The following is a 56,679-nucleotide window of genomic DNA, read 5'->3' as shown; positions in this document are numbered from 1 at the left end:
CAGAATTTGGGGCCGCACATGCTGCAGAAATGCGCCGACTTGGCGCCTTCGGCCGGGAGCGTCTGGTCGTGGTATTGCTCGGCGGTGTCGGGGTCGAGCGACAGGTTGAACTGGTCGCGCCAGCGGAATTCGAAGCGGGCTTTCGATAGCGCGTCGTCGCGGACTTTCGCCGCGGGGTGGCCTTTGGCGAGGTCGGCGGCGTGGGCGGCGAGCTTGTAGGTGACGACGCCGACCTTCACATCGTCGCGGTCGGGGAGGCCGAGATGCTCCTTGGGCGTGACGTAGCAGAGCATCGCGGTGCCGTACCAGCCGATCATCGCGGCGCCGATGCCGCTGGTGATATGGTCGTAACCCGGCGCGATGTCGGTCGTGAGCGGCCCCAAGGTGTAGAAGGGCGCCTCGCCACAGGCTTCGAGCTGCTTGTCCATATTCTCCTTGATCTTGTGCATCGGGACGTGGCCCGGGCCCTCGATCATCACCTGCACATCCTGGTCCCACGCGCGCTTGGTGAGCTCGCCGAGCGTGTAGAGCTCGGCGAACTGGGCCTCGTCGTTCGCGTCGGCGATGCTGCCGGGGCGGAGGCCGTCGCCGAGGCTGTAGGCGATGTCATAGGCCTTCATGATCTCGGTGATCTCGTCGAAGCGCTCGTAGAGGAAGCTTTCCTTGTGATGCGCGAGGCACCATTTCGCCATGATGCTGCCGCCGCGGCTGACGATGCCGGTGACGCGCTTCGCGGCGAGCGGGACGTAGGGCAGGCGGACGCCCGCGTGGATGGTGAAATAGTCGACGCCTTGCTCGGCCTGCTCGATCAGCGTGTCGCGGAAGATCTCCCACGAGAGCTCCTCGGCGATGCCGCCGACTTTTTCGAGCGCCTGATAGATGGGGACGGTGCCGATCGGCACGGGGCTGTTGCGGATGATCCATTCGCGCGTGTCGTGGATGTTGCGGCCGGTCGACAGGTCCATGACGGTGTCGGCGCCCCAGCGGATCGACCAGACCATCTTGTCGACCTCGCTCGCCACGTCGGACGCGACCGCGCTGTTGCCGATATTGGCGTTGATCTTGACGAGGAAATTGCGGCCGATCGCCATCGGCTCGCTTTCGGGGTGGTTGATGTTGTTCGGAATGATCGCGCGGCCGCGCGCGACCTCTTCGCGGACAAACTCAGGAGTGACGTAGTCGGGGATGCTCGCGCCCCAGTCCTGCCCGTCGCGGACATATTCGGCGAGGCGTTCGCGGCCGAGATTTTCGCGGGTCGCGACATATTCCATCTCGGGGGTGATGATGCCGCGGCGGGCGTAGTGCATCTGGCTGACGTTGGCGCCGGGCTTGGCGCGCAGCACCGTCTTGCGGACGTTGGGGAAGGCGGGGACGCCGCCCGAGCGGTCGGGGCCGAGCTGGCCGTTATCCTCGGGGCGGACCTCGCGCTGGGTGACCTCCTCGACGTCGCCGCGGGCGCGGATCCATGCGGCGCGGAGTTCGGGGAGGCCCTCGGCGATGTCGATGCTGGCATTGGGGTCGGTGTAGGGGCCGCTGGTGTCGTAGACGCGGACGCTGGGCTCGCCCGAGTGCGGGTCGAGGTCGATCTCGCGCATCGCGACGCGAATGCCGCTGCCGGTGGGGCTCGCGACATGGACCTTGCGGCTGCCGCGAATCGGCCCGGTGGTGACGCCGATCGCGCCGAGTTTCGCTTCAATGCGGGAATCGATGTCGGCCATGTGCAGTCGCTCCAGTTATCGGAGCGAAGATGGGGATTCCGGCCCTTTGAAACGTGGCGTGGAACACCGACCCTCCCTCCGCCGGTATTACCCGGATCAGGTTCAACGGGTCGCGGGCTGTTCCGCTCTCAACCTGTTTCTGCACACAGGCTCCCCGGGGATGGGCGGGTTATAGGCGGCGGCGCGCACGCTGTCCATGCGCCGCTTGTGACCGCGAACACTTTCGCTAAGGGAGAATGCGATTAGGACCGTCTTATCAACTGGATAAAAGGGTCGGGATATGACGGGATTCGATATGCGGCGTGTGATGCAGATGCTGGCGGTGCTGCTGGCGTGGACCTTGTGGCCGGCCGCGGCGCACGCGCAATATCCGTGCAACGGCCCCGGCCCCGGCGAGCGGATGGTCGGAATGACGCAGGGCGGCAACGGCGTCGCGTCGATCCCGCTGTGCGTGCGCGACGATTCGGCCGCGGCGCCCGCCCCCGCGCCGGCGCCGAGCAACAGCTATGCCGCGATGGCCTGGCACCCCGACGCCGCCGACGTGTGGGTCGACGGCAATTACGTCGGATCGAATAATGTCGGCGAGAGCGAGGTGCTGGCGGCGTGCAACGCGGTGATGGGCGGCGGCTGCACCGCGGCGGGAACGTGGTGGAATTCGTCGATGACGGTGATTCGCGACAGGCAGGGCTATTTCTACAAGGGCTGGGCCGGCGAGGGCGGGGCCGAGCGCAAGCAGGTGCTCGCCGAATGCTCGGCCAAGCAATTGCTGCCGTGCGAGGTTTTCGCGACGATCCGGTCGAGCACCAACCACCGCTTTCCCGGCGCCGGGGTCCGCAAATTTTTCGCGGCGTCGGCGTGGGTCGTCGGTAACGCGGCCGACGGTTATGACGGCAAGCTCTATGTCGCGAGCGGCTACCGCAATGCCGACGAGGCGATCGCGGCGGCGATCAAGGCGTGCGCCGACGCGACGAAGCACAAATGCGATTCGAATGCGCTGACCGGCAACGGCTTCATCCAAGCCTATCGCATGAACGGCGGCGACGACAGCGCGACGGTCGAAACCTCGGCCAAGCGCGCGAAGGCGGCGGCGGAAGCGAACTGCAAGAAGCAGAAGAGCAAGGGCTGCGAATTGCAGGCGCTGTTCGACAGCCGCACGCCGGGGCTGTTCGTGCATGATTTCAATGCCGCCGGCGGGGGCTGACCTCGCGCGCATGGCAGGCCCGCATTGCAGGATTGTAATGTGGCGGACGCGCTGCCGCCATGCGGGGCGTGCGATCTTCTTCATCCTCTCCATGGGATGAAAGGAAATCTGTCATGCAGAAGATCACCCTAGCCGCGTTCGGCGCCGTCGCGCTGTTCGCACTGTCGGGAAGCGCTGCGAGCGCGCAGGATGCGACGCCCTATTGCTCGAAGACGGTGACCGACAATTGTATGCAGCGCGAAGGCCACGCCGTCGCGGCGAAGCATCACGCGGCGCCGAAGCATCATGCCACCGCGAAGCACCACGCCGCGAAACACCGCCTGGCGAAGCATCGCGTCGCGGCGAAGCATCGTCCGGCGCCGCATCACAAGATGGCGGCAAAGGCTGCGCCGGCGCCCGCGCGCAAGATGTGACGACCGTCCGCGCGTCCCCGCCGACGCGGGGCGTGCGGGCTTTGCACTCCGCTTTTCCGCACGCGCCGCCTTGCGGTGCGACCCTGTGCGGCTACACTCCCGCAAAACGAGGCGGTAGCGGGAGAGCGATATGGCGTCGGTGGTGGACGAAGCGCGAGCGGTGAGCCCGGTCGATGTCAGCGACATCGCGCTCTATGTTGAGGACCGGTGGCGCGAGCCGTTCGCGCGGCTGCGCGCCGAAATGCCGGTGAGCTGGTGCGCCGACAGCCCTTATGGCGGCTATTGGTCGGTGGCGACGCACGCGCTGGTGCAGGCGGTCGAGCTCGACCCCGCGACCTTCTCCTCTTCGTGGGAGAATGGCAATATCGTCATCGCCGATCCGCCGCCGCAGTCGAACCTGCCCAATTTCATCGCCGCCGACCCGCCGGTCCACACCGCGCAGCGCCGGGTGATTTCCCCCGCCTTCAACCCGAGCCAGATGAGCGAGCGCGAAAAGACGGTGAAGCAGCGGACGCGCGAGTTGTTCGACGCGCTGCCGGTCGGCGAGACGTTCGACTGGGTCGAGAGCGTGTCGGTGCCGCTGACGATCGGGATGCTGTGCATCCTGTTCGATTTTCCGTGGGAGGAGCGTCACGACCTCAAGCGTTGGTCGGATTATGGCGGCAATGTCTCGCCCGAGACCGCGACCGAGGAATATCGCGCCGAATGGATGGCGCAGATGCAGGCGATGCTCGCGCGCTTCGACGCCGAATTCGCCGCGCGAAAGGCGCTGCCGCCGAGTGACGACCTGCTGTCGCGGATGGTGCATAGCGAGGCGATGGGGAACCTCAATCCGATGGAGCGGCTCGCGAACATCGCGCTGCTGATCGTCGGCGGCAACGACACGACGCGCAATTCGATGAGCGGGCTGGTCGAGGCGCTGCACCGATTTCCGGGCGAGCTCGACCGGCTGCGCGCCGATGCGTCGCTGATCCCCAACGCGGCGCAGGAGATCATCCGCTGGCAGTCGCCGGTCATCCATATGCGGCGCACCTGCACGCGCGACGTCGAGCTGGGCGGGCAGCAGCTCCGCAAGGGCGAGAAGGTGATCCTCTGGTATATTTCGGCGAACCGCGACGAGAGCGTGTTCGCCGACGCCGATGCCTTCGATGTCGGGCGCGAGAATGCGCGGCGGCACGTCGCCTTCGGGCACGGTATCCACCGCTGCGTCGGGGCGCGGCTGGCCGAGATCCAGCTCTGTACGCTGATCGAGGAAATCGTCGCGCGCGGCATCCGCATCGCGCCGCAGGGGCCGGCCGAGCGGCTGGCCAGCCCGTTCCTGCATGGCTTTACGCATATGCCGGTGCGGATCGCGGGGTAGGGTCGCGCCCAATGAGCCCCTCTTCAGGGGAGGGGTGGTTCCTTCAACGGTCCGGAAACTGCGCTTCGGCGCTCAGGCGCCGGGGATCGAGGCGCTGGCGTCGCGGCCGTCGCCTTCGGGGGCGAAGACGATGTCGCGGGTGACGAGGCCCTTGTCGACGACCTGGGTGTCGGGGCTGCCGACGCTGCTGCGGATGCCGGGGTCGGCGCGATCGCCGTCGGCCTTGCCGATGACCTGCGTTTCGGCCGCGCTGCGCGGCGCGTCGCCGCCGAAGAGCGCCTTCAGCGTCTGTTCGGCGGTGGTCTCGTTGCCCGGGCGCGCGGCGCCGGGGGCGGGCGGGGTCAGCGCGAAATCGGGCGGCACGACGAGCGGCGCCTGACGCGAAACCGCCATTTCGTCGGGGCGGTCGCGGCTGAACAGGCTGTTCGACCCGCAGGCCGACAGCGTCGTCGCGAGAATCGAGGCGGCGAGAATGGCGGTGGTCCGGTTCACTTGACTAAATACTCCCAATTCGCCCCGTTCATTCAGCGGACGGCGTGGCGCCCGCGGCTGGGGCCTTTTCGCCCAAGAGCAGCGCGCGCGCAACCAGCAAAACGACGCCGATCGTGATGCAGGCATCGGCGACGTTGAAGATCATGAAGGGGCGGAAGTCGCCGATGTGGAGGTCGGCATAGTCAACGACATAGCCAAGCCGCACGCGGTCGACGATATTGCCGAGCGCGCCGCCGAGGATCAGCGCGAGCGCGATCACGTCGCCCTTCGCTTTCTCGCGCGTCATCCAGAAAGCGACGCCGAGCGCGACCGCCGCGGTCACCGCGACGAGAATCCAGCGCGTCGTCGGCGACTGGTCGGAGAACATCGACAGCGAAATGCCGTAATTCTGCGCCCAGGTGAGGTTGAAGAAGGAAGTGAACTCGATCGACCGGCCGGGCTGGGTTTCCAGCGACAGCGGCACGGTGACGACCCACTTCGCGAGCTGATCGAGGATGAAGGCGACCGCCGCGACGAGCAGGCCGAAGCCGAGATGGGGGGAGCGCTGGCTCATCCTTCGCCCAATACCGTTTCGCAGCGATTGCACAAGGCGCCGTCGTCGGCGACCTCGGGCAGGTGACGCCAGCAGCGGCCGCATTTGTGGTTTTCGGTGCGCTTCACGTCCCAGTCGCCTTGATGAACGGTCGAGGTGATGAAGATTTCCTCATAATCGACGTCGCCCGCTTCGTGGGGGAACCAGACCTCGGCTTCGAGGCTGGAGCGGATGATCTTTTCGCGGCGCAGCGGCTCGATACGTTCGGTGACGAGCGCGCGGGTTTCGCGGATTTGCGCCCACTTCTCCATCAGTTGCGTGTTCCCGCGAAGGCGGGAACCCAGTGCGGAGTCAGCCGATGCCAGCTCTGGGTCCCCGCCTTCGCGGGGACACACGAGTTGATCGAAGTGGGGCCATTCGAGCAGATGCACGCTGCCTGCGTCGGGATAGCGCGTGCCCCACACCTCTTCGCTCGTGAACACCAGCACCGGCGCGGCATAGCGCACCAGCGCATGGAACAGCACGTCGAGCACGCTGCGGTACGCGCGGCGGGTGTCGGTGCCGAGCGGGGCGGCGGGGCCGAGGTCGCAGTAGAGGACGTCCTTGCGGATGTCGAAATAGAAGGCCGACAGATCCTCGTTGCAGAAATCGGCGAGCAGGCGGGTGTATGTGTTGTAGTCGAAGTCATCGACCGCCTGCGCCATCTTCGCGTCGAGGTCGGCGAGCAGCGAGAGCATATAGCGCTCAAGTTCGGGCATCGCCGAAACGTCGGTGATGCGTTCTTCCTCGGTGAAGCCCTCCAAAGCGCCGAGCAGATAGCGGAAGCTGTTGCGCAGCTTGCGATACTGGTCGGCGACGCCGGTCAGGATTTCCTTGCCGATGCGGTGATCCTCGGTGAAGTCCACGCTCAGCGCCCACAGGCGGAGGATGTCGGCGCCATAGTCGCGCATCAGGTCGATCGGGCTGATCGTGTTGCCGAGCGACTTCGACATTTTGAAGCCCTTGGCGTCCATCGTGAAGCCGTGGGTCAGCACCGCCTTGTAGGGCGCCTGTCCGCGGGTGCCGCAGCTTTCGAGCAGCGACGACTGGAACCAGCCGCGATGCTGGTCGCTGCCTTCGAGATAGAGGTCGGCGCTGTGGGTCGAACCGTCGTGACGGACGAGCGCGGGCCAGCGGCCGCTTTCGAGGACGAAGGCGTGGGTGCAGCCCGAATCGAACCAGACGTCGAGGATGTCGGTGATGCGTTCGTAATCGGCGGCGTCATAGGCGTCGCCGAGATAGTCCTGTGCGCGTTCGTCGCTCCACGCATCGACGCCCGATTCGCGGATTGCCGCGACGATGCGGTCGTTGACGAGTGGATCGTTGAGATACTGCCCGGTCTTGCGATCGACGAATAGCGTGATCGGCACGCCCCATGCGCGCTGGCGGCTGAGCACCCAGTCGGGGCGGCCCTCGACCATGTTGCCGATGCGGTTGCGGCCCTTGGCGGGGACGAAGCGCGTGTCGGCGATCGCCTGCATCGCCGCCTGCCGCAGCGTTGGGGCGGCGCAAAGGCTCTCCTCGGCGGGGTTGATCGCGCCGCCTTCGCTTTCCCAGCGCTTTTCGCCGCGCGTCTTGGGCTCGATATGCGTCATCACCTTGTCCATCGGCACGAACCATTGCGGCGTGCAGCGGAAGATGACCTTGGCTTTCGAACGCCAGCTGTGCGGGTAGCTGTGCTTGTAATCGGCGCTCGCCGCGAGCAGCGCGCCCGCATCGCGAAGGTCGGTGCAGATCGGGCCGTCGGGGGCGTTGAACTTGGGGTTGATCACGCTGCCCTGACCGCCGAGCCACGCCCAGTCGGCGCGATACTTGCCGTCGCCCTCGACCGCGAACACGGGATCGAGGCCGTGCGCCTTGCAGAGATCGAAATCATCCTCGCCATGGTCGGGCGCCATATGGACGAGCCCGGTGCCGCTGTCGGTGGTGACGAAATCGCCCGCAAGGAAGTGGCGCGGGCGGGCATAGAATTCCAGCGCGCGCTCCCAATCCTTGTCATTCCCGCGAAAGCGGGAACCCAGGGTGGGGTCAGCCGATGCACGCTCTGGGTCCCCGCTTTCGCGGGGATGACGAAGATAGTTGTAGATCGGGTGGCGGGCGATGGTTCCGGCGAGGTCGGAGCCCTTGCCCTTCCAGTCGTCGAGATCAACCAAGCCAGCGCCGGGCCAATACTGGCGAAGACGCGCATTGAACTCGGCGAACAATACGTCGTTGTCCGCGATCAGAACCTTCTTTCCATCGATGGCATCGAAGGTCGGGCGCTCTGCTGCGTTCACCGTGTCAAAGCCGGTGAGCGTCACAGCGATGGTATAGAGTTTGTACTCAACCTCCGGCCCATAAGCCAAAGCCTGATTGACCGGGATCGTCCACGGCGTCGTCGTCCAGATCACCGCATGCGCGCCGACCAGTTCCGCAATCGGGCTCTCGACGATCTCGAACGCCACGTCGATCTGGGTCGAGACGATATCCTCATATTCGACCTCGGCTTCGGCGAGCGCGGTCTTTTCGACCGGCGACCACATCACCGGCTTGGCGCCGCGATAGAGCATGTCGTTCGCGGCGAATTTGAGCAGTTCGCGCACGATGGTGGCTTCGGCCTCATAATCCATCGTGAGGTACGGATGGTCCCAGTCGCCGCCGATGCCGAGGCGCTTCAGCTGCTCGCGCTGGGTATCGACCCAATGCTGCGCATAGGCGCGGCATTCGGCGCGGAATTCCTCGACCGGAACCTCGTCCTTGTTGAGCTTTTTCTTGCGATATTGCTCCTCGACCTTCCATTCGATGGGGAGGCCGTGGCAGTCCCAGCCGGGAACATAAGGCGCGTCGCGGCCCTTCAGCGTCTGGGTGCGGACGACCATGTCCTTGAGGATATGGTTGAGCGCGTGGCCGATGTGCATGTCGCCATTGGCGTAGGGCGGGCCGTCGTGGAGGATGAACTGGTCGCGGCCCTTGCGGGCTTCGCGAATCTGCCCCTCGAGATTGCCCTCGAGCCATTTGGCGAGAATCAGCGGCTCCTTCTGCGGCAGGCCGGCCTTCATCGGGAAGTCGGTCTTGGGCAGGAAGACGGTGTCGCGATAATCGCGCGCTTCTGGACTGGATGCAGTGTCGCTCATGGTCGCGGCGCTTAGCGCAGATTCGCGTGCGCGCAAACCTTCGGCTGGCGCTATTTCTGCCGCGGCCTGAGCGCCGGGCCGAGGTTGTAGATATCGTCGATCCACACATAGCCGGTGAAGCTCGCCGGGATGCGGGTCAGTTGCTGGACCTCGGTCAGCCCCATGCCGTCCGTGTCGCTGCCGCGCGGGCCCACGAACAGCACGCGCGTGCCGTGCTTCGCGGCGCGATCCTGCAGGCGGTCGGGCCAGCCCCAATAGGCCCATTGATAGTCGAGCGGGACGATGATCGTGCCGCCGACGCAGCTCGGCGGATACCAGCCCGACCAGCCGAACTTGATATAATCCTTCGTGCAGCGCTTGGCGCTTTCGGGGTCCATCGTCCACGCCTTGGGCGCCCTGGCGCGGATGACCTGCATCAGCCGCGCCTTGCCGAAAAAGCCGAAACGCGGCTGGTTCGGATCAATCCCGGCGCGCGCGAAGCTGGCGAGGACGAGCTCGGCCTCGCTGGGATTGCGCGACTTGAAATTGATGAGCAGCGAGGCGTGGCCGAGGTCGTGCAGCACCTCGTCGAGGCTGGGCATCAGGCCGACGCCCTTGCCGCGTAAGGGGAAGGTCTTGCCGCCGTCGGCGGTGTAGCCATAGCCGACATCGAGCGCCTTCAGCTCGGCCATGGTACGGTCGCGGATCGGGCCCTTGCCGTCGGTGCGGCAATCGAGCGTCCAGTCGTGGAAGACCGCGACCTGCCCGTCCTTCGTCGCCGCGACGTCGAATTTCACCATGCCCGCGTCGCGACCGATCGCCGCTTTCATCGAGGGCAGGGTGTTTTCGATATAATTATGTTCGGGCGTGAAGATGCGCGTCGCGGTGCAGGTCTCGTCGGTGACCCCGCTATGATCGAAAAGCTGCGCCACGCCGCGATGGGCGATGAGGACGCGCTTGCCGGCCGGATCGGGAGCGAGCCAGCTGGCGTTCGACAGGGTGAGCCAGGCGACGAGCGCGGCGAAGGCCCAAAGGAAGATTTTGGTGCCGCGCTTCATCGGCTTCCTGGTCGGGCCTTCGAGTGCCGCGGCCCAGTCGTCGTTGTCGGTCATGCCATCCCCCCCGGATGATGGTTACAGCTCGGCGAGCAGGGTTTTTGCCGCGTCGCAATCGGCCGCGATCTGCGCCATCAATGCGTCCATGCTGTCGAACTTCGCCTCGGGCCGGATGAAGGCGTGGAAAGCGACGTCGATTTCCTGGCCGTAGAGGTCTTCGGCGAAGTCGAAGAAATGCGGTTCGAGCAATTCTTTCGGCGGGTCGAAGCTGGGGCGGATGCCGAGATTCGCCGCGCCCTTGAGCATGCGGCCATCGGGAAGGCGGCCGGTGACCGCATAGATGCCGTAGCGCGGGCGCAGATATTGACCCATGTCGAGGTTCGCGGTCGGGAAGCCGAGCAGGCGGCCGTTCTTGTCGCCGTGCTGGACGATATTGCGCACCGTGAAGGGGCGGGTGAGGAGGCGCGTCGCGGTCGCGCAATCGCCCGCGCGCAGCGCGTCGCGAATGCGGCTCGACGAAACGACTTCCTGCGCGTCGTCGACCGGCGCGACCATTTCGGTGAAGAAGCCGAGGCGGCGGGCGTGGTCGGCGAGAGTGACGACATTGCCGCCGCGCCCCTTGCCGAACACGAAATCGGCGCCGGTGACGACCCCCGCGGCGCCGTAGCGACCCAGCAGCAGTTCGGTGATGAAATCCTCGGCGGTGGTCGCGGCGAGCGTCGCGTCGAAGGGCAGGACGAGCATCGCGTCGGCGCCCGCGGCGGCGAACAATTCCTGTCGCTGGGCGAGCGTCGTCAGGCGGAAGGGTGGGACGTCGGGCTTGAAGAAGCGCACCGGATGCGGGTCGAAGGTCGCGACGATGCACGGCCGCGCATCGTCGGTCGCATGATGGACGGCGCGCCCGACGACCGCCTGATGGCCGAGGTGAAAGCCGTCGAAATTGCCGAGCGCGATCACGCCGTCGCGCAGGGTTTCGGGGATGCGGTCGTGGCCGTCGAGGCGGATCATGGCGCTGGCGACCCTGCAAACTCCGATTCCCCGAGCGAAGCCGAGGGGCTCCTTCGAGCGAAGCGAAAAACTGCACGGTCGCTGCCTCGACTGCGCTCGGCATGGCCCCTCGGCTTCGCTCGGGGAATCGGGACGATAGCAGGGGTCACTCGGCGGCGTTCCGGTCGAGCGGCGGCGTTAGCGGGACCAGCCCTGCGCGCAGCACGCGGATCGCGTTGCCGCCCATCGCGGCGCGAATTTCGTCGTCGGTGAAGCCCGCCTCGATCAGCGCTTCGGTGACCTGCACGATCTGCGAGGTGTCGAAGCGGACGGTGGTGGCGCCGTCATAGTCGCTGCCGAGCGCGACATGCTCGATGCCGACGAGGTCGCGGACATGCTTCATCGCCTTGGCGACGCTGGCGGGCGAGGTGTCGCAGACCGCGGCGTCCCAATAGCCGATGCCGACCACCCCGCCGGTCGCGGCGACCCCGCGGATTTCGTCGTCGGTGAGGTTGCGGTTGACCTTGCACGTCGCCTGCACCCCGCCGTGGCTCGATACGACCGGGCGGCGCGCGACCTTGAGGATGTCGGCGACGCAGGCGTGGCTGCAATGGGCGACATCGACGATCATCCCCATCGCCTCCATCCGCCGCACGACCTCGCGGCCGAGCGGAGTGAGACCGCCCTTTTTCAGCCCGTGCATCGATCCGGCGAACTCATTGTCGAAGAAATGGGTGATCCCCGCCATGCGGACGCCCGCGGCGTAGAGCTTGTCCAGATTGTCGATATGGCCTTCGAGATTGTGCAATCCCTCGACGCTCATCATCGCGCCGACCGGCGGCGGCACTTTCGTTCGCCGCGCAGCGAGCAGCGCGTCGAGCTGGTCCTGCGTCGCGACCGCGACGAGCCTGCCCGCCGAGGCGGCGGCGGCGCGGTGGAGCTTCTCGGCGTGCCAGAGCGAGCGTTCGAGCAGCGAGTTCCACGTCCGCACCGGCTGGAGTTGGGCGATCGCGAGCGCGGTGACGATGTCGGTGTCGCCGCTGTTCGCGTCGTAATTCTGGCCCTTGGGCGCCTTGGTCGTGCTCGACAATATCTGCAGCGCGACATTGCCCTCTTCGAGGCGCGGCAGGTCCATATGGCCGCGGTCGGCGCGGTTCAGGAAATTGCGGCTCCACAGCAGGCTGTCGCTGTGGAGATCGACGATCGTCAGCGTCTTGTGCAGCGCTTTGGCATGCTCGCTGACGTGCAGCAGCGGTTTGCCGTCGATCTTGTTCGTGCCGCGCTCGATCATGCCCGGTGCGAAGAGGAAGAAAGCGGCCGCCGCGACGAGCAGCAGCGCGAATATGCCGATCAGCCAGCGACGCATGTTTTTCTCCCCCCTATTTCGTCCGGCGCGTGAAGGTGACGAAGCTGTAGGCCGGGCGGCCGTCGCTTGCGGCATGATCCTCGCGCGCGATTTCTTGCCAGTCGGCCGCATCGGGATAGGCGATCGTCGCATCGCCCGCGGGCTCCAGCGCGACTTCGGTCAGTTCGATCCGCGTCGCCATGGCCAGGAACAGGCGATAGATTTCGGCGCCGCCGATCACCATCACCTGCGGTGCGTTGGCGAGCTTCAGCGCCTCCTCGATGCTGTGCGCAGTCTCCGCGCCCTCGTCCTGCCAATCGGGATCGCGGGTGAGGACGATGTGGCGGCGGCCTTCGAGAATCGCGGGCAGGCTGTCGAAGGTCTTGCGCCCCATGATCATCGGCCGGCCCATGGTGAGCTGCTTGAAACGGCGGAGGTCGGCGGGGAGGTGCCACGGCATCCTGCCGTCGGCGCCGATCACGCCGTTGGCGGCGCGCGCAAGGATCAGCGTGATCTCGGGGCGGCTCATGCCGGGGTGGCTCCGCACCATGTGGCATGGCCGAGCTTGCGGCCTTCGCGCACTTCGGTCTTGCTATAATGGTGGACGCGGCAATTTTCGTCGGCGAGCAGCGCGGGGATTTGCGCGATTCCGTCGCCGATCAGATTGCGCATCACGATCGGCAGCGCGCGGGTCGCGGTGCTGCCGAGCGGCAGGCCGGCGATCGCGCGGACATGGTTTTCGAACTGGCTAGTCACCGCGCCCTCGATCGTCCAGTGGCCGCTGTTGTGGACGCGCGGCGCCATTTCGTTGAACACGGGTCCCGCCTCGGTGGCGAAGAATTCGCCGGTGAGGACGCCGACATAGTCGAGCGCGTCGGCGACCTTCGCCATCATCGCGCGCGCCGCGTCCTGCTGATCCAGGACGATCGGCGGAGGCGGCAGGCTGGCGGTGCTGAGAATGCCGTCTTCGTGGACGTTGACCGGCGAATCCCAGAAGCGGATTTCGCCGTCGATGCCGCGGACGAGGATCACCGAAAATTCATGCGCGAAGGCGACGAAGCCTTCGAGGATCGCGGCGTGCCGACCGATCGTCTCCCACGCCGCATCGGCGTCGGCGGCGCCGGCAAGGCGTGCCTGCCCCTTGCCGTCATAGCCCATGCGCACGGTCTTGAGGATCGCGGGCGCGCCGATCTCCGCCAGCGCCGCATCGAGCGCGGCGCGGTCGGGGACGGCGGCGAAGGGCGCGGTGCGGCCGCCGAGATCGGTGACGAAGCTTTTTTCGGCGAGGCGATCCTGCGCGACCTCGAGCGCCTGCGCGCCGGGATGCACCGCGACATGGCCCGACAGGAAGCGGACGGTGTCGACAGGGACATTCTCGAACTCGAAGGTGACGATGTCGCAGGCGGCGGCGAAGGCGGCGAGGCGCGGCTCGTCGTCCCACGCGGCCTGGCTGTGGTGCGCGGTGACTTCGGCGGCGACGCTTTCGGCGTCGGGGGCAAAGATGTGGACCTTGTAGCCCAATTGCGCCGCCGCGACAGCGAGCATCCGGCCGAGCTGGCCGCCGCCGAGGATGCCGATGGTGGAGCCCGGTGGCAGCAAGGACTCAGCCCTCGCGAACGGGGGTGGGGGCGACGCTTTCACTCTGCGCGGCGCGCCATGCGTCGAGTTTTTGCGCCAGATCGGAGCTTTCGGTGGCGAGCAGTGCGGCGGCGAACAGGCCGGCGTTGGTCGCCCCCGCCTTGCCGATCGCGAAGGTCGCCACCGGAATGCCGCCGGGCATCTGGACGATCGAATAGAGGCTGTCGACGCCGCTCAAGGCCGCCGACTGGACGGGGACGCCGAGCACGGGAACGCGCGTCATCGAAGCGACCATGCCGGGCAGGTGCGCGGCGCCCCCGGCGCCCGCGATGATCGCCTTGAGGCCGCGGCCGGCCGCGCTTTTCGCATAGTCGACGAGGCGGTCGGGAGTACGATGCGCCGAGACGATCCGTACCTCGTGCGCGATGCCGAACTCCTCGAGGATATGGACCGCATGCGCCATGGTCGGCCAGTCCGACTGGCTGCCCATGATCACGCCCACCTCTGGGGCTGCATCGCCCATCCGTCACCCTCCTGTCCCGGCCGCGCCGCCGATGAATCGCCGCCGCCTTCCCCCTAGCGGCTGTCCCGCAGCGGGGCAACGCCCGCGGGGCACACCGCATTTCGGGCCGCGCGTTTACCGATTGGTATCCAGTCGCAGCTAACAGATGCAGATGGATAGAGCTGTCGGCAATCCGGCCGGCGGAGAAATGGGCCGCACCGGGGACTGGGAATGGATATCGCAGGGGGGGCACGGATAGCGGTCGATCGGACCGGCTTCATATCCGTCGACTCCATCGAGGACCAGTTGCGCGAACTGCGCCGGGAACGCGACGGGCTGCGCCGCGAAAACCGGATATTGAAGATCGCCGTCGCCGAGCTCGAGCGCGTATCCGAGCGCGATACGCTCACCCCGTTGTTCAACCGCCGCTATTTCCTGACCGCGATCCACCAGCGGCTTGCGCGCTTCGAGCGTCATGCCGAAACCGCCGCGGTCGTCTTTGTAGACGTCAATCAGCTCAAGTATATCAACGACAGTTTCGGTCATGCCGCGGGCGATTTCGCGCTGATGGAAATCGCCAAGCGCCTCGACGAATCGATTCGCGCGACCGACGTCGCGGCGCGGATCGGCGGCGACGAGTTCGGGCTGATCCTCGATCAGTCGAGCGAAGAGGGCGCGCGCGTCCAGGTCAACCGGCTGCGCCATGTGCTGAGCGCGACCCCGGCGCTCTATGACGGACACGACATCGCGCTCTCGGCCTGTTTCGGGGTCGCGATGCTGCGCGCCGGGGCGACCGAGTCCGAGATATTGGCGGCCGCCGACCGCGACATGTATCTTTGCAAGCAGGCGCAGGCTGCCGATTCGCCCACGCGGCACCGCTAACCGCGTCTTAACCATATGCGCGCATCGTTCCCACAAGGGACAGGGGGCGAATATGGCGATCCAGACCGATCCATTTCAGGACATCCAGAACCGCATCAGCGGGCAGATCGGGGCGCTTGCCGAAGCGCTGCCGCATTGCGCGCTGGCGCAGATCGTGCAGGGCATCGACGACATTCGTTGCCTGGCGCGCGACCACGGCTTCGGCGCGGTCGAGACGCTGGCGAGCCGGCTCGAATCGGCGGTTGCGGGCGGCGGCTATCGCGCCGCGATCCTGACCTATCTCGACGCGATGAGCGACGCAGTCGCGGCGCCGCGCGGACCGCTGCCCAGCGGCGCGCAGGAAGCGTGGCTGGCCTCGGTCGCGATGCGACTGGGGCATTGACGCGGCGGCGCCGAGGCCGCAGGCCGCTCCCATGGACGCAATCATGCTCGCCCTTGTCGCGGTGGCCCTCGCCAATGCCGACGGGCGCACGGGGCTTTTCCTCGCTCAACTGCTGAGCGTGCGGCCGGATCGCCGCGCCACGGTGATCGTGGTGTTCGGCGCTTTCCTGCTTCATGCGCTGGTCGCGGCGTTCGCGGGATCGGTTGCAAACCGGATGATCGGGCAGGGCGTCGCCCAGCTACTCGTCGCGGCGGCGATGCTGTCGGCTGCGGTCGCGCTGCTATGGCGCGCGGCTCCGCTGGCCGATGCGGGGGCCGAACAGGCGTCGCCGGTGATGCTGGCAGGGCGGATGCTGGCGCTTCAATTCGGCGACCGCAGCCATTTCCTGATCGGCGCGCTTGCGGCGACGAGCGGCGCGGGGCTGTGGGCCGCGGCGGGGGGCATGACCGGCTGGGTGCTGGCGATGCTGCCCTTCCTCGCCTTTGGCCCGGCGATCGCCGAGCGGCGCGGCGCGCGCCTCGTCCGCTGGGGAAGCGCGGCGGTTCTGGCGCTGTGGGGCGTGCGGACCGCGATGGGCGCCTTCGGTCTGTAGGGGGCGATCGATATTTCGGGTTTCATCGTTTTTATCGATGATAGCGACCAAATGCTTCCATGGGCCTTTTCGGCGTGTTGATCCTATCTAGGGTCACAACAGAAAGGATTCCCCATGTCCGACAAGAAGAACCAGCCCGCCGTCGCCGATGCGCTGAACGCGCTGCTCGCCGACAGTTTCGCGCTCTATCTCAAGACGAAGAATTATCACTGGCATGTGCAGGGGCCGCGCTTTCGCGAGCTGCACCTGCTGTTCGACGAGCAGGCAGCGCAGATTCTCGCGACGACCGACCTGATCGCCGAACGCGTGCGCAAGAATGGCGCGCCGACGCTGCGCTCGATCGGCGACGTGTCGCGGCGCCAGTCGATCAAGGACGACGATGCGGCCTCGGTCGAGCCCGACGCGATGATCAAGGCGCTCGCGGCCGACAACCGGACCTTGCTCGGCCAGCTCCAGGACACCAAGGCCGCTGCCGAATCGGACGGCGACATCGCGACGAGCGGGCTGGTCGACGGCTGGGCCGACGAGGCGCAGCAGCGGATCTGGTTCCTCGAGGCGACCTTGGGGTATTGAGTCCGCCTTGGGGTGGAGAACTGCCCCTTCCTAACTTTCGTCATTCCCGCTTTTCGCGGGAATGTCGAAGATAAGAGATGCTGAGCGCGATTTTCAGACGACGAGGAGCGCAGGCGCGCCTTCTTCCGCGAAAAGCTTGGCCTCCGCCCGCGCGCACCCTACATGGGCCCCGCATGCCGCCCGATACCGCACTCTCCACCGACAAGCGCAGCGAACCGCCGATCCTGGCGACGCTCAAGCGTTTCCTGCCCTATCTGTGGCCCGCGGGACAGACGGGGCACAAGGCGCGGATCGTCCTTGCCGCGCTGATCGTGCTCGCGTCGAAGGGCGTGCAGATCTCGATGGGCTTTCTCTATGGCGCCGCGATCGACCGGATGGCGCCGGGGATGGAAGCGGGCGTCGCGCTCGCGATCGGGCTGGTCGTCGCCTATGCCGGTGCGCGCTTTGCCGGGGTGCTGTTCGACAATTTGCGCAACGTGGTGTTCGAGCGGGTCGGGCAGGATGCGACACGCGAACTCGCGATCGCGACCTTCGCGCACCTCCATGCGCTGAGCCTGCGTTTCCACCTCGCGCGGCGGACCGGCGAGGTCACCAAGGTGATCGAGCGCGGAACCAAAAGCATCGACACGATGCTCTATTTCCTGCTGTTCAACATCGCACCGACGCTGATCGAACTCGTCGCGGTGCTCGCGATCTTCTGGACCAAATTCAGTTTCGCCCTGGCAGGCGCGACCGCGCTGATGGTCGTCGTCTATATCGGTTTCACGCGGCGGGTGACCGACTGGCGCACCGCGCTGCGCACCCGCATGAACGACCTCGACACGCTGACCGTCGGGCGCAGCGTCGACAGTCTGCTCAATTACGAGACGGTCAAATATTTCGGCGCCGAGGAGCGCGAGACGGCGCGTTACCGCGACGTCGCCGACCAATATGCGCGCGCCGCGGTGACGAGCGAGAATAGTCTCGCCTGGCTCAACATCGGGCAGAGCCTGATCACCAACAGCGCGATGGCGGGGGCGATGGCCTATACGGTGTGGGGCTGGTCGAAGGGGCAGTTCGCGGTCGGCGACGTGGTGCTGGTGAACACGTTGCTTGCGCAGCTTTTCCGCCCGCTCGACCTGCTCGGCATGGTCTATCGCACGATCCGCCAGGGGCTGATCGACATGGAGGCGATGTTCCGCCTGATCGACACGCCGCCCGAGATCCGGGATGCGCCCGATGCCCGGCCGCTGGTCGTGACCGGCGGCGCGGTGGCGTTCGAGAATGTCGTCTTCGGTTACGAACCCGACCGGACGATATTGAACGGCGTCAGCTTCGCGGCCGGCGCGGGCGAGACGCTGGCGATCGTCGGGCCGTCGGGCGCGGGCAAGTCGACGATCGCGCGGTTGCTCTATCGCTTCTACGACCCGCAGGGCGGGCGCGTGACGATCGACGGGCAGGACATCAAGGCGGTGACCCAGAAGAGCCTGCGCGCCGAGATCGGCATCGTCCCGCAGGACACGGTGCTGTTCAATGATTCGATCGGCTACAACATCGCCTATGGCCGCGCCGAGGCGAGCGCCGACGAAATCGCGGCGGCGGCGGAGGGCGCGGCGATCGACGGCTTCATCGCGATGCTGCCGCAGGGATACGAGACCGAGGTCGGCGAACGCGGACTGAAGCTGTCGGGTGGCGAGAAGCAGCGGGTGGCGATCGCGCGCACTTTGCTCAAGGATCCGCCGATCCTGATCCTCGACGAAGCGACGAGCGCGCTCGACAGCCGGACCGAAGCGGCGATCCAGGATACGCTCGACGGCATCGCGCGCCGCCGCACGACGCTGGTCATCGCGCACCGCCTGTCGACGGTGACGGGTGCCGACCGGATCATCGTGCTCGATCGCGGACGCGTGGCCGAGACGGGGACGCACGACCAACTCCTGGCGATGCGCGGGCTCTATGCCGACATGTGGGCGCGGCAGCAGGCGGAGAAGGAAGAGGGGACGGTCTAGGGCGCGGCTATTTCGGCCGGTTCTTCGCCGGGATCGGCGGGGAGAGCCTGTCCGGCTTCTTCCTCTGCATCCGGGAGCGCCGCGGATGTCCGCGCGAAGAGCATCGTCTCCAACACCCCGTCGCGGCGGATGAAGCCGTGAACGAGCGCGATGGTCAGATGGCCGAGGATCAGAGCGAAGAAGGCGAAGGCGACGAGCGTGTGTGCGCGGCGAAGCAGACCATAAGCAAACAGATTCTGCGGAACGATCGGCGGCAGGACAAGGTTCGCCGAAAGGCGCACCGGATAGCCGCCCGCCGAGAGCATCGCCCAGCCGATCAGCGGCATCCCGATCATCGCGAGATATAGGAGGATATGCGCGCCGCGCGCGGTTCGTCGCTGCAGGCGCGGCAGATCGGTGGGGAGCGGCGGCGCGCCGGTGTGGAGCCGAATCGCGAGGCGGATGAGAGCGAGAAACAGGATTGCGATCCCGATCGGACGATGAAGCGCGACGAGCGACGAGTAGGCAGGTCCGGCGGTCGATACCATCGCAACGCCGATGAACAGCGTTGCGAGGATCAGCAGCGCCATTGTCCAGTGAAGAGCGCGGATCGCGGCATGGAAGCGGTCGGGCATGTCAGCGCCCCTTGCCCGCGAGAGCCTTGCCGGCGGCGCTGGGGCCGGGCGTCTCGAGCGCGCGGCGCTGGAAGGACGACGAATAGGCGGCCGAGCGGGCGGGCAGCAGTGGGTCGTCGGAGAGAGCGACCCCGTCGGGCAGCAGGGTGGGATCAAAGGTGATGTCGCGGCAGGCGCCCGTTTCCTCGGGCTCGGCGGCGGTCAAGGTGAGCGTTCCGGCCTCGATCCTCTGCCGCTCGGCGGGCCACGCGATGGTGGCGTTGTTCGTGACGTCGCTTGGCGCGGCGACGGTCACGGTCATGCGCCAGCGCAGCGGTCCCTTCGCGAGGCGGGTGCGCAGTTCGGTGAAGAGATAGTCGGTCGGCAAGCCGTCGAGCTTCGCCTTGTCGAGCGCGCCGAAGGCCGCGTCGGGCTCGAACGCCCAGCGAACCGCGTGCGCCGCCCCCGCGCGATCGACGAAGCGAAAGGCGTTGATGCTGTAATAGGTGCCGACCGCGAAGCTGTCGGGCAACGGAGCGGCGGCGATATAATCCTGATAGGCCTTGGTCTCGGGGTGTCGAGCGAGATAGGCCTTCATCGCGGTCGGATCGGGCTTTCCGGTAGCGGGGTCGGCGCGCGAGGCGCGCTGGAGCGCGACGAAGGCGTCCGGCGTCGCGACGGGAAATATCGGAGTGTGATCCATCGCCATCCGCCAGAGCTGGCCGTCGGGTCCGGTCAGTTGCAACGCTAGCGCGTGAAAGACATTGCGTCCGTCGGTCGCAAAGGGATTGCCGCCGCCGGTCGAAAAGCGGCCGAGCACCGGATAGCGGCCGGGAGCGAGCAAATGCGCCCGCGAAAGACTTGCCGCGCCGCCGCTCGCATCGAAGTATCCGGTGGCGCAAATCCCCTTCGCATGAGCGCGGCGATAGCCGTCATGCTTGCCGGCATTATGTTCGATCGCATTCACGATCGTCCCGCCGCCGATGCGCGAGGGGCCAACCCAGCCGCCCGCCCAGGCGAAGCCCGAGAGAAGCAGGGCGGGGACTGCAGCGATCGCCGCAAGCGTGGATAGGGACGGGCGAGAGGAAGGCATGGCTGATCTGTCCTGATCGACGAGAGGATCGGTCCACGGGCATTCGGGCGGCTGGCGTCCGCGGTTACACCGGGCGGCGGCTAAAGCGGTGCATCCGCATTTTTTGCGCCGCACAACTTGACCCCGCGGCGCGGCGCCCTTTACGCTGCCCTATGCCACACGACACCACCCTGATCGGCACCGTGGTCGCCGGCCTTGGCGTCGCCTTCCTGATGGGGGCGCTCGCGCATCGGCTGCGCATTTCGCCGATCGCGGGCTATCTGCTCGCGGGGGTGATGGTCGGGCCGTTCACGCCGGGGATCGTGGCCGATACGGGGCTCGCGCTTCAGCTTGCCGAGATCGGCGTGATCCTGCTGATGTTCGGGGTCGGGCTGCATTTCTCGCTCAAGGATCTCCTGTCGGTGCGGCGGATCGCGGTGCCGGGGGCGATCGTGCAGATCGCGGTGGCGACCGCGCTTGGCGTCATGCTGGGGCTGTGGCTCGGCTGGCCCTTCGCGGGCAGCTTGATCTTCGGGCTCGCGCTGTCGGTCGCGAGCACGGTGGTGCTGCTGCGCGCGCTGCAGGCGCGCGACATGGTCGAGACCGAGAAGGGGCGCATCGCGGTCGGCTGGCTGATCGTCGAGGATCTGGCGATGGTGCTCGCGCTCGTGCTGCTGCCCGCGATGTTCGGGGCGCGCGGCGACGAAAGCGGCGGCGCGGGGCTGCTCCAGTCGGCGGGGATCGTGCTGGTCAAGGTCGTCGGCTTCGTCGCCTTCATGCTCGTCGTCGCGCGGCGCATCCTGCCCGCGGTGCTGCACTGGGTCGCGCATTCGGGATCGCGCGAGCTGTTCCGCCTCGCGGTGCTGGCGATCGCGCTGGGGGTCGCGTTTGGCGCGGCGGTGGTGTTCGACGTCAGCTTCGCGCTGGGCGCCTTCTTTGCCGGAATGATCCTGGGGGAGACGCAGCTCAGCCGCCGCGCGGCGGAGGAGACGCTGCCGCTGCGCGATGCGTTCGCGGTGCTGTTCTTCGTGTCGGTGGGAATGCTCTTCGATCCGAAAGTGCTGGTCGAACAGCCGCTGCCGCTGATCGCGACGGTGACGATCATCGTCTTCGGCAAATCCTTCGCCGCTTATGCAATCGTTCGCGCCTTCGGCCACCCGAACCAGACCGCGATGACGATCGCGGTCAGCCTAGCGCAGATCGGCGAATTCTCGTTCATCCTCGCGGGGCTGGGCGTCGGGTTGAAAGTGATGCCGCCCGAGGCGCGCGACCTGATCCTGGCGGGGTCGATCCTGTCGATCCTGTGCAACCCGATCCTCTTCACGCTGATGGTCCGGCGCATCCGGGCAGAGGAAGACGCGCCCGAGGCCGAGGCTGGGCCCGAAGCGAGCGAAGCGCCGGCGGGCGCCGGGATGGTGCTGATCGGCTATGGGCGCGTCGGCAGTCATATCGGCAGCCTGATCTGCGGGCGCGGCGCGGGGCTGGTGGTGATCGAGGACCAGAAGGACATGGCCGCGGCCGCCGAGGCGGCCGGAGCGACGGTGATCGTCGGCGACGCGACCAAGGAAAGCGTGCTGCGCAAGGCGGGGCTCGACACGGCGCGGACCTTGCTCGTCGCGATTCCCGAGGGCGCCGAAGCGGGGGCGATCGTGCGGCGGGCGCGGGCGATCAACCCGAAGCTCGTCATCGTCGCGCGCGCGCATTCGGACGAGGAAGTCGACGATCTGGTGCGGCGCGGCGCCGACCATGTCGTGATGGCCGAGCGCGAGACCGCGGCGCGGATGGCGGAACGGGCGATGCTGGCGGGGGCGTAACTCGCCCCCATTCCCAAAACTTTGTCATCCCCGCGAAAGCGGGGACCCAGGGCGGGGTCAGCCGACGCAGGCCTTGGGTCCCCGCTTTCGCAGGGTGACAAGATTGGGTATTTGCTGCCGATATTGACGAGGTCGGGGCTTCCCTCTCCCGACCATCCGCCCTATCGCCGCCGCACAATGTCCGCCGACGCGCTCCTTCCGCTGCTCAAGTCCACCTTCGGTTTCGACGCCTTCCGCGGCCGCCAGGCTGAGGTCGTCGCGCGGGTGATGGCGGGCGAGCGGACGCTGGCGGTGATGCCCACCGGGGCGGGCAAATCGCTGACCTATCAGCTTCCGGCGGTGGCGCTGGACGGCTGTGTCGTCGTCGTGTCGCCGCTGATCGCGCTGATGCACGACCAGCTTCGCGGCGCCCGCGCGGCGGGGATTCGTGCCGCCAGCCTGACCAGCGTCGATGCAGATTTCGCCGACACGCGGCAGGCCTATCGCGACGGCGAACTCGACCTCCTCTACATCGCGCCCGAACGCGCGACGGGCGAGGGGTTCCGGTCGCTGATGGAAGCGCGCGCACCGGCGCTGTTCGCGATCGACGAGGCGCATTGCGTCAGCGAATGGGGGCATGATTTCCGCCCCGATTACCGCCTGCTGCGGCCGCTGCTCGATGCCTTTCCGGGGGTGCCGCGGCTCGCGCTGACCGCGACCGCCGACAAGCACACGCGCGAAGACATATTGGTCCAGCTCGGCATTCCGGCGGAGGGGCTGGTACTTGCGGGGTTCGACCGGCCGAACATCCGCTATCGCGTGAGCCCGCGCGTCAGCCCGGCGAAGCAGCTCACCGATTTCATCGCCGCCAATCCGGGGCCGGGGATCGTCTATTGCCCGACGCGCGACGGGACCGAGCGGATGGCGGAGAAGCTCGCGGCGGCGACGGGGCGGCCGGTCGCGGCCTATCACGCCGGGCTCGACCCCGAACGGCGCGCGCGGGTGCAGCATGATTTCGTCGCGTCGGAGGACGGGATCGTCACCGCGACGGTCGCCTTCGGCATGGGGATCGACAAGCCCGACGTGCGCTTCGTCGCCCACGCAGGGCTGCCGAAATCGATCGAGAGCTATTATCAGGAAACGGGGCGCGCGGGGCGCGACGGCGACCCCGCCGAGGCGCTGATGCTGTGGGGCGCCGACGATTTCGCGCGCGCGCGGATGCGGCTGGGCGAACTGCCGGAGGCGCGTATTTCGGGCGAGCGGGCACGGCTCAATGCGCTGGCGGCGCTGGTCGAGACGGTCGAATGCCGCCGAGCGCTGCTGCTGCGGCATTTCGGGGAGGTGCCGCCCGAACGCTGCGGCAATTGCGACACCTGCCTCGACCCGCCGCGCCAGATCGACGCGACGGTGCTCGCGCAGAAATTGCTGAGCGCGGTCTATCGTACCGGGCAGAGTTTCGGCGCGGGGCATGTCGAGGCGGTGCTGACGGGCAAGAGCGACGAACGGATCGTGGGGCGCGGGCACGACAAATTGTCGGTGTTCGGCATCGTCGAGGGCGAGGAGGCGCGGCTGATCAAGCCGCTCGTCCGCACCCTCGTCGCGCGCGAGGCGCTGGAGACGACCGAGCATGGCGGGCTGATGTTCGGCCCCGCCGGGCGCGCGATGATGAAGGGCGAGACGCCGGTGCTGATGGCCGAGCCGCCGGTGAAGCGGACGCAGCGCGAGGGAGGGCGTTCGGGGCGGCGGGGCGATAGTGCTGCGGCGAATCCGGTCGGCGATCCGTTGTTCGACGCGCTGCGCGCGATGCGGCGTGAGCTTGCCGCCGAGGCGCAGGTGCCGCCCTATGTGATCTTCCACGACGCGGCACTGCGCGCGATGGCGAGCGAACGGCCGACGACGCGCGCTGACCTTGCAACGATTCCGGGTGTCGGGGCGAAGAAGCTGGAGGCGTGGGGCGATGCGTTTCTGAACGTGATCCGGCAGTTTTAGGCAAAGAAATCTCGCGCAAAGGCGCAAAGGCGCGAAGAAGAAAGAAAAAGAGAACCTCACACAAAGACACAAAGAGGGCGCGCCCGGCCTGCGGCGACGAGCCGACGCCGCAGGCCGGGCGCGCCCTCTTTGTGTCTTTGTGTGAGATATTCTTTCTTCTTCGCGCCTTTGCGTGAGACAAATCGAAAACCGCACCATCATGGTATTGGCGGCTTTCACGCTTGTCAGCACGCGGGCGGCGGGAGTAGATCGCGGGCATGAGCGATTTTCGAGCCTTGTCCGCCCAGTTCAGCGTCGCGCCGCAGATCGGCATTGAGGATGTCGTCGAAGCGAAGGCACAGGGCTTTGCGATGGTGATCAACAACCGCCCCGACGGCGAGGAACCGGCGGCGCCGCAGGGCGAGCATATCTCCACTGCGTGCGCGGCCGAGGGGCTGGCCTATGCGGCGATCCCGATCGGCCATGCGGGGTTCAGCCATGCGCAGATCGACGCGCTCGACAAATTGCTCGCCGCGGCGACGGGGCCGATCCTCGCCTATTGCCGCTCGGGAACGCGCTCGACGCATCTTTGGGCCCTGGCCCGCGCGCGCGCGCGCGACGATGTCGAGGGCATCGTCGCGGCGGCGGCGAAGGCAGGTTATGACCTGACCGGCCTCCGGCCGATGCTGGACGCGCTCGCGGGGGAAAAATGAATCAGGCCGCGTTGATCCAGCTCGGCGTATCGCTGATCGCGGTGCTGTTCGTCGCCTGGCTGGTCAAGCGGATCGGGCTCGGCGCCGATCCGCGCATTGCCGACGCCGATCATGCCATCCGGCTGGCCGAGGAAGCCGAAGCGGGATTCAAGGGCATCGAGGTTGCACGCGACCGCGCGGGCTTTGCCGCGATCGTCCGCAATGCCGAGGGGCGGATGATGCTGGTGCGCGCGCACGGCAATCATTTCGCGGCGCGGCCGGTCGATGCGGCGACGGTGGGGCGGCTCGACAAGGATTTCCTGACGCTGACGATGCCGGAAAAGACCTTCGGCGCGGTGACGCTGCAATTGGGGAAGGACGCGGGGATGTGGGCGAGCCGGATGCGGGATCTGAACTGTGGATAGTCTCCCCGATCCGGTCGTCTATGCCGTTCCCGGCTTCATCCTGCTGCTGATCATCGAGATGTGGATCGCGCTGCGCCGCGACCGGAGCCGCTACGAAGCGCGCGACACGCTCACGTCGCTGATGCTCGGCACGATCAGCCAGGTCGCGGGCGCGGCGGTCGGCGCGGTGGTGATCGGCATGGCGGTGTGGGTCTATCAGTTCCGCCTGTTCGACATCGGGATCGAGTTTCGCAGCTGGTGGTGGGCGTGGATCCTCTGCTTCTTCCTCGACGACCTGGCCTATTATGTCTTTCACCGGAGCGCGCACCGCGTGCGCTGGTTCTGGGCGAGCCATGTCATCCATCATTCGAGCCAGCATTATAATCTGTCGACCGCGCTGCGGCAGACATGGACGGGCTTTTTCAGCCTGACCTTCCTGTTCCGCCTGCCCTTGTTCCTGATCGGCTTTCCGCCCGCGATGGTCTTTTTCTGCGCCGGGCTGAACCTGATCTACCAGTTCTGGATCCATACCGAGGCGATCGGGCGGATGCCGAAATGGTTCGAGGCGGTGATGAACACGCCGTCGCACCACCGCGTCCATCACGGCGTCAACCCGCGCTATCTCGACGCCAATTATGCGGGGGTGTTCATCATCTGGGACCGGATATTCGGCAGCTTCGTCGCCGAGCGCGACGACGAGCCGGTGCGATACGGCATCGTCAAGCAGCTCGGCAGCTTCAACATATTGTGGGCCGCGTTTCACGAATGGGTCGGGATCGCGAAGGATGTGTGGCACGCGCCGTGGCGGCACAAGCTTTCCTATATGTGGCGCGAGCCCGGCTGGAGCCACGACGGCAGCCGTGCGACGAGCGCGACGATCAAGGAGCGCTGGGCGGCGGGGCGGCCGGTGGAGGAAGCGGCGGAGTAGCCTTTCCGCTGGGGTGGAAAAGATCTGCGCAGAGAAGGCAGAATTTTTGTTCACGCGGAGACGCGGAGGCGCGGAGAATATCCCAGCCCCGTTTGTGCTGAGCTTGTCGAAGCACCATTCTTCCTTCTCCCTTGAAGAAAAGAACGGCCCTTCGACAAGCTCAGGGCGAACGGTTTCTTCTTTTCTCCGCGCCTCCGCGTGAACCCCTTCTCATCACCCCGCCTTCAGGGGGCGATGTGTTTTCCTTGCCTCGCTCCCTAATGACATTCATGTAAGTCGCGAGAGGGAGGCGCTTCATGGATCAGTTCGACATTATCGTCATCGGCGGCGGCAGCGCGGGGAGCGCGGCGGCGGGGCGGCTCGCCGAGGATGGCACGCGCAGCGTGTGCCTGGTCGAGGCGGGCGGGCGCAACGATACGATCCGCGTGAAGACGCCGGGCTTCATGCCCTTCATCCCCGATGCGTCGAACTATCGCTATGAGACGGTGCCGCAAACGGGGCTGGCCGGCCGCACCGGATACCAGCCGCGCGGGCGCGGGCTCGGCGGGTCGAGCGCGATCAACGCGATGGTGTATATCCGCGGCCACGCCTTCGATTACGACCAATGGGCGGCGCTCGGCGCGACGGGGTGGAGCTATGCCGACGTGCTGCCTTACTTCAAGCGCAGCGAGGGCAATGAGCGCGGCGTGGATGCGTTTCACGGCGGCGACGGGCCGCTGAACGTCATGGACCAGCGCTGGCCCAATGTGACGAGCCGGCGCTTCGTCGAGAGCGCGGCCGCGCTGCAACTGCCGCGCACGGCCGATTTCAACGGCGCGCAGCAGGAGGGTTTCGGCCTCTATCAGGTGACGCAGAAGGCGGGCGAGCGCTGGTCGGCGGCGCGTGCCTATGTCGAGCCGCTGCGCGAACGGGGCAATTTCACGGTGCGCACCGGCGCGCTGGTCGAGAAGATCGTCGTCGAGGATGGCCGGGCGACCGGCGTCGTGATTCGGCGCGGGTCGAAACGCGAGACATTGCGCGCGCGGGGCGGGGTGGTCCTGTCGGCGGGGGCGTTCGGCAGCCCCCAAATCCTGATGCTGTCGGGTATCGGCCCCGCGGCGCACCTGAAGGACAAGGGGATCGATGTCGTCGCCGACCGCGCGGGCGTCGGCGCGAATCTGCAGGATCATATCGACTATGTGTCGAGCTGGGAGACGCGCTCGGCCGATCCGTTCGGCGACAGTCTGGGCGGAACGTGGCGGATGGTGAAGGCGATCCTCGAGCATCGCACCCGGCGCACCGGGATCATGACGACCTGCTTTGCCGAAGCGGGGGGCTTCTGGAAATCGCGGCCCGACCTGCCCGCGCCCGATATCCAATATCATTTCGTGCCCGCAATGCTCGAGGATCATGGGCGGACCAAGGTCAAGGGGCACGGCTTTTCGTGCCACGCCTGCGTGCTCAGGCCCGAGAGCCGGGGGAGCGTGACGCTGGCGTCGGGCGACGCGGCCGCCGCGCCGCTCATCGACCCCGGCTTCCTGACCGACGAGCGCGACATGGCGACCCTGCGCGCGGGGGTGCGGATGATGCACCGCATCGTCGCCGCGCCGCCGCTGTCGGATTATGCCGGCACCGACCGGCATCCGGTCGACCTCGATGACGATGCGGCGCTCGACGCGCTGATCCGCAGCCGCGCCGACACCGTCTATCATCCCGTGGGCACGTGCCGGATGGGGAGCGACGCCGATGCGGTGGTCGATCCGGCGCTGAAGCTGAACGGGATCGATGCGCTGTGGGTCGCCGACGCGAGCGTCATGCCGCGTCTCGTCAGCGGCAACACCAATGCGCCGAGCATCATGATCGGCGAACGCGCCGCCGATTTCGTCAAGGTGGCGCTGGGGTGATTCGGCGCGCGCCTCTTCGCGGATGATCCTGTCGTTTGCGAACCCGTTTGCTTTGTCCCGCCTCGTCACCCTGAACTTGCTTCAGGGTCCATGGCCCGGCCTTTTCATCAGGGCGCAGCGCCGGGCGAGATCTTAGGTCATGGATGCTGAAACAAGTTCAGCATGACGATGCAGGGATAGCCGGGGATTCGCCCGCGAGCTTGTAAGGAAGAGCCGGGGGATTCGAATGCAGCGCCCTGCCGACCGGCTCGAAAATCGCGGATTTCCAAGGCTTGGCGCTCAAGGCAAAAAAAGAGGGCCGGAACTTTCGTCCCGGCCCAGCCTTTCAGGCTCTCCCCTCCTGAAACTCATGGCAGACTGAATGCCATATTAATGTCATGTTGCAAAGACTAAATTTGCGGCACTCAAGCTGAAATTTTGTGCAGTCATTCGCGGGACTTGGAAAGGCCCGGCAAAGCGCGGGATCGCGCCGATGCTGCGCACAAAAAATGGCCGGGAGCCAAGGCGCCCGGCCAGTGGTTCGCAGGAGGAACCTGGGTAGGACCCCGCCGCCATTCGAAAGAGGAGAGAGTGCGGCGGCGGGTATCCTGTCTCGTCAATTGTTGTAGGCGCGCTCCCCATGCTCGCCGAGGTCGAGGCCTTCGCGTTCGACCTCTTCGCTGACGCGGAGGCCGGTGAGCGCCTTGGCGATGTAGATCGCGACGATGGTGCCGATGGTCGACCAGATGATCGTGCCGCCGACCGCCGAAACCTGGGTCACGAGCTGCGGGCCGATGGCGAAATCCGCGCCGCCCGGGCCGCCGAGGCTCGGCGCATAGACGATGCCGGTGCCGATCGCGCCGACGATGCCGCCGATGCCGTGGATGCCGAAGGCGTCGAGCGCGTCGTCATAGCCGAGCTTCGGCTTGAGGACGGTCACCGCGTAGAAGCAGATCACCGAGGCGACGGCGCCGAGCACGATCGCGCCGAACGGTCCCGAATTGCCCGCCGCCGGGGTCACCGCGACGAGCCCGGCGATGACGCCCGAGCAAAAGCCGAGCGCCGAAGGCTTGTGACCCGCGACCTTTTCGGCGAGCATCCAGAAGAGCGCGGCGGAGGCGGTGGCGACGAAGGTGTTGATCATCGCGAGCGCGGCCGAACCATTGGCTTCCAGCGCCGAGCCGGCGTTGAAGCCGAACCAGCCCACCCACAGCAGGCCGGTGCCGACCATCGTCAGCGTCAGCGAGTGCGGCGCCATGATTTCCTTCTGATAGCCGATGCGCTTGCCGAGGATCAGCGAAGCGACGAGCGCCGAGACGCCGGCGTTGATGTGGACCACGGTGCCCCCCGCGAAGTCGAGAGCGCCCATGTCGAAGAACAGGCCGCCCGCCGCCCACACCATGTGCGCGATCGGGAAATAGACGATCGTCAGCCAGATGATGCCGAAGACGAGCGCGGCCGAGAATTTCATGCGCTCGACCGTCGCGCCGAGGACCAGCGCGAGGGTGATCGCGGCGAAGGTCATCTGGAAGCTGATGAACACATATTCGGGCAGCTTGAAGCCGTCCGAGAAGGTGTCGGCGAGGCTGTCGGGTGTCACCCCGGCGAGGAAGAACTTGCCCCAGGCGATGAAGGCATTGCCTTCGGGCCCGAAGGCGAGGCCATAGCCGTAGCAGACCCAGACGATCATCGCGAGGCAGGCGAGCGCGCCGATCTGCGTCATCGTCGACAGCATGTTCTTGGTGCGGGTGAGGCCGCCGTAGAAGAGCGCGAGGCCCGGCAGGATCATCGCGAGCACGAGCACGGTCGAGGTCATCATCCAGGCGGTGTCGCCCTTGTCGACCACCGGTGCGGGCGCCGCCGCGGCGGCGTCCTGCGCCCAGGCGGGCAGCGCCGCGAACAGCGCGAGGCCCGCGGCCCCGGCGCTCGCCGCGATCTTGTTTGCGAAATTCATAGATTCCCCCTTCATTAGAGCGCCGCCTCGCCGGTCTCGCCGGTGCGGATGCGCACCGCCTGACCCACGTCGAGGACGAAAATCTTGCCGTCGCCGATCGAGCCGGTGCCGGCGCTTTGCTGGAGCGTCTCGACGACCCGCGGTGCGAGCGCGTCGTCGCAGACGAGCTCGATCTTCACCTTCGGGACCATGTTGGTGGCATATTCGGCGCCGCGGTAGATTTCGGTCTGCCCCTTCTGGCGGCCGAAACCCTTGACCTCGGTCACGGTCATGCCGGCGATGCCGAGCGCGGTGAGCGCTTCGCGCACCTCGTCGAGCTTGAACGGTTTGATGATAGCCAGGATCAGCTTCATGATGCCCCCTTCTGCTTGTGGCATCATGTTGCAGTGCAACAGCCGTGCCAAATTGCGCGGGTGCGGTGGAATGCGACATTTTGTGGCGGGTTTGGCGTCGGTGGCGTGCCGGATCGTTCACGCGGCAGGCAGGCGAGGTAGAGGTTTGCCTAAATTTTGGGCATATCATTCCCCTCCCGCACGCGGGAAGGGGATCGGCTTATTGCCCGACCTTGGCGAACCGCGCCCAGATCGGCAGATGATCCGAGGCGCGTGCGGCGAGGGGGCTGCGGTGGACCCCGGCGTCGACGGGCTCAAGGTCGGGCGAAGCGAAGATGCGGTCGAGCTTCGCGACCGGGCGCCGGCTGTGGAAGCTGTGGCCGGTGTCGACGAGCCGGTGATGCTCGCCGAAATCGGCGAGGCAGCCGCCCGCGGCGCGCCATTCGTTGCAGTCGCCCATCAGGATCGTGGGCAGCGCCTCGCCCCCCGCGACATGGTGGAGGATCGCGCGCGCCTGCTGGCGGCGGCGCAGCCCCGAGATGTCGAGGTGCATGCCGACGACGCGCAGCCGGTCGTCGCCGATGCGCAAGGTTGCGGCGACCGCGCCGCGCGGTTCGAGCGTCGGCAGGTGGAGTGCGTGGCTTTCCTCGACCGCGATCCCCTTGCGGACGAGCAGCGCATTGCCGTGCCAGCCGATCGCATAGGGGCGGCCATCGAGCAGATCGACCGGCACATAGTCGCTATGTTCCTCGAACATATGCGGCGGGATGGCGCTGGCGCGGGTGCCGAAGCGGCGGTCGGCTTCCTGCAGCGCGACGACGTCGGCGTCGAGCTCGCGGAGCACCGACAGAACCCGCCCCGGATCGCGGCGCCGGTCGAGCCCGATGCCCTTGCGCATATTGTAGCTGGCGACCTTGATCATGGGCGGGATGGGCCGTTGTCTTTCATTGCTCATTATATGACGAACGGAGAGCGATCGGGTTGCTCGCCATATCATCGTCATTGCGAGCGGAGCGAAGCAATCCAGAGCGGTTTACGCAACCCTGGATTGCTTCGTCGCTACGCTCCTCGCAATGACGAGCCAGATTTCAGCCGACGCCGAATTCCTGCATCAGCGCGCGGGCTTCCTCCAGATCCTCATCGAGCACCATCACGCGCACCGGGATCAGCAGCCCGACGCTTTCGGCGATGTTCATGCCCGCGTCGAAGCAGACGGCGTGGACGCCGGCGCTTTCGAGGCGGCCGCGCAACAGTTCGGCCTCGACGCCGTTCGGCAGGCGGATCAGCTCGACGAGCGCCATCAGGCGTCGCCCGCGATATAGCGGTCGGTGGGGCGGGTCGGCAGGCCGTCGATGCTTTGCGTGCGGCCCTGGACCTTTTCCACCCAGGCGACAGGGTCGGCCTGGCGGTGATATTTGCGCAGCGTCTCGCGCTCGTGATTCAATTCCATCATCGGCACGCCCCAGCCGCAGCTCGTCTGCACGCTTTCGATGTCGATCACGAAAATCTGGCGCGTGCCGGGGAGCAGCGTGAAACGCGCGGCGAGCGCGTCCCAACCGGCATCCTGCGGCAGCACCGCGCGGCCGCGGCCATAGATGCGCAGGATCAGCGCGGTGCGGTCGAAGGCGCAGAACATTAGCGTGATCCGGCCGTCCGCCGCGAGATGCGCGTGCGTCTCGTTCCCCGAGCCGCCGAGATCGAGCCACGCGACCCGGCTTTCCGAAAGCACCCGGAAACAGTCATAGCCCTTGGGCGACAGGTTGATGCGGCCTTCCGCGGCCGCGGTGGCGGTGAAGAAGAGCGGCTGTCGTTCGATGAAGGCGATATGCCTGTCGGTCAGCGTGTCGGTGAATTCGGCCATATATCCTGTCCGCGCAGCGAAGGCCCGGGCCCTATCACCAATGGCCGCCCTCTTCTATCGCCGCCTCCTCGCCGGGGCGGTTTGTGCGGCCGAGCGCCATGTTGCGGTGCGGGAAGCGGCCGAAGCGGTCGATCATGTCGAAATGCTTCTTCGCATAATCGTGGAAGACCGGATCGGCGAGTTCGTTCATCAGGCGCAGCGATTCGCGCTGGTCGGCGATGTCCTCGCTATGTTCGAAGGGCAGATAGGCGAATTGGCGCCGCTCGTCGGGCCAGCTTTGGTCCCAGCCCTTCGCCACGATGCCGCGCGCGATCGCGCGGGCGAGGTCGTCGGTCGCGAAAGCCTCGGCCTGGTGGCGATGGATGTTGCGCGGCACCTGGTCGAACAGGATCACCGCGGCGAGCGCGGTGTCGGGGTCGGTCAGAAAAGCCTCGGCCGGCTGCGCGCGCAGCACCTCGCGCCAGTCGCCCGCCAGCGCGCGCACCTCCGCGTCGAAGTCGGGCCCGCCGCCGTACCAGTCGTCCATGCCATGGCCGTCGAACCAGAAGGCAAGGAGCCGTGCGGCCCAGTCGGGGGCGGTGCGGCCCGTGGGGTCTCGTCGTCCTGCACGCCAGTTATTGCGCCGCCGCCTTGACCTTCCGATACGGCACAAACTCGCCAAGCGAGACGAAGCCGCTGTACATGTGGCTCATCCGGTCGTGCAGCTGGACGACGTCGATGCTGCAGAGCTGCGACGAACTCGTCTTGGTGACGAGGATGTCGTCGTCATTGAGCTGGTCGGCGCCACCGCGCGGACGGTTGACCCACAGGGTGTCGCCGGCGCGATAGACGATCGCGGTCTTGTCGATCACCTGGCTGCTGCCGGCCGTGGCGAGGTTGATGCAATCCTGCGGCTTGCCGGCGACACGGCCTTCGAGCAGCTTTTCGAGCTGCTGTTCGGGCGTGCGCTTGTCCTTGGCGAAGGCGGCAGGCGCGGCGACGATCGCAGCGGCGGCGAGGATGGCGGGGATCAGCGTACGCATGATATGACTCCTGTCTTCAACATACCCTACCCATCGGACATCCTACGCCGCCGCGCGTTAACCGGGGATGACTCGCCGCGCACCCGGCACGTCCTGCCCGATCAGCAGGTCGGCAGCGGAATGCCGAGCGGGCCCTTGCACTTCTTCTTTTTCGCGGGCTCGGCGGGTGTGCTCTCGCCGCCGCTGCTCATCCCGCCCATGCCGCCGAAATCGGCGCCGACGAGCAGCATGGTGTGCGAGCGGAAACGCACCTTCGCGGTCCAGTCGATGTTCCACACCGCATTGCCCGCGGGTTTGGGTGGGTAGGAGAAGTTGGCCTCGGGGCCAAAGGCGTTGAGGTTGCCGACCATCATCTCGCCCGACGCCTTCTTGACCTCGGCGGGAATCTGGCAGCTCGTCTGCGACGGCGGCATGACGATCTTCTTGGTGATCAGGTTCGCGACCACCGACGGCGGCAGCCAGTCCCACAGGCCGCCGCCAAATTCGCGCGTCGCGCTGCTCGTCCACCAGACGACATCGCCGCCGCTGCCGCCGCGGTCCATTCCGCCGAAGGCCCAGGCGGCATAGCCGGTCGCGGGCTGCAGCGGACTCCAGCGGATCATCACCGACCCGTCGGGCTGGATCGCGGTCGAGGCCTGGAGCCCGGGCATATAATCCTGCGCGAGCGTGAAATTGATCTCGGGCCCGAAATTGCTCGTCACCTTGTGCGCGCCGAGCAGCGACGAGCCCGACGGGGGCTGCTTGCCGCCCTTGCCGTTGGGCCAATGGGCATAGGAGCGGCTGTTCGCCGCCGACACCTCGCGGATGATCGGCACCGCGCTCGACATCAGGCCCGGCGGCATCTGGCCTGCGGCGACCTTGGCGAAGTCGATGATCACCGGCTGCCCCGGCCCCGCCTTCGCGCCGCAGCCCCAATAGAGGAGCAAACGCCCCTTCGGCCGCTCGAACGTCTGCGGCACCTCTTCCTTGCCGCGTTCGGGCGCGATCAGCGGCAGCGATTTGCCGACCTTCGCCTGCGGCAGGAAGAAATGGTCGCCCTTCGGCGGCGGCGCGCTGGCGTCCTGATTCGAGCCGAGGCGGAGGTCGAGCAGATAGGCGACCTTGGTCGACGGATCGCCGCCGAACATCATCCCCATCGCGCCGCCGATGCCGCCACGACCGCCACCCATCGCGGCGAAGCCCGACATCGTCGCGACGTCCATTTCATAGCGTTCCCTGGGACCGCTGGTCTTTTGCGCCGACCCCGGGACGGCGGCGAGCATCGCCGCGATCGCGGCGGCGGAGATGAAACGCAGACTCGAACGCATGAAATCCTCCCTGTGCCGGGAGAGCAACTCTCCCGCGGATAACGATGCGGCCCAAGACTTTTTATGTTTGAAGCGCTTATAGGCGCGAGAAGGGCGTCCGCCAAGTGAGCGGAGTCACATCCTTGTTCCATTGTCATCCCGGCAAAGGCCGGGATCTCATCGGCGCGATCCGTGGCGATGTCGAGACCCCGGCCTACGCCGGGATGACGGCAAATATCAGGCCGTGCCGCCCACCGTCAGCCCGCTGACCAGCAGGGTCGGCTGACCGACGCCGGCGGGCACGCTCTGGCCGCCCTTGCCGCAGATGCCGATGCCTTCGTCGAGCGCCATGTCATTGCCGATGCCGGTAACCTTGGTCAGCACGCTCGGGCCGTCGCCGATCAAGGTCGCGCCCTTGATCGAGTCGCCGAGCTTGCCGTTTTCGATCTTGTACGCCTCGGTGCAGGAGAAGACGAACTTGCCCGACACGATATCGACCTGCCCGCCGCCGAAGCTCTTGGCGAAGATTCCGGTCTTGACGCGCGACAGCAACTCGGCCGGATCGTCGTTGCCGCCGCGCATGAAGGTGTTGGTCATCCGGGGCATCGGCGCGTGCGCGAAACTTTCGCGCCGGCCGTTGCCGGTGGGTTCTACGCCCATCAACCGCGCGTTGAGACGGTCCTGCATATAGCCCTTCAAGATGCCGTCCTCGATCAGCACCGTCTCGCCGGTCGGCGTGCCCTCGTCGTCGATGCTGAGCGAGCCGCGGCGACCGCCGCCGACCGGGCTTTCCATCGCGCCGTCGTCGACGACGGTGACGCCGGGCGCTGCGACGCGTTCGCCGATGCGGCCCGAAAAGGCGCTGGTGCCCTTGCGGTTGAAATCGCCCTCGAGCCCGTGGCCGACGGCTTCATGCAGCAGCACGCCGGGCCAGCCGGGGCCGAGCAGCACGGTAAATTCGCCCGCGGGGGCATCGACTGCGCGGAGATTGACGAGCGCCTGGTCCAGCGCCCCGTCGATCGCGCGGTTCCACTGCGCCTCCTCGAACAGATGGTCGTACATATAGCGCCCGCCGAGGCCGAAATAGCCGCTCTCGCGCCGCCCATTCTCCTCGACGACGATCGAGACGTTGAGGCGGACGAGCGGGCGGATGTCGGTGGCGAGGAAACCGTCGGCGCGGACGATCTCCACGACCGACCAGCTTCCCGCGAGCGCGACCGACACCTGCACGACGCGCGGATCGCGCGCGCGGGCGGCGGCGTCGACTTTCTGGCACAGCTCGACCTTCTTCGCGAAGGGGACGAGGTCGAGCGGATTCGCCTCGTCATAAAGGTGGCGGTTGGTGCGCGGCGGCGGGCCGGCGGGGGCCTGTTTCGCGGGATCGAGCAACGCGAGCGTCTCGGCGGCGCGGCGGATCGCGCCGGCGCTGACGTCGCTGGCATGGGCAAAGCCCGTCATCTCGCCCGACACGGCGCGCAGGCCGAACCCGGCGTCGGTCGAATAATCGGCGGTCTTGAGCCGCCCGTCGTCGAATCCGAAGCTCTCGGTCGCGCGATATTGCAGGTAGAGCTCGCCGTCGTCGGCCTTGGCGAGCGCCTCGCGCGCAAGTTTCTGTGCGAGATCGGGGTCGAGCGCGTCGGTGCGGTAGAGGAAGCGGCGGGGGTCGGTCGGGCTTGTCATGGTCCCGATATAGGGGCGTCCGGCTGTCACGCAAACCGTGCTTATGGGCGAACGCCGTGTTTCTCGGGTTTCACGCGAAGCCGCGAAGCCGCGGAGAGGCCGTGTCAGCCGCGAAGCGGCCTTCGTTCCGCCATGCCGGAAGGCGCTGCGGCGTTTCAGGAAGAAGGGGCCTGTCGGCCCGAGGCAATTTCTTCGCGGCTTCGCGTGAAAATTATAGCGCGGCTGCTCAGAAATAATTGACGGTGAGCGTGAAGGTGCCGCTGTAGTCGCCCGGTGTCTGGTTCGCCGGGACGGTCAGCGTGCCGCCGACATAATAGGTCTGCACCCCGCTCGGCAGCAGCGTCGTCGAGGAACCGAGAAGCGTGACACCGCCGCCGCTCGTCGTGATCGCGCGCACCAGGCTGGCGGTCATGGTGCCGCCGCCGGCACGGGTCAGGGTGACGCTGTCGTCGCCGGTAACGGTGATCAGCAGGAAGCCGCCGGTGCCCTGAAACACCGCGCGCTCCGCCGCCGCCCCAACCGTGGTCACGCCGCCGGTGGTGGTGCGTGCGCCGGTGGTGGGGCTTATCGTCGCGGTGCCCGCGGTGGGACCGCTGATCAGCGTGCCGAAATCGAGATCGTTGCTTTTGACGAGCGTATTCGGGCGCACGACGACGCTGGTCGCGGTGCCCGTCTGGTTGGCGGCATAGGCCGGATGGCACGCGAACGTGCTGGCCGCCGCGGCGGCGAAAGCGAGGCGGCGGAGCGCCGCTCGCTTGTAGTTGGTCCCTCGAATCCCCACGATTCTGCTCCTGTCTGGAACAGACTTATAAAATCAGGGCATGAATCGATGATGCGCGGGGATGGTGAAGGCGCGCTTAACCTTTGGCCGTGCCGGCTTAACCGTGATCGGCCACGCCGCCGGTCAGGATGAAGCGCCGGTCGCAATAGCCGCAGTCGACGAAGCCTTCGTCGGGATCGATCTCGAGCCACACGCGCGGATGGCCGAGCGCCGCATTGGCGAGGCCGTCGCCGGTGCCGTCGCAGGCGATGCGGGTCTTGGGCGTACGGATGGTCTCGGGCGCGGGCTGGGTCATCGACGCGCCCATAGCAAGCGCGATGCCCGCCCGCAATCGCCTGTCAGAGATAGTTGAGCGTGATCGTGAAGGTGCCGGCATAATCGCCCGGCGCCTGATTCGCACCGACCTCGAGCGTCGCGCCGACCGGGAAATTATAATTGCCCTGCGCGCTCGCGATCGTGAAGCGCGTCGGGGTGGTCGAAAGGATCGCGGTCGGGGTCGAGCCGATCTCGAAATCGCGCACGCGCATCCGCTGTCCGGGGCCGGTGATCCAGATGCTGTTCGATCCCAGCGAGATATTGACTTGGCGATTCGGCGTGCCGAGCCCGGCGAAGCGCGCGGGTTCGCCGTCATTGCCGACGAGCGTCGCGCCGCCGGTGCGCGTGCGCGTCCCGTCGGGGGCGAGCCGCACCGTGCCCGCGCTTCCCGAGGCGATGATGCTGCCGAAATCGAGGTCGCCCACCCGGAAGAAGGAAAGCGGCCGCAGCACGATGGCGTCGGCCTGGCCCTGCGCGCCGGTCTGCGCCAGCGCCGGCGATGCGGCGGCGGGCGCGAGCAGAAGCGCAAAAGCGGCGAAGCCGCGCTGCACGGGCAGCGGGCAAAAGATGTGGCTGGTCCTCACGCCCTTGCTGTTAGCGGCGACTTTCCAATTTAGCGTTAACGCGGCGCTCACCCATCAATCGCGCCTTTCGCCCGTCGAGCCGCGCGGCTATGGAAGCCGCCATGAGTGAAGCCGCCATCCGCATCGACGCCGTTTCCAAACTTTATGCCGGGGGCAAGCAAGCGCTCGACAAGGTGAGTTTCGAGGTGCCGCGCGGGCAGATCTTCGGGCTGCTCGGGCCGAACGGCGCGGGCAAGTCGACGCTGATCAACATCCTTGCGGGACTGGTCAACAAGACGAGCGGCTCCGCGAGCATCTGGGGCTTCGACATCGACGCCGACCCGCGCAACGCCAAATATTCGATCGGCATCGTGCCGCAGGAAATCGTCTTCGATCCCTTTTTCACGCCGTTCGAGACGCTGGAGAATCAGGCCGGGCTTTATGGCGTGCCCAAGGACCGGCGCATTTCGGATGAACTGCTCGCCGCGGTGCATCTTGCCGACAAGCGCGACGCCTATGCCCGCACGCTGTCGGGGGGGATGAAGCGCCGCCTGCTCGTCGCCAAGGCGATGGTGCATTCGCCGCCGATCATCGTCCTCGACGAGCCGACCGCCGGGGTCGATATCGAGCTGCGCCAGCAGCTTTGGGAATATGTGCAGTCGCTCAACGATCGCGGCGTTACCGTGGTTCTGACGACGCATTATCTGGAAGAGGCCGAGGAGCTGTGCGACCGCATCGCGATCATCAACCATGGCCGGCTGATCGCGAACAAGCCGACCCGCGAGCTGGTCGACATGGCGCGCGAGAAGGTGGTGCTGGTGACGCTCGACGCCGATGTGACGGTGCTGCCGTCTCACCCTGCCTTCGACAAGGTCGAGCGCGATGGGACACGCGGCCTCGCGATCAGCTACAACAAGGATCGGGTGAACGCGGGCGAGGTGCTCGCGGCGGTGAACGCGATGGGGCACGGCATCGTCGACGTCTCGACCCGCGAGGCCGATCTGGAGGATGTGTTCCTGAATTTGACACGGGCGGCGGCACAATAGGGACATCCCTTTTTGCCGTTCGGGCTGAGCTTGTCGAAGCCCCGTCCTTTCTTTAGCCCAAAGAAATACGGTCCTTCGACAAGCTCAGGACGAACGGAAGAGAGGGTAGCGCTTTGTCGAATAGCGATCACGACGTCATCATCGTCGGTTCCGGCGCGGCCGGCCTGACCGCCGCCATCGCGCTCGCCGATCATTGCCGGGTGCTCGTGCTCGCGAAGGGCGAACTGACCGGCGGGTCGACCGCGTGGGCGCAGGGCGGGATCGCGGCGGTGCTCGACGCGGGCGACACGTTCGAGAATCATATCGAGGACACGATGGTCGCGGGCGCGGGGCTCAACCGGCGCGAGACGGTCGAGTTCGTGGTCGAGAATGCGCCGCACGCGATCGAACGGCTGATCGAGATGGGGGTCGCCTTCAACAAGGAGGAAGGCGCGCTCCACCTGACGCGCGAGGGCGGGCATTCGCACCGCCGCATCGTCCATGTCGACGACGCGACCGGCTGGGCGGTGCAGGCGGCGCTCCTCCAGACCGCAGAGGCGCATCCGAACATCACCCTGCTGCCGGGGCAGGCGTGCATCGACCTGATCACCGGCCGGCACGAGGAACGCTATTCGGGGTCGGGCCGCGTGTGGGGCGTCTATGCGCTCGACGAAAAGAGCGGTGAGGTTCATGCGCATGTCGGGCGCGCGACAATCCTTGCGAGCGGCGGGGCGGGGCGCGTCTATCAATTCTCGACCGCCCCCCGGGGCGCGACCGGCGACGGTATCGCGATGGCGTGGCGCGCGGGCTGCCGCGTCTCCAACATGGAGATGATGCAGTTCCACCCGACCTGCCTCTATAATCTGGAGGTCAAGAATTTCCTGATCACCGAGGCGGTACGCGGCGAGGGCGGCATCTTGAAGCATCCGGTCACCGGGCATCGCTACATGCCCGATTACGACCCGCGCGCCGAGCTGGCGCCGCGCGACATCGTCGCGCGCGCCAACGACGACCAGATCAAGCGCTTCGGGCTCGATTACGTCCACCTCGACATCAGCGACAAGGACCCCGACTTCGTCGCCGGGCATTTCCCCAATATCTACGAGAAATTGCTCACGCTCGGCATCGACATGACGAAACAGCCGATCCCGGTGGTGCCCGCGCAGCATTATACCTGCGGTGGGGTGCTGATCGATCTCGACGGGCGCACCGACCTGCCCGGCCTCTATGCGGCGGGCGAATGCACCGAGAGCGGGCTGCACGGTGCGAACCGCCTCGCGTCGAACAGCCTGCTCGAATGCTTCGTCTTCGGCGAGGCGGCGGCCAAGCATATCGTCGCGCATTGGGACGAGCTCGCGCCGCCGCCCGCGATCCGGCCGTGGGACGAAAGCCGCGTCACCGATTCGGACGAAGAGGTCGTCATCAAGCAGAACTGGACCGAGATTCGCCGCTTCATGTGGAACTATGTCGGCATCGTCCGCACGACAAAGCGGCTCGAACGCGCGCAGCACCGCATCAACATGCTGTCGGGCGAGGTCGGCGAATATTACGGCCATTTCCGCGTGACGACCGACCTGATCGAGCTGCGCAACCTGCTCCAGTGCGCCGAACTGATCGTCAAGAGCGCGCTCCACCGCAAGGAAAGCCGCGGGCTCCACTATACGCTCGACTATCCCGACCTCGCGGCGGAAGCGGTCGATACCGTGCTCGTTCCCTAGGTGAAAAAGGCGCGCCGCGGAGCCGGCCTCCTGCGGCGCGCCCGCCCCGGCGGGCTTCCGATCCCCTAATACGCCGCGCCGGAACGCGGCGACCGGGCCCCACGCCAGGATCGGGGCGGACCGGCCGCGCGCGCCGGTCCGCCGTCGACGGGGATGGAGGAACGCGGCACCCGCCGCATTGATTCAGGTCAAGAAGGCCGTGCGGTCAGCCGCCGATGCCGAGCAGGCGTCCGACGAAGATCAGCACGATCGCACCGATCACCGAGGCGAGGCAGCCGGCGCGATGGAAATCCGCGCGCCCGCGTGACGTCGCAAGGCCCGCGAGCAGCGATCCGCCGATGCCGAGCAGGATCGTCGCGAGCCATCCCATCTGCACCGCACCGGGATAGAAGAAGCGCGCAAGCGCCCCGATGATCAGGCCCGAAAGAATGGCGCCGATGATATTGATCATGCGTTGAACCCCTCGCTCAAAAACCGTTCCGCCAGCGCCGCGTGCAGCGCGGCGCCCCTTGCCATGACTTTTTCGTCGAGGACCATGCGATTGCTGTGCAGGCCGCAGCATTGGCGCCAGTCGCTGCCCTGCTCGCTGGCGCCGAGCCAGAACATCGCGCCGGGGACTTTTTCGAGGACGTAGGAGAAATCTTCCGCGCCCATCACCGGATTGTCCATCGTCAGCCATGCGGCCTCGCCGAAGGTCTCCTCGACCACCGACTGGCCGAAGGCGACGGCGCGGCTGTCGCAGATGGTGACGGGGAAGCCTTCCTCGATATGCACCTCGGCGGTGCAGCCATGCGCTTCGGCGATCGCGGGGGCGAGGCGCTTCAGTTCCTGCGCCACCATCGCGCGGCGGTGCGGCGACAGGGTGCGGATCGTGCCGAGCATCTCGGCGGTTTCGGGAATGATGTTGTTCGTCGTCCCCGCCGCGATCTTCGCGATGGTGATGACGGCGGGGTCGAAGACCGAGATGCGGCGGGTGACCATCGTCTGGATCGCCGAGACGATTTCGCAGGCGACCGGGATCGGATCGATGCTGTCTTGCGGCATCGAGGCATGGCCGCCTGCGCCCTTGACGGTGATCGACAGCACGTCGGACGAAGCGAGCAGCGGCCCCGCGCGGCCCGCGAAGACGCCGTGCGGCGCATTGGGCATGATATGCAGCGCGAAGGCGGCGTCGGGGAGCGGATCGATCAGCCCGTCATCGAGCATGAAGCGCGCGCCGTGATGCCCCTCCTCACCCGGCTGGAACATGAACATCACCGTGCCGGCGAGCCGGTCGCGCGCCGCGCACAGCAGTTTCGCGGCGCCGACGAGCATCGCGACATGGGTGTCGTGCCCGCAGGCGTGCATCGCACCGCTGGTTTCGGAGGTGAAGGCGAGCCCCGTATCCTCGACCAGCGGCAGCGCGTCCATATCGCCGCGCAACAGCACCGTGCGCCCGTTGGCGGGACCACGCAGGATCGCGATCAGCCCGGTCGTCGACGGCCCCTCGCGAAATTCGAGCGGCAGCCCGGCGAGCGCGTCCTTGATCTTCGCCAGCGTCTTCGGATTCTGGAGGCCGAGTTCGGGCTCGCGATGAATCGCGCGGCGAAGATCGACGAGATCGCCCAAGAGCGTTTCGGCCTCGGCGGGCCAGCTTCGGGCAATCTCGTTCATTTCTTTCCTCCTCCGAAGAGCTGCCGGCCCGCGAGGTCGAGCATGATTTCCTCGCTGCCGCCGCCGATCGCGTTGACGCGGACCTCGCGGTAGATGCGCTCGACCTTGCTGCCGGTGATATAGGAGGCGCCGCCGAGGATTTGCGCTGCCTCGCGGGCCACCGATTCGAGCATACGGGTCGCCTGCACTTTCAGCATCGCGAAATCGGCGGGGCGGGCCTTGTTTTCCCGGACCTGCCAGGCGGCCAGATCGACCCACGCCTGCGTCGCCTCGATCTGGCGCTCCATGTCGGCGAGCTTGATGCGGATCGACTGATGGCCGACAAGCGGCTTGCCGAAGGTCTCGCGGTTCTGCGCCCATTCGGCCGCCTCGGCGAGCGCGACGCGGGCGTAGGCGCAGCAGCCCATCGCCATGCCGAGCCGTTCGCTGTTGAAATTGCGCATGATGCCGATGAAGCCGCCATTCTCCGACCCGATCAGATTTTCGGCGGGGACGCGGACGTCGCCGAAGTGAATCGCCGCGGTGTCGCTGCAGCGCCACCCCATCTTGTCGAGCCGCGTGCGCTCGACGCCGGGCGCTGCCATGTCGATCAGCAGCAGCGAGATGCCCGCGGCGCCGGGACCGCCGGTGCGCACCGCGCAGGTCAGCCAGTCGGCGCGCATCCCCGACGTGATGAACATCTTGCCGCCATTGACGATGTAGCTGTCGCCGTCCCGGACCGCGGTCGTCTTGAGATTGGCGACGTCGCTGCCGCCGCCCGCCTCGGTGATGCCGAGCGCGATGATCTTGTCGCCCGCGAGAACCGGCGGCGCGATGCGCTGCTTGAGTTCGTCCGAGCCGAGCGCGAGGATCGGGGGCAGGCCGATGCCGTGCGTCATCAGCGACGCGCCGAGACCCCCGGCGCCGACCGCGGCGAGTTCCTCGGTGAGGACGAGACTGTGGAAATTGTCGAAGCCTTCCGAATGCCCGCCATATTGCTCGGGATAGCGGAGGCCGAGGATGCCGGCCTCGGCGGCTTTCCTGTGCAGCTCGCGCGGCAGTTCGCCCTCGGCCTCCCAGCGGTCGATGTGCGGCGCGATCTCGCGCGCGACGAAGCGGCGGACGCTTTGCGCGAGCGCCTCGTGGGTTTCGTCATAATAGGGCGAACGGGCGCGCCAGTCGTCGAAAGCTGTCATGCGGGGATGCTGCGCCGGGTTGACGCTAACGTCAAGTTGGACCGCGCCGAAGGCGCCTTTAAAATATTCTCACACAAAGACACAAAGAGGGCGGCGCGCGTCTGCACCGCACTCTTTGTGTCTTTGTGTGAGTATCATAAGCGCGACCTTGCGGTCGCGTGCAGACGACAAATTTCGGCTCGATTTCTGCGCCTTGTTCCTTAAGGTCGCACCCATGATAAAATCGATCCTGCTCGCTGGCCTCGCCGCTTTCGCTCTTGTTTCCGTTCCTGCGCTGGCGCAGCAATCGCCCGAGGCGGTCGCCGAAGCCGCGCTCAAAAAGGCGCCGGTGTTCGACGGGCACAATGACGTGCCGTGGGCGCTGCGCGAGCGTGTGCATAACATGATCAATACCTTCGATTTCCGCGACACGACCGACACCGCGAAACCCGATGCGAATCCGCCCGAGATCGCGATGCACACTGATCTTCAGCGACTGCGCAAGGGCCATGTCGGGGCGCAATTCTGGTCGGTCTATGTGCCCGCCAACCCCGACGAGCCGCAGGCGATTCAGCAGACGCTCGAGCAGATCGACGTGACCAAGCGGCTGGTGGCACGCTATCCGAACGACATGATGCTCGCGACGAACAGCGCCGAGCTGGAAAAGGCGATGAAGGCGGGGAAGATCGCCGGAATGATCGGCATGGAGGGCGGGCATTCGATCGGCGGATCGCTGGCGGTGCTCCGGCAGATGTACGACCTCGGTGCGCGCTATATGACGCTGACCCATTCGCGGAACATCGCCTGGGCCGATAGCGCGACCGACGCGCCCGCGCACGACGGGCTCACCGATTTCGGGGTGCAGGTGGTGCGCGAGATGAACCGTATCGGGATGATCGTCGATTTGAGCCACACGAGCGAGGCGACGATGAAGGACGCGATCGCCGCGTCGAAGGCGCCGGTGATGTTCAGCCATTCGGGCGTGCGCGCGATCAACCCGCACCCGCGCAACGTCCCCGACAGCGTGCTGCCGCTGGTCAAGGCGAACGGCGGGATCATCATGGTCGTGCTGCTGCCGGGCTTTCTCGACGCCGATGTCCGCGCGCAGGGGCTCGCGCGCACCGCCGAGCAGGCGCGGCTGAACGCAATGTATCCGGGCGATCCCGCCGCGGCGGCGGCCGGGCTCAATGCCTGGGACGCAGGCCATCCGGCGCTCACCACCAACGTCGCGAAGGTCGCCGATCATATCGACCATATCAGGAAGACGATCGGCGTCGATCATATCGGGCTCGGCGGCGATTATGACGGGATGGAATCGGCGCCGGTGGGGATGGAGGACGTGTCGGGCTATCCCGCGCTGTTCACCGAACTCGCGCGGCGCGGATACAGCCAGACCGACCTCGAAAAGATCGCCAGCGGCAACATGCTGCGCGTGCTGAAGGCGGTCGAGGCCTATGCCGCGAGCCAGAAGGGGCAGCCGCCGATCGAGACGCCGGTGGCGGAATAGGACGCCGCGACGATCGTATCGCGAACAGGATTATTTCAGACTGAATCGTCATCCCGGCGAAGGCCGGGATCTCACCCTATCGTAATGACGCACCGGCGAGATCCCGGCCTTCGCCGGGATGACGCGATAAGTAAGGCGGCGTTTCCGCGTAACCTGATCGCGATCTAATCCCGTTCTTTCATTCCGAACGGCCAATCCATCGCGCCGCTCGCCCATAGCGCCCACCAGATGATCAGCGGCTGCGCGGCGAGGCGCGGGGCGTGATATCCCCAGCCGAGTGTGGTGCCGCCGATCGCGACATGCGCGAAGGCGTGGTGGAAATTCGCGGGCCAGACGCAGAGCGCGTAGAGCGCGAGGCCCCAGCCCGCCGCCTTGCGCGTCCGCGGGATCGTCAGCCCCAGCGCGCCCGCCAGTTCGGCGACCCCGGTCGCGGCGACGACGAGTGCAGGCTCGGGCACCCAGGGCGGGGTGATCGCCACGAAAGGCGCGGGGGTGGTCAGGTGGCGATAGCCCGCATAGGCGTAAGCAAACGTGAGCAGCCAGCGCAGCGCGGGGCGCCAAAAGTCGGCGGCGCGCCGCGTCACCGCCCGATCGCGGCGAGCATCGCCTCGACGCTGGTGAATTTCTCGCGCGGGTTGCCGTCGATCGCGGCAGCGACCTCGGCCGCCTCGATCCGGCGCCAGTCGCGGAAAGTTACCGGCGCGACGCCGCGGCTGGCGAGCAGCGCGTCGAGCCCCGCGCGCCCCGCCTTGCCGGCGCCGCGGCCGATATCCTCCAGCACCAGCTCGGCGATCCGCGCGCCGTCGGGCTTGTTGGTGCCGATCGTCCCCGACGGTCCGCGCCGCGCCCAGCCGACCGCGTAGAGGCCGGGCAGGATGCGCCCCTCGTCGCTCGCGAAGCGGCCGCGGCCATGCTCATAGGGGACCCCAGGAATGGGCGGGGTTTGATAGCCGATACAGCTCACGACCAGCCCAGCCTCGATCGCATAGGTCTCGCCGGTGCCGTGGCTGCGGAGATCGGCGTCGAGTTCGGTCCGTTCGACGATGACGCGCTGGGCGCGGCCGTTCCCTTCGATTGCGACCGGCATGGCGAAGAAATCGAAGTCGATCGTCACCGGCTTGGCGACCGGATTGGCGGCGAAGCTGCGCAGATGCGTCACCGACTTGCGCATGCCGGGTTCGAGCATCGCGTCGTCGCCCTCGGGCGGCAGGTCGGCGGGGTCGACGCGCGGGCTTGCGCGTTCGAGATGGCCGAGCTCGCCAAGCTCCTTGGGGGTCATCGCGATCTGGTGCGGGCCGCGGCGGCCGAGGATGTGAATCTCGCGCACCGCGCTTGCCGACAGCGCGTCGCGCGCATGGGCGACGATGTCGCTGCCCGCGAATTCGGCCGGGGTCTTGGCAAGAATGCGCGCGACGTCGAGTGCGACATTGCCGTTGCCGATCACCACCACGCCCGGCGCGTCGAGCGGTGGGTCGAGCGCCGCGAAATCGGGATGGCCGTTGTACCAGCCGACGAAAGCGGCGCTGCCGATCACCCCCGGCCGGTCGGCGCCGGGGATGTCGAGCGGCCGGTCGTGCGGCGCGCCGGTCGCGAGCACGACCGCGTCGTAAAGATCGGTGAGTTCGTCGATGCCGACGTCGCCGCCGACCGAGACATGGCCGACGAAGCGGACATTGTCGGTGAGGGCGACGCCTTCGTAGCGGCGCGACACCGCCTTGATCGACTGATGGTCGGGGGCGACCCCGGTGCGGATCAGCCCATAGGGGACGGGCAGCCGGTCGATGACGTCGATCGCGATATCCTCGGCCTTTTGCAAGGCTTCGGCGGTATAATAGCCCGCCGGACCCGACCCGACGATCGCGACATGACGCATTAGTCCACCTCCATGATCGGGCGCCTGCGCCGGGACGCGGCCCCTTTTTCTTGGGGATGATGCTAGCGGCGAAATGCGCCAGAGCAAGCGGGCTGTTGCGTGGGGCGCAGCAGCCGCAATGAGACGAACGGTCGCACGAGTCGTGGGCAATCGTCACAATTGTGACGAAAGAATCGTCACAGCGTCACAATCAGACCCCCTTGACCGGCGCTAATCCGCCGTTTATTGGCGCCCGCTCCTGCCCCGTCGTCTAATGGTAAGACTACGGATTCTGATTCCGTCTATTGAGGTTCGAATCCTCACGGGGCATCCAGACTTCCTCACTAACGCATTGATTTAGCGTGATAATTCTGGAGACGGCAGAGTCTCCTCCCTCATTTCCTCCCTCAGCTGGTCTCGCCAAGGATGGCGAAAAATAGCGGGTCGTGGGTGAGCATCTGGCGCATCTCAACAGAAAATCCGATGAGACTTGGCTGCCACCGGCGGACGCGGTTTCAGAAGCGTGAGGCGTTAGAGCGGCCGCCCGAGCTAGCGCGATCGCCCCGGTAGGGAGGCGCAACCCCGCTGGCGCGGCTCTGGGACCGCATGCTCCAATTAGATCCATTTTCGGTTCCAGTTTTGGTTGCTGATTACGATCAATCTGTTGGAGATAGGCTCGCGCCCGTACAGTAACTTGGGCGAGTGACCGGGCTCCGCCACGGATGTCCAGGCAATAGCTAAAGGTGGCGGTACGTGCTCCAGACGCGCGTTTCCTTTGCTCGGTCACTTTTTCAAAGAGGTCCGGCCGATAATAATTGGATTATAAAATGGATGGCATTTTCATGGACGCATAGCTTCGGAATGCGACTCATCTCGGTCGCATCTTGAAGAGAGGAAGTGCCATGAAAAACGTCGAACATGAAGCTGGCCTCGTCGATCTCGGCGACGCACGCATCGAAACCCGGGGCGTCGACCCCGAGGGTCCGCTCGATTTCCAGACCGGACTGCGGAAGATCGGCGGCGGCATCCAGGCAGCCGACTGATCCGTCTGGCGTGCGGTTCCTTGTGGGCCGCACGCTACCGGATCGGCCCATTCCCATGAGTGCCATCATCACCGATTTGGCGGCGAAGGACGCCCTTTCTCGCATCGACCGGTCCGAAGCGCGTGCATCGCTTCGCACCGGCCTGCGCATCCGCCCTCAATTGCGGGTACGCCTGATCGGTTCCCGCTATGTGTTCCTCGACCTGACCAGGAGCCGCTATTTCCTGCTCGAAGGGGTGGGCGCCGAGCGCTTTGCTTCCTTTTGCGATGAGACCGCAAATGACGACGACATTGTCTGGCTGCGAGAGCGACTTATCATAGAGATTGGGGCACCGCTCGCGCCCCCGACCCTCCCATTTCCTCCTGCTCGCAGCGTTTTCGATACGCCGCCGCCGCGCGCGCGTCCGTGGCTTGTTGCGGAAGCGCTCGCCGAGCAAAATATCGCGCGCCGCCGCGTGCGCCATGAAACACTCGCCGAGTTGCTGAAACCCGCGGAGGCTTGCACATTCGATCCCGACGCCTGCCGCACGATTGCCGCCGCCTGCCGCGCCGCCGCGCGCTACCGATCGGCTGTCGACCAGTGCCTCCCCAATGCGCTCGCAATGCGCAAAATGCTCGGGCGCCGCGGCATCGGCGCAGACCTGGTCATTGGCGTAATGCTGCCGTTTGCGGCGCATTGCTGGCTGCAGTCTGGCGACTTGGTGCTGAGCGACCCGTTCGGGAGCGTACAGAACTTCCACCCGTTGGTCGCCACATGAGCTTCTGGGTCCGGATCGAGATTGGGTCTCAAGGCCGGGCTCCGATCGACGAACGCGAAGGCTCCGCAGGTTTTGCGAGCGGCTCCGCGCGCGTCTGGAGCGGGGTGCCGTTGATCTCGCTTGGCGGCCGCGGCTGCGTAGCAGGCTATCTTTTCCGTCGGGACCACCCATGCGGCCGCATTTTCGTTTTGGACGAAGATGCGATCGATAAAGCAATCGCGACGCACGGCGCGTCTTTACTCACCGACTATTGGGGTGGTTATGTCGCGCTAGTCGAAAGCGACAACGGCGATGTCCATGTGATGCGGGATCCCTCGGGCTTGCTTCCCTGTTATGTCCGTCATGGTCAGGACATCACTCGCCTCGCCAGCGACATGACCGAGCTTGCGAAGCCAGGAACGGCCACCGTCAATTTCAACGTTCTTGCGAAGTGGTTTGCGAGTATCGATGCCCTCGGCCGCCAGACCGGTATCGCCGGGATTGAAGAGCTTCTTCCCGGCGAGCGCCTGACAGTGACCGAAACAGGAACGCGCACCAGCCTCGCTTGGTCGCCGTGGGACCATTTTCCAAGCCGTTACAGGCGCAGCTTCGCCGACGACGTCGACGCTTTGCGCGCGGCCGTCAAAATGTCGGTGGGCGCATGGACTACTTGCTTTGACTCGATACTGCTCGGCGTCTCGGGCGGGGTCGACAGCAGCATCGTTGCAGCCGCTGCAATGCCGAGAACGCCGGGGCTTCGGCTTCTCACATTTGTCGAGGCCGGCACCGAAGGAGACGAGCGGCGCTATGCCGAAGCTCTCGCTGTCAAGTTGGGCGCGTCTCTCGCCGCCCGTGATTTCGATCTCGCGACGGTCGATATAACCAAACCAACGTTGCCACACTTTCCAGTCCCACTCGCACTGCCGATCTTTCAGGCGATCGAGACCACACACCGGGACGAGGAGCGTTGCAAACCGATTGGCGCCTTTTTTACTGGCAACGGCGGCGACAATGTCTTTTGCAACATGCACAGCGCCGCGCCACTTGCCGACCGGCTGATCGCGAATGGCCCGACGCCAGGTGCGTGGCTTACGGCGCGGGACCTCACCGATCTCACTGGTTCGTCCATCGCCGAGGTCGCCCGCTGTGGCTGGCAGCGGCTCCGCGATCGCCGAGAACCGCACCTGATCCGCTTTGACTTGATGGGCCTTACGCCGCGAGCCGCCACCGCTGCGATCGCCGAAGATGATCGCCATCCCTGGCTTGCGGCACCTCCTGGCGCGCTGCCAGGTCAAAAAGCCTATGTCGCAATGCAGGCCCGCGGACAGAAGAGCGTCGAGCTTTACCCGCGGCGGGGGCGCGCCCCACAGATCGCACCGCTTCTCTCGCAACCAATCGCCGAACTGTGCCTATCGATCCCGACCTGGCATTCCGTGCAGGGCGGCCGCGATCGCGCGGTGGCGCGATCGGCCTTTGCGGTCGACCTCCCGCCGCTGATTGCAGACCGCCGGACGAAGGGAAGTCCGCAAGGGTTTCTGCGCCGTATCTTCGATGCACAACTGCCGGCCATCCTGGACCTTCTACGCGGCGGGCGCCTTGTCGATGCCGGAATTATCGACCCCCTTTTTATTGACCGCGCTGGCGAGGGAGTATGGCGTGACGATGGGCGCGATCTTCGCATCCTGACCTTCTGCGCCGCCGAAACCTGGGTACGCTGGTGGGAAGGTGGCGGTGCATCGAACGACAGCACCGCCGCCGAATAGTCGCTAGCGGCAGCGATCCGGTAGCGCCGCCTTCATTTCATCCCACTCGGCATAGCGCTCCGCGAACGGAGACGCCCGATCGCGTTTGCCGAGCAACCAATAATCGAACCACGCGATATTTTCCTCCATCGCCGCCATGCGGTTCGAAGGGATGTGAAAGACGTGCGTTTCGTCCGATGCGGCGCCCTCGCCCGGGAACAGACTGATCTGGGCCGGAACGCCGGCCTTGCGAAGCGCTTTGTAGAAATCGATCGCGCCGGTGTGCGGCGCCGCGACCTGCTGGAGGATGGCACCACATGCCACGCTTGCGCGGAGTGATGGGGAGAGCGCGAGATAGTTTGGCAAAACCTTGGGATCGAATGGCGGCCCTCCGAAAACGGCACGATAGGAATCCGGCATGTCCGGTTCGTAGACCGGCTCGAGATAGGCACCGTCGCCGCTGGATGCCGCGCGAAAAACATTTGACTGGGTCATGGCCACGTTCACCAGCTGCGAACCGCGGCTATATCCCGCAATCCCAACACGCTCGCGATCGATAATGCCTTCATCGGCCAGTTCAGAGACGGCATCCTCGAAGCTTGCAGCGCCCGTGAGCCAGAGCAGTTCCCGCATCCGCTCTGGCGGGAGCGTGGTGCGTTGAAGGCCCCACGCCTGGTCGGCCGCGCGAAGGTCGGCATTCAGCTGGCTGCTCGCCTCGTTGATGAGCAACACGACATAACCGCGCTCGGCGAGCGTCTGGACGGGATATTCCCATTGGTTGTCCTGCAGGGCAAAACGCTGGTCGGCATCATTGCCATGATTGACCACGATCGCAGGATAGCGCTGACCTTTCTCATAATCGCGCGGCCAGACGACATAGCCAGTAACCTTGTGGCCGTAGCGATTGGTCCAGCTGCGCGGCGTGACGTGCAAGGGAGCAACCTTCTCATGCTCAGGCGATATCGAGGCAACAGTCCGTACCCGCCCTGACGCGATATCGACGGTGACAAGCGACGGCGGCAGCGACTGCCCTTCGGCAAGGCAGGCCGCGACTGCGAGCGTCGGGGCGAAGTCGCATTTGGTGAGACTGCCGTTACCCCATATGGGCCGCACGCCCCGCCGGTCGATCACCCCGATTCCGAACCGCGGATCGTCAAGCGAGCGAATATTGACGACCGTCTGGCTTCCGTCGGATGCCCGCAGGCCACCGAAGGTGGCGCCGTGGCCGATCGAGAATGGGAACCGGCCATAGCTGTGCCGCCGACCGTCGTCGCCGACCTCGACGATCTCACGCGTGTCGCCAAGGCCATCGGATGCCAATTGTCCGCCGCGCGGCCCCCGCATCTGCCAATAGACATAATCGCGCGTCGATGCGACCTCGCGTGCGCGCCCTTCGGCAAAGGACCAGGCCATCGTCACGCGTCGTTCGCCGCCGCCCGGGTCAACCTCCTTAACAGGATAGCGAAGATCTTTCTCCGTCCAGATAACGTCGCCCTTAGACGCTATCGTCGTCCGGTCGCTGCGCGGACGGCGCGCGATCAATGTGACCTTCCCGTCGGGAGCACGGAGATAAATCGACGCGGTCGCCTGACCCAGTTGGCGCCGCAATCCGCGTTGGTCGCTCACCTTCTCATCGATTAGGATCTGGCGCTCATCGCTTACGGAGTCGAGCGTGACGAAGAACAGCCTGCGCCCGTCAGGCGACCAGCTGTAGGCGCGCACCCCGATCGTGAGCGGAGCATGCGCATAACCTGGCAATATCCGGTCTTCGACATCGCCAAAACGCGCGGTAGCGGGATGGGTGACGATCGGCGCAATATGGCCACCGGGTTCGATCCGGTAAAGCTGCACGCCATCGCCTCGATCGATCAACGCGCTCCAGGCGGCGCTCCCCGGAATGCGGCGTAACTGGTCGATCCAGGGCGCGCGAAGCAACTCGCGGCTTGAGCCGCTTTCCAGATCGACCAACGTCAGGCGCGAGAGGGTCGTGTCGCTGACGGCATCGGCCACGCGCGTCACATATGCGGCACTTTTGCCATCTACAGCGATCGCCACCGACCAGAGCCGGGGCACGGTGAGCTGGTCGGCAAGCGTCCAGCGACGCGCTGCCTCCCTATTTATTCCTGCGTCCGCATCCGGATTTCCATCGACCTTGCCGACCATCGCATTGGCAGGCGATGAAAGCAGAAATGCGATTGCTGAGGCGCAGCCGAGCATGAGACTTCCAGCCATGCTCACCACTCCTGCCGCACGGTAATGCCGAGGAAGCGACCAGCGGGTGAATAGTTCGTTGTGTCGTAAGGCGTGTCGGCGGCCGAAGTCGTCACGATCGGCGCTGGCTTCGCATTGAAGAGGTTCAAAGCGGCGAGCGATACTCGCGTCCCACGCCCGACTTCGACCTCTCCGTTAAGATCGACGGTGGTAAGGCCGCGCACCGTCGCCGCAGGCGACCGGCGCACGTCGGTGATCGCTGCCGAATGGCTGACGAAGGCCGCGAGCGACACACGGTCGGTCGACCAGCTCGCACCGCCGCGTGCGCGGAAGCGCGCCGGGTGGAAGAGCGTTCCAGCAAGCCGAGTCACAAGCGCGTCGGGACGGAGCTGCTGGCGACTGCGCAGCAGGGTGCCCGCCGCGGTGAGCGTCAGGTCGCCGCCACCGAAGGCGATTTGGTAGCGCAACGACAGGTCGGCACCGCGATAGCGCTGCCGAGCGATGTTGCGATCGCGCAGATCGAGAAAGGCGACAACATTCGCCGGATCATAGGCCGCTCCGCTCGCATTCTGGAATGGAGGCAAGGCGTCGTTGATGATCTCGCCCTGAAACGCCGCGGTCGGCGCACGAACAATTGAGTCCGCGAAGATCGGATTGTCGAGGGCGCCAAGCGACGATGCGAACGGCGTTGCCACGCGGTCGCGATAGTCGATGTCGAACCAGGCCGCGGTAATTTCCAGACCGTCCGCAGGTGTGAGTTGCGCGCTCAGTGTCCAGTTTTCCGAGCGCTCGGGGCCGATCCGGCTGTCGGAACCAGCGGCATAAAGCACCGTCGCGCCGGCGGGAAGACCGGCCCCGTACCGTGCCGCGGGCGCGAGAACCGCCGAATAGCCGCTATATTGCTGCAATAGTGTCGGCATTTTGAAAGAGCGGCCCCACGAGACCCCGAGCCGAAGCATGCCGGCGGGCTCCCACACCAGTCCGAGCTTGGGCGTGAGGATACCCTTAGAGTCCGAATAATCCTCGAAGCGCAGCGCGCCAGTGAGCGACAGTCGATGCAGCCCCGCCAAGTCCTGCGCCGGGGCCGTGATCGGCAGATGAATTTCCCCATAAGCAAAGATCGCATCGCGCCGCTTCACAAGATCGCCAACCGCGCCGCCTGTCTTTAGCTGATTACGGCGCGCTCCGGCTCCGATCGCAAGCCGAATATCGCCTGCCGGAAGCGCGAACAGCGGGCCCTGGAATCCTCCCTCGACCGCGAGATTGCGGTTGAAGAAGCTCCGATCGAAACTCGCGATTTCGGCGCCGCCCGCGAATAGCTTGGTCACCCCGGCAGTTCGATCCGTGCCGAAGAAGCCGCTGGTCTTGAAAGTCCAGTCGCCCCCTATTTCCACTTTGAGCGTCGGCGCAACGCCGAAAATCTCCGAGCGAGTTGCCGCGTCGATCCCCGATGTGCGCGGATCGGCAGTAAGGGTGAATCCCGTTACCGCGTGGTTGCGGCTACTCTTGTACAGCATGTCTGCCGACAGCGTCACACTCGTGCCAAGCGCCTGATGTCCGCTGATCAGTAAGGAATGTCGCTGCTGCGTAGGAAAGAGGGTGCTCGCAGGGTTCGCGGTGCCGGTATAGGAACGGTCGCCAGCAAAAATAGCGGTCGACCGGCTATAATCATAGGCGGCAATCACACCGCCAGACCTCCAGCGCGTGCCACCGAGCAGACCATATTGCTGCTGGACGTTCCCGCCGTCGGTCGAGGCACCGACACGCGCCATCGCGGACGCACCGTCATAATCGCTTTTCAGGATGATATTGACGACGCCTGCTACCGCGTCCGCGCCATAGATTGCTGATGCTCCGTCGGCGACGATTTCGACACGTTCAACCGCCGACACCGGGATTGCGCTGACGTCGATTACCGATGACACGCCGGTGTAGGCAAAGCGATTGCCGTTGAGCAACGTCAGCGTCGCGTTGGGACCAATCCCGCGCAGGTTGAAAGTCGAGGCGCCGTTGACGTTGGCATTTTCATTGCCCGCGCCCTGTCCATTTCCGATGCCGGGATTCTGACCGCCCCCGAAGTTCTGCGGCAGACTGCGCGCGACTTCGCCGAGATCATTCTGGCCGGCTGTGCGAATATCTTCGGAGGTTATCCGAATGACCGGCGCGGCGGGAGCAACGCCGGCGATCCGGGAACCCGTCACGATGATAGGCTCGTCGTTCGAAGCAGCCAGGGGCGCCACTGCACTCTGCGAAATGATAACCGAGCCGGCTTCGAATCTTGCTGTGAGCCCGCTGTCCTTCAGCAGCGCCTCGATCGCCTCGCGCGTCGTCAGCACGCCTTTAAGGAGCGGCGCTGTCTTTCCTTCAAGATCGCGCGACGAAGCATATAGTTCGACGTTGGCGGTCTTGGCGACGCTGCGCAGCGCGTCACCGAGATCCTGCGCAGGTTGGTCGTAAGACTGGCGCTGTTGCTGCTTGGCCAGTGCCACCGCCGGCGAAAGACAGGCGGCGCTGCCGACCAGCAGCGCTACCAACGAACGGGACTTTTTCAACATACTCACTCCCCCATATTCTCGGCCCTGCTTCAGGCAGGCGGCCAGTGGGGGTGCGTTGACGGGGCGAAGGGGAGCCCCTTAGTCTGTCAGTGAAAAAATTAGCGGCGGCGCAAACGGATGGCGTTCGCCGAGCGTTCGACGCTGAGACCGAACAGGCTTGCGATCCGTTCGGCGAAGGCATCGGTCTCGCTGAGACGGAAACGGCCAGAAACCTCAAGTGCTGCGCTTGCCGTATCGTCGATCACGATCGGGATAACGGCATAGCGATTGGCCTCGGCAACCAGTTGGTCGAGCCTGATCGAACGATACTCGGCCCAGCCTTCGGGCCAGCTTGCAGGAATGCCAGACGCGCGGGCAACTTCGAGCTGCAACTTGCCATCACGCCGATAGGTCCGCGTCTTTCCCTGTGACAGCGCCGTCGCCGGACCGACTCGCGCGTCTGTGCGCAGTGCGGCTTCGCCGTGCCGGAGGACTGTGCTGACCGTTCCGGCCTCGTCGAGGCTCAGATCGATCTCGGCATTGTTCGCGATTGTCGTGCCTCGCCCCGCGTCAATACGAAGCGGGATATCCTGTCTGGCGATGGAAAGACGGACCCGGCCCTTGATCAGGCGGACGCTTCGGTCGCCGTCTCCGAACACGACGTCCAGTCGGCTGTCGGTGTCGAGCGTCGCGCTCGAGCCGTCGGCAAGCCGGAACGAGCGGATCTCGCCGCGCTGCGTAATCAGGGGTTCGGCGGCGCGCGCGATCGAGCCGCTGCCCGGCTGGCCGGGAAGGGAGGCCCCTCCAGCCCCGATGGCTACGATCAGGAGTGCGATTGCGGTCGCGGCGGCGCCCCATGGCAGCCAGCCGCGAACCCGGCCCCGCCGCGCTTCGACATGGCTGGTTCCGTGGCGCTGCGATGTTTTGAGAACGGCCAAGGCTGCCATGCGGCGTTCGGCGCGGCGGTAGGCTTCGCCATGATCGGCCGATTCGAGGAGCCACGCTTCAAACTCTCCGCGCAGCGCGCCGGCATCCTCGCCGCGCATTTTGATCAGCCAAGCCTGGGCTACCTCGTCGACGGGGTAGTCGCCGCCGCTTGTCTTGGTCATCGGCCTCCGTCCACCACCTTCGAGATTCGTCCGAGCGCCTTCATCATATGATATTCCACCGTCGCGATGCTGATGCCAAGCAGTTCATGTATCTCGCGATAACTGAGTTCGTCCACCCGGTGCATCAAAAAGACGCGCCGCGTTTTTGGCGGCATGGCGTCAACGGCAGCTTCGTACAGCCGCAGCAAGTCCGCGGCATCGAGGTTCCATTCCTGCGCGGCAGGCGTCGCGCCGTCGCTGTCTTCGCGAAGCGGAAAGAAGGTCGCTCGCGCGGACTTCTGGCGCCGCGCTCGATCGATCAGAAGATTTTGGGCGATACGGCGAAGAAACCCGCCCGGATTGACGAGCTGGTGACGCTGCGCGCTCCCCGCGGCGCGCGCGAAGACTTCCTGCACCAAGTCCGGCGCTTCATCAGATCCCGCTTTGCGGCGCAGGAAATGGAAGAGCGACGTGCGATGCGTCCGATACATCGCGTCCAGATCGTGCCTGGCTTCAGGCTGCTGATCGACGGGCGGCGGACGATCGGCGGGATGCGCATGGCAGGCCGACGACACCGAG

53 protein-coding genes, 1 tRNA gene and 1 riboswitch (2 of these 55 only partly in view) are annotated in these 56,679 nt (G+C 66.2%); of the genes, 21 read left to right on the top strand and 33 right to left on the bottom strand.

The annotated features are described in order from the left end of the window. Positions 1 to 1,718, bottom strand: partial view of a phosphomethylpyrimidine synthase ThiC gene (gene thiC, locus NP825_RS16630; RefSeq protein WP_257545556.1) — the 5' portion only. Its footprint begins 172 nt before the window's first position; the window shows 1,718 of its 1,890 coding nt (coding positions 1-1,718); it begins with the start codon at positions 1,716 to 1,718; the stop codon falls past the left edge of the window. Between the two features lie 56 nt (positions 1,719 to 1,774). Beyond that, positions 1,775 to 1,885, bottom strand: a riboswitch (TPP riboswitch). Between the two features lie 113 nt (positions 1,886 to 1,998). Between thiC and NP825_RS16625 the strand changes: the two genes are divergently transcribed. From NP825_RS16625 to NP825_RS16615, 3 genes are all read left to right on the top strand, one after another. After that, a complete protein-coding gene (locus NP825_RS16625; protein ID WP_257545554.1) occupies positions 1,999 to 2,919 on the top strand; it encodes a DUF4189 domain-containing protein in 921 nt (306 codons plus the stop codon). A 113-nt stretch (positions 2,920 to 3,032) separates the two neighbouring features. Then, positions 3,033 to 3,332, top strand: a complete 300-nt coding sequence (locus tag NP825_RS16620) for a hypothetical protein (protein ID WP_257545552.1) — start codon at positions 3,033 to 3,035, stop codon at positions 3,330 to 3,332. 130 nt (positions 3,333 to 3,462) lie between these two features. Next, positions 3,463 to 4,692, top strand: a complete 1,230-nt coding sequence (locus tag NP825_RS16615; RefSeq protein WP_257545548.1) for a cytochrome P450 — start codon at positions 3,463 to 3,465, stop codon at positions 4,690 to 4,692. Between the two features lie 72 nt (positions 4,693 to 4,764). Here the strand turns inward: NP825_RS16615 and NP825_RS16610 are convergent, their stop codons facing one another. The 9 genes from NP825_RS16610 to purE form a co-directional block, all read right to left on the bottom strand. Then, on the bottom strand, positions 4,765 to 5,184 hold the full coding sequence (locus NP825_RS16610; RefSeq protein WP_257545546.1) for a DUF3035 domain-containing protein: 420 nt from the start codon (positions 5,182 to 5,184) through the stop codon (positions 4,765 to 4,767). Between the two features lie 28 nt (positions 5,185 to 5,212). Next, positions 5,213 to 5,737, bottom strand: coding sequence for a signal peptidase II (gene lspA, locus NP825_RS16605; protein WP_257545544.1), 525 nt, complete (start codon positions 5,735 to 5,737; stop codon positions 5,213 to 5,215). After that, positions 5,734 to 8,868, bottom strand: a complete 3,135-nt coding sequence (locus tag NP825_RS16600) for an isoleucine--tRNA ligase (RefSeq protein WP_257545542.1) — start codon at positions 8,866 to 8,868, stop codon at positions 5,734 to 5,736. Before NP825_RS16600 ends, lspA begins: the two co-directional genes overlap by 4 nt. Before the next feature lie 50 nt (positions 8,869 to 8,918). Next, positions 8,919 to 9,959 carry a glycerophosphodiester phosphodiesterase family protein gene (locus NP825_RS16595; RefSeq protein WP_257545540.1) on the bottom strand — a complete coding sequence of 347 codons (1,041 nt, stop codon included), beginning with the start codon at positions 9,957 to 9,959 and terminating at the stop codon, positions 8,919 to 8,921. A gap of 21 nt (positions 9,960 to 9,980) precedes the next feature. Beyond that, positions 9,981 to 10,910 (bottom strand): bifunctional riboflavin kinase/FAD synthetase, encoded by a 930-nt coding sequence (locus tag NP825_RS16590; RefSeq protein ID WP_257545537.1) that lies wholly within the window; start codon positions 10,908 to 10,910, stop codon positions 9,981 to 9,983. A gap of 145 nt (positions 10,911 to 11,055) precedes the next feature. Then, positions 11,056 to 12,255 carry a dipeptidase gene (locus NP825_RS16585; protein ID WP_257545535.1) on the bottom strand — a complete coding sequence of 400 codons (1,200 nt, stop codon included), beginning with the start codon at positions 12,253 to 12,255 and terminating at the stop codon, positions 11,056 to 11,058. A 13-nt stretch (positions 12,256 to 12,268) separates the two neighbouring features. Then, a complete protein-coding gene (locus NP825_RS16580) occupies positions 12,269 to 12,763 on the bottom strand; it encodes a dihydrofolate reductase (protein WP_257545533.1) in 495 nt (164 codons plus the stop codon). Next, positions 12,760 to 13,833, bottom strand: a complete 1,074-nt coding sequence (locus NP825_RS16575) for a 5-(carboxyamino)imidazole ribonucleotide synthase (protein ID WP_257545531.1) — start codon at positions 13,831 to 13,833, stop codon at positions 12,760 to 12,762. Before NP825_RS16575 ends, NP825_RS16580 begins: the two co-directional genes overlap by 4 nt. Positions 13,834 to 13,837: 4 nt before the next feature. Next, positions 13,838 to 14,335 carry a 5-(carboxyamino)imidazole ribonucleotide mutase gene (gene purE / locus NP825_RS16570; protein ID WP_257545529.1) on the bottom strand — a complete coding sequence of 166 codons (498 nt, stop codon included), beginning with the start codon at positions 14,333 to 14,335 and terminating at the stop codon, positions 13,838 to 13,840. A gap of 210 nt (positions 14,336 to 14,545) precedes the next feature. On the opposite strand from purE, the gene NP825_RS16565 reads away from it, so the two are divergent. From NP825_RS16565 to NP825_RS16545, 5 genes are all read left to right on the top strand, one after another. Then, positions 14,546 to 15,196 (top strand): GGDEF domain-containing protein, encoded by a 651-nt coding sequence (locus NP825_RS16565; RefSeq protein ID WP_257545526.1) that lies wholly within the window; start codon positions 14,546 to 14,548, stop codon positions 15,194 to 15,196. Positions 15,197 to 15,248: 52 nt separating this feature from the next. Next, on the top strand, positions 15,249 to 15,578 hold the full coding sequence (locus tag NP825_RS16560) for a hypothetical protein (protein ID WP_257545524.1): 330 nt from the start codon (positions 15,249 to 15,251) through the stop codon (positions 15,576 to 15,578). A 31-nt stretch (positions 15,579 to 15,609) separates the two neighbouring features. Next, entirely contained in the window at positions 15,610 to 16,170 is a 561-nt protein-coding gene (locus NP825_RS16555) for a hypothetical protein (protein ID WP_257545522.1), read from the top strand. A 114-nt stretch (positions 16,171 to 16,284) separates the two neighbouring features. Then, entirely contained in the window at positions 16,285 to 16,743 is a 459-nt protein-coding gene (locus NP825_RS16550) for a Dps family protein (RefSeq protein ID WP_257545520.1), read from the top strand. A 173-nt stretch (positions 16,744 to 16,916) separates the two neighbouring features. Continuing rightward, positions 16,917 to 18,731 (top strand): ABC transporter ATP-binding protein/permease, encoded by a 1,815-nt coding sequence (locus NP825_RS16545; protein WP_257545518.1) that lies wholly within the window; start codon positions 16,917 to 16,919, stop codon positions 18,729 to 18,731. Here NP825_RS16545 and NP825_RS16540 read toward each other — a convergent pair. After that, on the bottom strand, positions 18,728 to 19,345 hold the full coding sequence (locus NP825_RS16540) for a cytochrome b (RefSeq protein ID WP_257545516.1): 618 nt from the start codon (positions 19,343 to 19,345) through the stop codon (positions 18,728 to 18,730). The genes NP825_RS16545 and NP825_RS16540 overlap by 4 nt on opposite strands. A gap of 1 nt (position 19,346) precedes the next feature. Beyond that, positions 19,347 to 20,417 carry a catalase family peroxidase gene (locus NP825_RS16535; RefSeq protein WP_257545514.1) on the bottom strand — a complete coding sequence of 357 codons (1,071 nt, stop codon included), beginning with the start codon at positions 20,415 to 20,417 and terminating at the stop codon, positions 19,347 to 19,349. 152 nt (positions 20,418 to 20,569) lie between these two features. On the opposite strand from NP825_RS16535, the gene ybaL reads away from it, so the two are divergent. The 6 genes from ybaL to NP825_RS16505 all read left to right on the top strand — a co-directional run bounded on the left by ybaL (position 20,570) and on the right by NP825_RS16505 (position 28,064). After that, positions 20,570 to 22,210: a YbaL family putative K(+) efflux transporter gene (gene ybaL, locus NP825_RS16530; RefSeq protein ID WP_257545512.1), complete on the top strand. Its 1,641-nt coding sequence runs from the start codon at positions 20,570 to 20,572 to the stop codon at positions 22,208 to 22,210. A gap of 177 nt (positions 22,211 to 22,387) precedes the next feature. Next, positions 22,388 to 24,178, top strand: a complete 1,791-nt coding sequence (recQ, locus tag NP825_RS16525) for a DNA helicase RecQ (protein WP_257545510.1) — start codon at positions 22,388 to 22,390, stop codon at positions 24,176 to 24,178. Between the two features lie 257 nt (positions 24,179 to 24,435). After that, positions 24,436 to 24,870 (top strand): TIGR01244 family sulfur transferase, encoded by a 435-nt coding sequence (locus NP825_RS16520; protein WP_257545508.1) that lies wholly within the window; start codon positions 24,436 to 24,438, stop codon positions 24,868 to 24,870. Next, positions 24,867 to 25,274 (top strand): hypothetical protein, encoded by a 408-nt coding sequence (locus tag NP825_RS16515; protein ID WP_257545506.1) that lies wholly within the window; start codon positions 24,867 to 24,869, stop codon positions 25,272 to 25,274. Before NP825_RS16520 ends, NP825_RS16515 begins: the two co-directional genes overlap by 4 nt. After that, a complete protein-coding gene (locus NP825_RS16510) occupies positions 25,267 to 26,181 on the top strand; it encodes a sterol desaturase family protein (RefSeq protein WP_257545504.1) in 915 nt (304 codons plus the stop codon). Before NP825_RS16515 ends, NP825_RS16510 begins: the two co-directional genes overlap by 8 nt. 296 nt (positions 26,182 to 26,477) lie before the next feature. Continuing rightward, positions 26,478 to 28,064 (top strand): GMC family oxidoreductase, encoded by a 1,587-nt coding sequence (locus tag NP825_RS16505; protein WP_257545502.1) that lies wholly within the window; start codon positions 26,478 to 26,480, stop codon positions 28,062 to 28,064. Positions 28,065 to 28,659: 595 nt separating this feature from the next. On the opposite strand, the gene NP825_RS16500 is transcribed toward NP825_RS16505, so the two are convergent. The 12 genes from NP825_RS16500 to NP825_RS16445 form a co-directional block, all read right to left on the bottom strand. Beyond that, positions 28,660 to 29,997, bottom strand: a complete 1,338-nt coding sequence (locus tag NP825_RS16500) for an ammonium transporter (RefSeq protein WP_257545500.1) — start codon at positions 29,995 to 29,997, stop codon at positions 28,660 to 28,662. Between the two features lie 14 nt (positions 29,998 to 30,011). After that, a complete protein-coding gene (locus NP825_RS16495) occupies positions 30,012 to 30,350 on the bottom strand; it encodes a P-II family nitrogen regulator (protein ID WP_257545498.1) in 339 nt (112 codons plus the stop codon). Between the two features lie 199 nt (positions 30,351 to 30,549). Further along, entirely contained in the window at positions 30,550 to 31,251 is a 702-nt protein-coding gene (locus NP825_RS16490; protein WP_257545496.1) for an endonuclease/exonuclease/phosphatase family protein, read from the bottom strand. Between the two features lie 166 nt (positions 31,252 to 31,417). Then, positions 31,418 to 31,630 carry a DUF2007 domain-containing protein gene (locus tag NP825_RS16485; protein WP_257545494.1) on the bottom strand — a complete coding sequence of 71 codons (213 nt, stop codon included), beginning with the start codon at positions 31,628 to 31,630 and terminating at the stop codon, positions 31,418 to 31,420. After that, the gene (locus NP825_RS16480) at positions 31,630 to 32,190 is read right to left on the bottom strand and encodes a pyridoxamine 5'-phosphate oxidase family protein (RefSeq protein WP_257545492.1); all 561 of its coding nucleotides are present in this window, start codon (positions 32,188 to 32,190) and stop codon (positions 31,630 to 31,632) included. Before NP825_RS16480 ends, NP825_RS16485 begins: the two co-directional genes overlap by 1 nt. 34 nt (positions 32,191 to 32,224) lie before the next feature. Then, positions 32,225 to 32,842, bottom strand: coding sequence for a DUF924 family protein (locus NP825_RS16475; protein WP_374046568.1), 618 nt, complete (start codon positions 32,840 to 32,842; stop codon positions 32,225 to 32,227). Further along, on the bottom strand, positions 32,805 to 33,212 hold the full coding sequence (locus NP825_RS16470; protein ID WP_257545488.1) for a hypothetical protein: 408 nt from the start codon (positions 33,210 to 33,212) through the stop codon (positions 32,805 to 32,807). Before NP825_RS16470 ends, NP825_RS16475 begins: the two co-directional genes overlap by 38 nt. Positions 33,213 to 33,313: 101 nt before the next feature. Then, positions 33,314 to 34,519, bottom strand: coding sequence for a hypothetical protein (locus NP825_RS16465; protein ID WP_257545486.1), 1,206 nt, complete (start codon positions 34,517 to 34,519; stop codon positions 33,314 to 33,316). A 216-nt stretch (positions 34,520 to 34,735) separates the two neighbouring features. Beyond that, positions 34,736 to 36,178 carry a metalloprotease TldD gene (gene tldD, locus NP825_RS16460; RefSeq protein WP_257545484.1) on the bottom strand — a complete coding sequence of 481 codons (1,443 nt, stop codon included), beginning with the start codon at positions 36,176 to 36,178 and terminating at the stop codon, positions 34,736 to 34,738. 226 nt (positions 36,179 to 36,404) lie between these two features. Continuing rightward, positions 36,405 to 36,959 (bottom strand): DUF4402 domain-containing protein, encoded by a 555-nt coding sequence (locus tag NP825_RS16455; RefSeq protein ID WP_257545481.1) that lies wholly within the window; start codon positions 36,957 to 36,959, stop codon positions 36,405 to 36,407. Between the two features lie 97 nt (positions 36,960 to 37,056). Further along, on the bottom strand, positions 37,057 to 37,254 hold the full coding sequence (locus tag NP825_RS16450) for a zinc-finger domain-containing protein (protein ID WP_257545479.1): 198 nt from the start codon (positions 37,252 to 37,254) through the stop codon (positions 37,057 to 37,059). Between the two features lie 43 nt (positions 37,255 to 37,297). Further along, positions 37,298 to 37,858: a DUF4402 domain-containing protein gene (locus NP825_RS16445; RefSeq protein ID WP_257545477.1), complete on the bottom strand. Its 561-nt coding sequence runs from the start codon at positions 37,856 to 37,858 to the stop codon at positions 37,298 to 37,300. Between the two features lie 101 nt (positions 37,859 to 37,959). Between NP825_RS16445 and NP825_RS16440 the strand changes: the two genes are divergently transcribed. Further along, positions 37,960 to 38,883 carry an ABC transporter ATP-binding protein gene (locus NP825_RS16440; RefSeq protein ID WP_257545475.1) on the top strand — a complete coding sequence of 308 codons (924 nt, stop codon included), beginning with the start codon at positions 37,960 to 37,962 and terminating at the stop codon, positions 38,881 to 38,883. A gap of 113 nt (positions 38,884 to 38,996) precedes the next feature. Then, the gene (gene nadB / locus NP825_RS16435; RefSeq protein ID WP_257545473.1) at positions 38,997 to 40,580 is read left to right on the top strand and encodes an L-aspartate oxidase; all 1,584 of its coding nucleotides are present in this window, start codon (positions 38,997 to 38,999) and stop codon (positions 40,578 to 40,580) included. A gap of 205 nt (positions 40,581 to 40,785) precedes the next feature. On the opposite strand, the gene NP825_RS16430 is transcribed toward nadB, so the two are convergent. The 3 genes from NP825_RS16430 to NP825_RS16420 are packed head-to-tail and all read right to left on the bottom strand — an operon-like array spanning position 40,786 to position 43,408. Beyond that, positions 40,786 to 41,031, bottom strand: a complete 246-nt coding sequence (locus NP825_RS16430) for a GlsB/YeaQ/YmgE family stress response membrane protein (protein WP_257545471.1) — start codon at positions 41,029 to 41,031, stop codon at positions 40,786 to 40,788. Continuing rightward, positions 41,028 to 42,233: a M20 family metallopeptidase gene (locus tag NP825_RS16425; protein ID WP_257545469.1), complete on the bottom strand. Its 1,206-nt coding sequence runs from the start codon at positions 42,231 to 42,233 to the stop codon at positions 41,028 to 41,030. The genes NP825_RS16430 and NP825_RS16425 overlap by 4 nt, the downstream gene beginning before the upstream one ends. Next, a complete protein-coding gene (locus NP825_RS16420) occupies positions 42,230 to 43,408 on the bottom strand; it encodes an acyl-CoA dehydrogenase family protein (RefSeq protein WP_257545467.1) in 1,179 nt (392 codons plus the stop codon). Before NP825_RS16420 ends, NP825_RS16425 begins: the two co-directional genes overlap by 4 nt. A 214-nt stretch (positions 43,409 to 43,622) precedes the next feature. Here NP825_RS16420 and NP825_RS16415 point away from each other — a divergent pair, with 214 nt between their 5' ends. Then, a complete protein-coding gene (locus NP825_RS16415) occupies positions 43,623 to 44,894 on the top strand; it encodes a dipeptidase (protein WP_257545465.1) in 1,272 nt (423 codons plus the stop codon). 164 nt (positions 44,895 to 45,058) lie between these two features. On the opposite strand, the gene NP825_RS16410 is transcribed toward NP825_RS16415, so the two are convergent. Continuing rightward, positions 45,059 to 45,478, bottom strand: coding sequence for a DoxX family protein (locus tag NP825_RS16410; RefSeq protein ID WP_306997336.1), 420 nt, complete (start codon positions 45,476 to 45,478; stop codon positions 45,059 to 45,061). Continuing rightward, positions 45,475 to 46,767 (bottom strand): FAD-dependent oxidoreductase, encoded by a 1,293-nt coding sequence (locus NP825_RS16405; protein ID WP_257545463.1) that lies wholly within the window; start codon positions 46,765 to 46,767, stop codon positions 45,475 to 45,477. The genes NP825_RS16410 and NP825_RS16405 overlap by 4 nt, the downstream gene beginning before the upstream one ends. A 239-nt stretch (positions 46,768 to 47,006) precedes the next feature. Between NP825_RS16405 and NP825_RS16400 the strand changes: the two genes are divergently transcribed. From NP825_RS16400 to NP825_RS16385, 4 genes are all read left to right on the top strand, one after another. Beyond that, positions 47,007 to 47,080, top strand: a tRNA-Gln gene (locus tag NP825_RS16400). A gap of 568 nt (positions 47,081 to 47,648) precedes the next feature. Next, positions 47,649 to 47,789: a hypothetical protein gene (locus NP825_RS16395; protein ID WP_257545461.1), complete on the top strand. Its 141-nt coding sequence runs from the start codon at positions 47,649 to 47,651 to the stop codon at positions 47,787 to 47,789. 55 nt (positions 47,790 to 47,844) lie between these two features. Next, positions 47,845 to 48,546, top strand: a complete 702-nt coding sequence (locus NP825_RS16390) for a lasso peptide biosynthesis B2 protein (protein WP_257545459.1) — start codon at positions 47,845 to 47,847, stop codon at positions 48,544 to 48,546. Beyond that, a complete protein-coding gene (locus NP825_RS16385) occupies positions 48,543 to 50,288 on the top strand; it encodes an asparagine synthetase B family protein (protein WP_257545457.1) in 1,746 nt (581 codons plus the stop codon). The genes NP825_RS16390 and NP825_RS16385 overlap by 4 nt, the downstream gene beginning before the upstream one ends. Positions 50,289 to 50,291: 3 nt before the next feature. On the opposite strand, the gene NP825_RS16380 is transcribed toward NP825_RS16385, so the two are convergent. The 4 genes from NP825_RS16380 to NP825_RS16365 all read right to left on the bottom strand — a co-directional run. Next, complete coding sequence (locus NP825_RS16380) at positions 50,292 to 52,499, bottom strand: prolyl oligopeptidase family serine peptidase (protein WP_257545455.1); 2,208 nt, start codon at positions 52,497 to 52,499, stop codon at positions 50,292 to 50,294. Positions 52,500 to 52,501: 2 nt separating this feature from the next. Then, positions 52,502 to 55,033, bottom strand: coding sequence for a TonB-dependent receptor (locus NP825_RS16375; protein ID WP_257545453.1), 2,532 nt, complete (start codon positions 55,031 to 55,033; stop codon positions 52,502 to 52,504). A gap of 98 nt (positions 55,034 to 55,131) precedes the next feature. Beyond that, positions 55,132 to 56,121 (bottom strand): FecR domain-containing protein, encoded by a 990-nt coding sequence (locus NP825_RS16370; RefSeq protein WP_257545450.1) that lies wholly within the window; start codon positions 56,119 to 56,121, stop codon positions 55,132 to 55,134. Beyond that, positions 56,118 to 56,679, bottom strand: the 3' portion of a protein-coding gene (locus NP825_RS16365; RefSeq protein ID WP_257545448.1) for an RNA polymerase sigma factor. The gene runs 143 nt beyond the window's last position; only the last 562 of its 705 coding nucleotides appear in the window; its start codon lies off the right edge, out of view — the gene reads right to left on this strand; it ends in the stop codon at positions 56,118 to 56,120. Before NP825_RS16365 ends, NP825_RS16370 begins: the two co-directional genes overlap by 4 nt.

Origin of the sequence: Sphingopyxis sp. DBS4, from assembly GCF_024628865.1 — a bacterium.
In the GTDB taxonomy this organism is placed as follows: Bacteria; Pseudomonadota; Alphaproteobacteria; order Sphingomonadales; family Sphingomonadaceae; genus Sphingopyxis.
This window is presented reverse-complemented; position numbering and strand designations above follow the sequence as displayed.

Coding starts and splice junctions, on each gene's coding strand:
- NP825_RS16515 (WP_257545506.1), top strand. CDS start 24,867: ATGAATCAGGCCGCGTTGATCCAGCTCGGCGTATCGCTGATCGCGGTG.
- NP825_RS16415 (WP_257545465.1), top strand. CDS start 43,623: ATGATAAAATCGATCCTGCTCGCTGGCCTCGCCGCTTTCGCTCTTGTT.
- recQ (WP_257545510.1), top strand. CDS start 22,388: ATGTCCGCCGACGCGCTCCTTCCGCTGCTCAAGTCCACCTTCGGTTTC.
- NP825_RS16555 (WP_257545522.1), top strand. CDS start 15,610: ATGGACGCAATCATGCTCGCCCTTGTCGCGGTGGCCCTCGCCAATGCC.
- NP825_RS16620 (WP_257545552.1), top strand. CDS start 3,033: ATGCAGAAGATCACCCTAGCCGCGTTCGGCGCCGTCGCGCTGTTCGCA.
- NP825_RS16370 (WP_257545450.1), bottom strand. CDS start 56,121: ATGACCAAGACAAGCGGCGGCGACTACCCCGTCGACGAGGTAGCCCAG.
- NP825_RS16440 (WP_257545475.1), top strand. CDS start 37,960: ATGAGTGAAGCCGCCATCCGCATCGACGCCGTTTCCAAACTTTATGCC.
- NP825_RS16500 (WP_257545500.1), bottom strand. CDS start 29,997: ATGAATTTCGCAAACAAGATCGCGGCGAGCGCCGGGGCCGCGGGCCTC.
- NP825_RS16600 (WP_257545542.1), bottom strand. CDS start 8,868: ATGAGCGACACTGCATCCAGTCCAGAAGCGCGCGATTATCGCGACACC.
- NP825_RS16540 (WP_257545516.1), bottom strand. CDS start 19,345: ATGCCCGACCGCTTCCATGCCGCGATCCGCGCTCTTCACTGGACAATG.
- NP825_RS16535 (WP_257545514.1), bottom strand. CDS start 20,417: ATGCCTTCCTCTCGCCCGTCCCTATCCACGCTTGCGGCGATCGCTGCA.
- NP825_RS16545 (WP_257545518.1), top strand. CDS start 16,917: ATGCCGCCCGATACCGCACTCTCCACCGACAAGCGCAGCGAACCGCCG.
- ybaL (WP_257545512.1), top strand. CDS start 20,570: ATGCCACACGACACCACCCTGATCGGCACCGTGGTCGCCGGCCTTGGC.
- NP825_RS16420 (WP_257545467.1), bottom strand. CDS start 43,408: ATGACAGCTTTCGACGACTGGCGCGCCCGTTCGCCCTATTATGACGAA.
- NP825_RS16485 (WP_257545494.1), bottom strand. CDS start 31,630: ATGGCGCTCGTCGAGCTGATCCGCCTGCCGAACGGCGTCGAGGCCGAA.
- NP825_RS16560 (WP_257545524.1), top strand. CDS start 15,249: ATGGCGATCCAGACCGATCCATTTCAGGACATCCAGAACCGCATCAGC.
- NP825_RS16580 (WP_257545533.1), bottom strand. CDS start 12,763: ATGAGCCGCCCCGAGATCACGCTGATCCTTGCGCGCGCCGCCAACGGC.
- NP825_RS16385 (WP_257545457.1), top strand. CDS start 48,543: ATGAGCTTCTGGGTCCGGATCGAGATTGGGTCTCAAGGCCGGGCTCCG.
- NP825_RS16625 (WP_257545554.1), top strand. CDS start 1,999: ATGACGGGATTCGATATGCGGCGTGTGATGCAGATGCTGGCGGTGCTG.
- purE (WP_257545529.1), bottom strand. CDS start 14,335: ATGGGCGATGCAGCCCCAGAGGTGGGCGTGATCATGGGCAGCCAGTCG.
- NP825_RS16390 (WP_257545459.1), top strand. CDS start 47,845: ATGAGTGCCATCATCACCGATTTGGCGGCGAAGGACGCCCTTTCTCGC.
- NP825_RS16595 (WP_257545540.1), bottom strand. CDS start 9,959: ATGACCGACAACGACGACTGGGCCGCGGCACTCGAAGGCCCGACCAGG.
- NP825_RS16450 (WP_257545479.1), bottom strand. CDS start 37,254: ATGACCCAGCCCGCGCCCGAGACCATCCGTACGCCCAAGACCCGCATC.
- NP825_RS16380 (WP_257545455.1), bottom strand. CDS start 52,499: ATGGCTGGAAGTCTCATGCTCGGCTGCGCCTCAGCAATCGCATTTCTG.
- NP825_RS16590 (WP_257545537.1), bottom strand. CDS start 10,910: ATGATCCGCCTCGACGGCCACGACCGCATCCCCGAAACCCTGCGCGAC.
- NP825_RS16430 (WP_257545471.1), bottom strand. CDS start 41,031: ATGATCAATATCATCGGCGCCATTCTTTCGGGCCTGATCATCGGGGCG.
- NP825_RS16550 (WP_257545520.1), top strand. CDS start 16,285: ATGTCCGACAAGAAGAACCAGCCCGCCGTCGCCGATGCGCTGAACGCG.
- NP825_RS16480 (WP_257545492.1), bottom strand. CDS start 32,190: ATGGCCGAATTCACCGACACGCTGACCGACAGGCATATCGCCTTCATC.
- NP825_RS16615 (WP_257545548.1), top strand. CDS start 3,463: ATGGCGTCGGTGGTGGACGAAGCGCGAGCGGTGAGCCCGGTCGATGTC.
- NP825_RS16520 (WP_257545508.1), top strand. CDS start 24,436: ATGAGCGATTTTCGAGCCTTGTCCGCCCAGTTCAGCGTCGCGCCGCAG.
- NP825_RS16495 (WP_257545498.1), bottom strand. CDS start 30,350: ATGAAGCTGATCCTGGCTATCATCAAACCGTTCAAGCTCGACGAGGTG.
- NP825_RS16405 (WP_257545463.1), bottom strand. CDS start 46,767: ATGCGTCATGTCGCGATCGTCGGGTCGGGTCCGGCGGGCTATTATACC.
- NP825_RS16505 (WP_257545502.1), top strand. CDS start 26,478: ATGGATCAGTTCGACATTATCGTCATCGGCGGCGGCAGCGCGGGGAGC.
- NP825_RS16585 (WP_257545535.1), bottom strand. CDS start 12,255: ATGCGTCGCTGGCTGATCGGCATATTCGCGCTGCTGCTCGTCGCGGCG.
- NP825_RS16395 (WP_257545461.1), top strand. CDS start 47,649: ATGAAAAACGTCGAACATGAAGCTGGCCTCGTCGATCTCGGCGACGCA.
- tldD (WP_257545484.1), bottom strand. CDS start 36,178: ATGACAAGCCCGACCGACCCCCGCCGCTTCCTCTACCGCACCGACGCG.
- lspA (WP_257545544.1), bottom strand. CDS start 5,737: ATGAGCCAGCGCTCCCCCCATCTCGGCTTCGGCCTGCTCGTCGCGGCG.
- NP825_RS16375 (WP_257545453.1), bottom strand. CDS start 55,033: ATGTTGAAAAAGTCCCGTTCGTTGGTAGCGCTGCTGGTCGGCAGCGCC.
- NP825_RS16425 (WP_257545469.1), bottom strand. CDS start 42,233: ATGAACGAGATTGCCCGAAGCTGGCCCGCCGAGGCCGAAACGCTCTTG.
- NP825_RS16470 (WP_257545488.1), bottom strand. CDS start 33,212: ATGCGTACGCTGATCCCCGCCATCCTCGCCGCCGCTGCGATCGTCGCC.
- NP825_RS16490 (WP_257545496.1), bottom strand. CDS start 31,251: ATGATCAAGGTCGCCAGCTACAATATGCGCAAGGGCATCGGGCTCGAC.
- NP825_RS16565 (WP_257545526.1), top strand. CDS start 14,546: ATGGATATCGCAGGGGGGGCACGGATAGCGGTCGATCGGACCGGCTTC.
- NP825_RS16465 (WP_257545486.1), bottom strand. CDS start 34,519: ATGCGTTCGAGTCTGCGTTTCATCTCCGCCGCCGCGATCGCGGCGATG.